This is a genomic window from Paenibacillus sp. FSL H7-0735, assembly GCF_038008505.1.
Classification (GTDB): domain Bacteria; phylum Bacillota; class Bacilli; order Paenibacillales; family Paenibacillaceae; genus Paenibacillus_AQ; species Paenibacillus_AQ odorifer.
The window spans coordinates 519,043-576,713 of record NZ_JBBOZH010000001.1; the positions used below are offsets into that span (position 1 = coordinate 519,043).

Consider the following 57,671-nt stretch of genomic DNA (forward strand, 5'->3'; position numbering starts at 1 on the left):
TCAATATGAAAATCTCATTTTTGGTAAGCTCAATCGATCCCGTGTCGTTGGTCACTGAATTCCGCTCATAATCGACGGTAGCTCCGCACCACGTTTTGAGTTCAATGTTATCCGAATTGTAATTGTACACACGTCGGAGAATGGCTTGCACCTTGGCAATGAGTACATCGAAATGGAAGGGCTTTTGGATATAATCATCGGCTCCCAGCTGCATGGACATCACCATATCTGTCGGATGATCCCGGGAGGATAAGAAGATAATCGGCAGGTTAGAGTGAGAGCGAATCATTCTGCACCAATGAAATCCATCGAATTTGGGTAATTGGATATCAATTATCACTAAATCAGGTTTGATTTCCGTGAATTCCTGCGTAACATTGTTGAAATCTTGAATGCCATATACATCATAAGACCACTGCGTAAGCCGCTCTTTGATCTCATTAAACAGCGTTGTATCATCTTCGATTAATAAAAGCTTGAACAAATCGGTCACCACACTTTTAGTTTCGTACCTTGCGTTTAGAATACGCTTAAACGATTGAAGCCATACTTTGATTGTGCTTAGAGCATTGCAGATAACACTGTCTGATAATGCGCAAATTCCTTCGTTTCATTAAATTGAGGGCACATTTTCAAGGAGAGCAGGGCGCTTTCGATTAAGAACTCTCTTGGTTCCTTGTTGTTCATGATCTCTTCTTGGATAAAATATAACAGCTTTAGTGCATTGGACAGGCTAGGATCATCAGCGGCGAATGATTTATCTATGATTTTTTTTAAGCTCACGGTCGCAAACGATAAATCATTATTAAAAAAATCAGTGTATTCGGCTACAGGTAATAGTTTCCCTACATGATCGGGGGAGATAAGCTGGATTCCTTTTTCGCTTACATCCTCAACAATCGTCTGGATAAGAGTAGTGCAATAATTAATGATTTGTTGAGAGGTAATGACTTCATTCATGGCACTGTTAATTTGCAGCATATGTTGCAAGATGCCTGTGAAAATGATGGCTCCATCCAGTAGATAGGGCTTCTTATCTTCAGAAAATATATGCAGGAAACGTTCATGCACCCAGGTTAATAAGGTGAATTTAGTTTTTTTGATGAACGTAATTAAGTCCGGATCATTGGAGACCAGGGCATCTTCAACCAGCTGCAACAATTTATTTTTCTTATTGATTTTCATAACCAGTTGAACTTGTTTAGCGAATATATCAATGTCAGAGGGGTCCTGGCCAATGAGCAGGCCATTTCTGCCTTCTTCCAGCTGGTCATGAATAGAGGTGAATACAGCTTTAAAGAGATCCCCTTTGGAAGGGAAATAATTATAAAAAGATCCTTTGGAGATCCGGCTGTGATTCAGAATGTCCTGTATGGATGTGGCGTGGTAGCCTTTTTCAATAAATAATTCATGTGCTTTTTGAATTACTTGCTCTTTCCGTTTATTTATCATCTTAGGTGCCCCTTTAAGCTGGACTCTTTTGTGCAAAAAAAACACTTCACGTAGAATAGACTAGCTTATATTTCCACTTAATACAATTTAGTTTTTAAATGAATTCTGACTTGCCAAGCAGTAAATATAAGAGTAATATATTCTACATTGTAACATAAGTTCAAATTTGAACCGACGGTATGATTATAGAATGGAGGATTCCAAAATGAAAACGAAAGAAAGTAAAGCGTCCTATGGGATTTTGGCAATCCTTATGATTGGTGCATTTGTTGCTTTACTAAGTAATACACTACTCAATATAGCTCTACCATCGATTATGAAGGATTTTGATGTCAGTGCCTCAACGGTACAGTGGCTATCGACGGGTTATATGCTAGTGAACGGGATCATGATTCCTTCAACGGCCTTTTTAATTCAAAAGTATACAGCGAGACGATTATTCTTAATCGCCATTGGATTATTTGCAATAGGGACCTTTATTGGAGGCTTTGCTCCAAGTTTCCCTGTATTATTGATTGCGAGAATGGTCCAAGCCTCAGGGGCCGCAATTATGATGCCATTATTAATGAATGTATTGTTTACCACATTTCCACCTGAAAAACGCGGCTCGGCCATGGGGATGTTTGGTTTGGTTATGATTTTTGCACCAGCCATTGGTCCTACACTGTCAGGATGGATTATTCAGCATTATGAATGGCCTGTGCTGTTCTTTATGATTGCACCTATCGCCGTATTGGTGTTCATTCTTGCCTTCTTCAAACTGCATGATCCTAAAAAAGATGTGGCTATTAAAATCGATATTCTATCTGTAGTTCTATCAGCGATTGGGTTCGGGGGTCTTCTATACGGCTTCAGTTCCGCTGGGAATAAAGGATGGGATGATCCAATGGTCTACTCCACCCTTATTATCGGGGTAATTGGTTTAGTGATATTCATAATGCGCCAGATGAGAATGAAGGAGCCTATGCTTAACTTCAGAGTGTACAAATATCCGATGTTCGCTTTATCCTCAGCGATTTCGATTACACTGAATATGGCGATGTTCTCAGCGATGATGTTAATGCCGATTTACCTGCAAAATATTAGAGGCATTTCACCTCTGGATTCGGGACTCCTAATGTTGCCTGGTGCGTTAATTATGGGAGTTATGTCTCCAATCACAGGTAAATTGTTCGATAAATTCGGGGGCAAAGTCTTGGCGTTAATCGGTCTGGCTATCGTAGTGATCAGTACGTATTTCTTTAGTGATCTAACTGAAACAACGAAATATTCGACACTTATGATTTTGTATTCTGTGAGAATGTTCGGGATTTCAATGGTTATGATGCCTGTGATGACCAATGGTCTGAACTCCATCCCGGCTAAATATACACCGCATGGTACAGCCATGAACAGTACGATTCAGCAAGTCTCCGGAGCGATTGGCGGGGCGCTGCTTGTAACGATTATGTCTAACAGTACCACTTCACATGTCAAAGATATGGTAGCAGAAGCTGTGAGTAAATTAACGGCTAAACCTTCTGCAGAGCAATTGCTTGGTATTCAAAACCAAGTCATCGCAAAAGCAACGATCGAAGGAATTAACGATGCGTTCTTAGTGTCAGTAGGCGTAGCCATCATTGCCTTTATCCTAGCTTTCTTCATAAAAAGAGGGATACAGCCTAAGGATACAGAAACAGTCGAAGAAAAAGTGGCTGTTAAACAAGTTTCATCCGCTAGATCGATGTAATTTGCTATGCAGAAAGACGCTCACCTGTGGTGGGCGTCTTTTTTGTCTTAATTAAAAATAGAGCTCTGAGTGAGTCTTGGTCCATCCTGAATGACCGTTATGGAGTCGTTTCCACCTACATAAATTCTATTTGTGAGCGGGTTTAGCACAGTACTGCCTGATACAGAGGGGAATCTTGCGAGCCGTTTAAACGTGGTGGCGTTATAAACGGACATATGATTTTTATCGAAATTACCAACAAATAAATGATTTGTATTCTGATTAATGGTTATGTTGGAGGAAGTAGGAAGAACCTTTGTTGTAATGATTTTGTTGTTATTTCCATTGATGACGAATAGCTTTCCTTTACCTTCAACTTGTGCACTTGAAACAAAAATACGGTTCGTCAGGGGATTTATAACGACCTCGCTTTGCAGACGTCCCAGCTGTACATTACGCAACAATTTGTTGGTTCGGCCATTGATCACAGAAAGAAACCGGCTTAAGTTATTAGCGACATAAATACGATTGGTAATTTTATTAAGTGCTGGCGCTATCACGGGGTTACTTCCGACTTTTATTGTCGCAATGATAGCCTGTGTAGTTCCGTTAATGACGGTGACGCTATCATTTGCTGTATTGGTCACATAGACACGGTTTGTAAGCTCATTGATAACGATTCTGGAAGGGCGTCCACCGATTTCAATCTTTTTGCGGACCTGATTTGTTTTCCCGTCTATGACGAATAGGGTTCCGAATGCGCTAGTTACATAAATCAGATTGGTTCGAACATTCACTCCGATATTGTCTGGGAATCGGCCTACTTTGACAGTTTTGATTACCTGGTTTGTCCGCCCGTTTATGACAGAGACATTTTCGTCACGGAAGTTAGGTACATAAATCCGGTTGGTTTGGGGGTTGATTCCGAGCTGAGACGGCAGTCTTCCTACAGGGATCCGAGCGATAATGCGATTAGTTCTGCCCTCCAATACCCCGATAGTTCCAGCCTCGGTGTCTGGGTTTACAAAGTATACTCGATTCGTAACGACATTTACTTTTATATCTCCGATCGGTCCGGCAGAGCGGACTGTAGCAATCACTTTTGGCTGCGCCATGCTTTTACCCCTTTCCAAGTAAATAGATACTTCATTATATTTAGGCTTAGGCAAAAGGGTACTTCATTTATCCTTGCAAGATATATATTAGGAGTGTAGAATGGTACTCCATTATCCAAATATTAGGTTATGTGTAAGCGTTTTATTTTTTGGAAAATTGAGATTGATTGGAGGTTGGGGTTGAGATGGTGAAATCAGTGTTGTCGGATATTTTATTAACACCTGATAAGACGCAGCTTCATAGTGAATTGTTAGAGGAAATTGGGCAGTATATCACGCAAGAAATTCTAAATCATCCGTTAATGAAAGAGGAGAGTCAGCGGGTAAGTATTCTCCTTGATGGATCGACCGCACTTGGTGTGGTGGATGAGCAGTCGGATGTGGATGTAATCATTATTTGTCAGGACGAGTATTATAGCAGCATTAATCATCGGTTCGAACAAGCGGGGCTGATCCCGGAGCAAAGTAGTTTTTTTATGGATTTACGACTCCCCAGCGGCAAGTCCGGACATTACACACTGCATAAAATATCAGAAATTAAAGCGGCGTTAATGAGCGAAAATATGGAATGGCTGTGGAATGCTTCTATTTCTTATATCTACTATGACCGATTGGATGTAAAGTCACTTTTTGATGCCTATATGCCCCTCCAACCTGAAGTCCTAATGAGATTTCGTAAGAATTCATACATACAGTTAAGAAGTTATGCCAAAAGCTTAGATAATCCTGTAGTGCGTGGCGATGCCTTTCCTATTTTATTTTTAGCGGTTTCTCTTTATAAAGTTGCATTACGCTGTGCCATTACTATTGAAGGTTATCCCTACCCCTACGACAAATGGCTGGTACCTGTAGCCAAACAAACGACTGTCGGACGAAAGATTACGGAGTGTGCGGGCGATTTTTGGAGTTTTATTAGAGATGATGAATCCTTTGCCCCTATGTACCAGGAGGATAATAACTTTGTCAAAATGGAAAAACGTTTCCGGAAGATACTTGTAGAGGAATTCCGCATGCGGGGGATCAATGAACCTTGGTTAGTAGAGTGGTGGAAGTTTATGGAGGAGTGAGTGGAGCTATAGGGTGAGTGTTGAGTGGTTGGGGTGGTTGGAGAGGTGGCGGAGGGAGTGAAGTGGTTATTGTGAGGTGGAGTGGCTATGGTGGATTGTAGTGGCTGTAGTAGCGTAGTAGCTGTGATGGCTGGAGAGGTGGCGGAGGGAGTGAAATGGTTATTATGAGGTGAAGCTATGGTGGACTGTAGTGGCTGTAGTAGCGTAGTAGCTGTGGTGGCTAGGGTGGTGGAATGGTCGGGTGGTTGAAGTGGCTATAGTGTTTGGGTAAGTGGCTGTAGTGATTAAGTAACTTAAATGACTCCCCTTCCTCCTCTTGATTATGGTAAGGTATATTGAAGTGGAATTTTAGTGAGAGGTGATTATATGGACGGGACAGTTTCAATATTAGGAGTTCCCTTTTCAAAACTAACACTACATGAGACAACACTTCATCTAACAAAACATATTCAATCCGGAGAACCGAAACTTTTCCATTTGATCACGGCTAACCCGGAAATTACGATAACAAGTCAATCGGACGAGCTGCTACGAACCATACTTCAAGAAGCGGATTTAATCACTCCTGACGGGATTGGCATTGTGATGGCTTCAAAAAGAAAAGGCGATCCTATTGCTGAGAGGGTAACTGGATATGAGCTGCTTCTTGAGCTTTTGGAGCAAGGAAATAGCTTGGGATGGAGTTTTTATTTCTTGGGAACAGATGAGCTTACCAGTTGTAAAGCGGTCGAAAAGATCACGGAGTTATATTCGAATGTGAAGATTGCAGGAAGACATAATGGTTTTCTTACCAAGGAAGAGGAGCCTGCCATTGTAGCAGAGATTCAGCGTGCACAGCCGGATTTTCTGATCGTTGCGATGGGGGCGCCATACTCTGACAAATGGGTATATAAGCACAAACAGGAGCTTACGCAGGTAAAAGTTGTTTTTGGCGTGGGGGGCAGCTTGGATGTAATAGCGGGAAAAGTTACTCCTGCACCAGCGCTATGGAAAAAACTCAATCTGGAGTGGTTGCATCGACTTTTGTTCGCTCCAGTTGCGAAGGGACAAAAGTCGCGATGGCGCAGACAGGCAGTTCTGCCCAAATTCGTGTTCCGAGCTATGATTAAGAAATGAAGAAAAGGCCTCGTTTATGGGGGCCTTTTTTGGTTCGGTTGGTGTGAGAGGAAGAGGAGGCAGGTGTGAGAGTAGGAAGTAAGGAGTAAGGGGAAGAGTAATAGTGGTTAGTGGGAGTGAGGTGAGGAGTAGGGGGAAGAGTAATAGTGGTTAGTGGGAGTGAGGTAAGGAGTAGGGGGAAGAGTAGGAGAGATTAGTGGGAGTAAGATGAGGAGTATGAACAAGAGCAAGTAGTGGGATTGAGGTAAGGAGTAGGAGTAAAAGTGAGTATTAGGATTGAGGTAAGGAGTAGGGGCAAGAGTAAGTAGTGGGATTGAGGTAAGGAGTAGGAGTAAAAGTGAGTAGTGGGATTGAGGTAGGGAGTAGGAGTAAAAGTGAGTAGTGGGATTGAGGTAGGGAGTAGGAGTAAAAGTGAGTAGTGGGATTGAGGTAAGGAGTAGGAGCAAGAGTAAGTAGTGGGATTGAGGTAAGGAGTAGGAGTAAAAGTGAGTAGTGGGATTGAGGTAGGGAGTAGGGCAAGAGTAAGTAGTAGGATTGAGGTAAGGAGTAGGAGTAAAAGTGAGTAGTGGGATTGAGGTAAGGAGTAGGAGCAAGAGTAAGTAGTGGGATTGAGGTAAGGAGTAGGAGTAAAAGTGAGTAGTGGGAGTAAGTGTAAGAGTAGCGAGTAGAATGTAAGTGCGACTATAGTTGTGACCTTTAAACAAATTAATAATAATAAACAACACCGATTCTGGTTGATGCCATAGCCTCGTATTTAATTCAAGCTAAAAGCTAAAGGGGTACAATAAGGGGATAAATTCCCTTGAGTCACTGGAATTCCGCCCGAAGAGGCAAAAGAAAGGCAAAAATGCCTTAGAATTACTGGGATCCAGCCCGACGAAGCAAATCAACGGTATATATCCCGTAGAATGAGCCGAATCCGGTCCGAAGCAGCAAATCAACGGTATAAATCCCGTAGAATGAGCCGAATCTGGCCCGAAGCAGCAAATCAACGGTATAAATCCCGCAGAATGAGCCGAATCCGGCCCGACGAAACAAATCAACGGTATAAATCCCGTAGAATGAGCCGAGTCCGGTCCGACGAAGCAAATCAACGGTATAAATCCCGTAGAATGAGCCGAATCTGGCCCGAAGCAGCAAATCAACGGTATAAATCCCGCAGAATGAGCCGAATCCGGCCCGACGAAACAAATCAACGGTATAAATCCCGTAGAATGAGCCGAGTCCGGTCCGACGAAGCAAATCAACGGTATAAATCCCGTAGAATGAGCCGAATCTGGCCCGACGAAGCAAATCAACGGTATAAATCCCGTAGAATGAGCCGAATCCGGCCCGACGCAGCAAATCAACGGTATATATCCCGTAGAATGAGCCGAATCCGGCCCGAAGCAGCAAATCAACGGTATAAATCCCGTAGAATGAGCCGAACCTGGCCCGAAGCAGCAAATCAACGGTATAAATCCCGCAGAATGAGCCGTATCCGGCCCGAAGCAGCAAATCAACGGTATAAATCCCGTAGAATGAGCCGAATCTGGCCCGACGAAACAAATCAACGGTATAAATCCCGCAGAATGAGCCGAGTCCGGCCCGACGAAACAAATCAACGGTATAAATCCCGTAGAATGAGCGAGTCCGGCCCGACGCAGCAAATTAACGGTAAAAATCCCGTAGAATGAGCCGAATCTGGCCCAAAGCAGCAAATCAACGGTATATATCCCGTAGAATGAGCCGTATCCGGTCCGACGAAGCAAATCAACGGTATAAATCCCGTAGAATGAGCCGAACCTGGCCCGAAGCAGCAAATCAACGGTATAAATCCCGCAGAATGAGCCGAATCCGGTCCGACGAAGCAAATCAACGGTATAAATCCCGTAGAATGAGCCGAATCCGGCCCAACGAAACAAATCAACGGTATAAATCCCGTAAATGTCCCCAGCCCAACCCGGTTACTATCCATTACCAACACGGAGGCCGTTTTCGCCACACATTTAATGTGATCCCTACTATGATGAGTGAAATTTGTTAAATGAGCAGATACATCCGCACCAATTGTAAATATGTTAGGGAATTTATCGCTGCAAATAAATAACTGACACCGCTATACCAGCGATATCAGTTTACAGTGCTTAGCGATTAAGCTAGCGGCTGCCTATTTTTAGCTTGTTCCTCTCGCATCCACTGTGACAACTGGCGTTTGAGCTTAAGGAACTCGGGAGAGTCCGTAATCTCATCACGGCGTGGCCGCGGAAACGGCACATCGACTGTATGCAGGATGGAGCCGGGGCGGCCGGAAAATACATAGATACGATTAGAGAGCAGCAACGCTTCTTCGATGTTGTGAGTAATGAACAGCACAGAGCGGCGATTCTCTTCCCACAGCTCAAGCAGCCAGCGCTGCATTTCACTGCGAGTTAGTGCATCGAGTGCGCTGAAAGGTTCATCCAGCAACATTAGCTCCTGCGGAGCGAGTAATGCTCTGAGAAAAGCTGCACGCTGCTGCATCCCGCCAGACAGCATATGCGGATAAGCATGTTCGAACCCGCTTAACCCAACCTTGGCAAGCCACTGGCGTGCTTCCTCGCGGGCTCCATCCCGCAGTGCGCCCTTGATCTCCCCAGCAAGCAGCACATTATCCTCAATCGTACGCCAAGGAAAAAGAGCAGGCTGCTGCGGCATATAACTAATTTCACCGCGTTGACCTGTAACGACCTTACCGTTCATGCGGATCGTGCCTGCATCGGGTTTCACAAGGCCGCCAATCATATGGAATAAGGTGCTTTTTCCGCAGCCGGAAGGACCAACGATCGAAACGAATTCTTGTTGCTCTACCTTGAGAGAGACATTATTCAGAACTTTTGTCTCACGGCGACGATGGAAAAAAGATTTGGAGATGCCGCTCACTTCAAGGGCGGGTGCCGCGGTATGAGCTTCAGGAGAGCTGATGACTTCTGTTGTTCTGTGTTGCATTTGCATCGCTTGAGACATACAGGCATCTTCCTTTCTATGAGTTACGGCGCGGCTTCCAGCGAACCAGCCATTTTTCCAGCAATGCAATAATAGCAAAGAGTACAAGACTTAAAAGTACAATAATAACAATAGCGACAAACATCCGATCCGTACGATAAGCCGATTTCTGCAGAAGCATATAATAGCCAATACCTTTATCCGCGCCAATCCATTCAGCGACCACGGCGCCCATAACCGCATAAGTAGCAGATATTTTTACACCGGAAAATAGTGCCGGGATAGAAGAGGGCAGCTCCAGCTTGGTAAAGATTTGCCACTTGCTTGCGCCAGCCATTTTCATATAATTCATCATGACCTGATCACTTTGGGCCAGGCCGCCCATCGCAGCGACAGCTACAGGGAAGAAACATACTAGTGTAATCAGCACGATTTTGGGCAAAAGACCAAAGCCGAACCAGATAATGAGCAGGGGGCCGAGCGCGATGGAGGGAACATTTTGACTCAGAATAATGAGTGGATAAAAAGCCCGTCTAGCCCAAGGCAAAAGATGCAAAAGCAAAGCGACGATCAGACCTACCCCCGTACCGATGGGAAAACCAATTAAAGTGAGCCGCAGCGTAGCCATCGTATGAGCCCAAAGACCAGAAGCGTTACTGGTGGATTCACGGGCAATATCAGCAGGACTCGGCAGAATCCAGGATTCAATATGAAATACAGATACAGATAGCTGCCATACGCTTAAAAAGAAGACGACCGCCACAAGGGGCGGCCATATTAGCTTCCAGGTCGATCTCACGGCCGATATTTCTCCGTCAATTTATCCATGCTGATTCCGTTAGGATTATGAGCGATTTTGATCTGCGAAATTACGCTTGGACTGCCTGCTTCGATCAACGCCTCTTGCATCTGACGCACAACCTCCAGCAGCTCGCTAAGCTCACCTTCCATTGTGGTTTCCAGCGGATTCACCTGATGTTTAACACCGGATTTTTGAATGACCTCAATCGCTTTATCTACGTATGGGATGGAATCCTCATTGTTCGGAGTTTTTGGAATTACTTGAATGCTTAGTAGGGTGTTAGCCACAATAATCAATCCTCTCATTTTATATGGTAAGTTCAAAAAGCCAACTTTGATAACGAAGTAATTCAGGAAGCAAACTCGACGTCGAATCTTGAACGAACTTGGGAAGTCCGGTACTCACGTAGCACATCACTACGCTCCGTTCCTCCTTCCTCAAGTAACGTCCAACCTTCTTGGTTCTGAAAGCCGACTTTTTGAACTCTTAAATTATAAGGTAAGTTCAAAAAGCCAACTTTGATAACGAAGTAACTCAGGAAGCAAACTCGACGTCGAATCTTGAACGAACTTGGGAAGTCCGGTACTCACGTAGCACATCACTACGCTCCGTTCCTCCTTCCTCAAGTAACGTCCAACCTTCTTGGTTCTGAAAGCCGACTTTTTGAGCTCTTAAATTATAAGGTAAGTTCAAAAAGCCAACTTTGATAACGAAGTAATTCAGGAAGCAAACTCGACGTCGAATCTTGAACGAACTTGGGAAGTCCGGTACTCACGTAGCACATCACTACGCTCCGTTCCTCCTTCCTCAAGTAACGTCCAACCTTCTTGGTTCTGAAAGCCGTCTTTTTGAACTCTTAAATTATAAGGTAAGTTCAAAAAGCCAACTTTGATAGCGAAGTAATTCAGGAAGCAAACTCGACATCGAATCTTGAACGAACTTGGGAAGTCCGGTACTCACGTAGCACATCACTACGCTCCGTTCCTCCTTCCTCAAGTAACGTCCAACCTTCTTGGTTCTGAAGTCCGCTCTCTACTCCGCCGGTAAAAAATCATTACTGAATGCACTAGCAGCATCCAGCGGTTTATCCAGCAACTTCAGATCATACATCCAGTCGCCGTAATTTTGCCAGACCTCGGTTTTTTGCTCGCCCCAGCGGGCAGCATCGTCCTTGTATTTTGGGCTAAGCCATTTTTGGCTAGCTAGGACAAGGTCGGCGTCCAGGTCAGGAACGGCCTTCGATAACATACCGGCAGCCTCTTCCGGATGATCAATGGCATATTGATAACCTTTTGATGTGGCTTTCATGAAGGCCTTCACCAGCTCAGGATGATCTGCAATTTGCTTCTCACTCGTCGTCAGCACAGGCGTGTAATAATCGAGCTGTGGCGCATAATCCTTTAAGTACAGCATATCCAATGGCTCGCCACGCAACTCAGCCTCAACGCCAGTCCAAGCGTAGAAAATCCAGGCGAAATCAATGTCACGTTTGACGGCGGTAAAATAATCAGCTTCACCGATACTGATCAGCTTCACCTTTTTCACATCGCCACCTTCAGGATCCATGATAGCTTTCATGGCTGCTTCTTCGGCTGGTGAGCCCCAGCCTCCGTAGGTTTTACCTTCGAAATCCTTTGGTGATTTAATATTGCGATCTACTGGAGCGGCGAATCCCGACGTATTATGCTGAATAATAGCTGCTATCGAGACAAGGGGTACGCCTTGTAGACGGGCTAGCGTTAATCCTTCTTGGGCGCTGATTCCAAAAGCGGCTTCGCCAGAGGTAACCATAGTATCAGAACCCGCTGCGCCTGGTTGAACGATCTCGACGTCCAGGCCTTCTTCAGCGTAGTAACCAAGATCCTTAGCTACGTATAGACCGGTATGATTTGTGTTCGGTGTCCAGTCGAGTGCGACTTTAACTTTGGTGAGCTCTTTTGGAGCATCCGTGCCAGCCGCTGCAGTTGGATCAGTAGCATTTGCTTTGTTTCCGGCTGTATTCCCATTGTTGCTGCCGCATCCGGCAATGGCAAGAATGAGTACACAGGTGAGGCACAACGTAAGTGCTTTTTTGAGGTGCATGTCTTCTTCTCTCCTTTAAGGTTACAAGAATCCCGTCTTCACAACATGAACCGTAAAGTGTAGTATGTACGTTTTTCTACATCTTTTAGTGATCTTACAAAAAAAGCGCCCCGAGTGATCGGGACGCTGGCTTGGCGCAAGGTTAGTCAAGGTCACAGGGACCAGAACCAATTGGCGATTCCTACGCTGGCATTATCCAGATCAGGTATAAGGGTCAGTATCTTGTGGGATACAATCTCAGCCGGCCAATTCCAGCACCCCTGGTTCTATGAAGTTAACGGGTATTTCTATGTGCAATATAAGTAAGTATAAGTTTTGTACCCATACTTTATATCTTATATTTCTCGCATACGGTGTATTATAGACGGCTGTACTCGGAATGTCTAGTAGTGCACTCCTGAATTTTTCCAATCCAGTAGTTTCTTTTTTGCTAGTCTAGATCTTTATATTTCTTGCGGTGACGCCGTTTAAGCTCACTAACCAGCGCCCCTAGCGTGAGGACAACGCTGATCAGAATCCCGCTCATGATCACGAAGAGGGCAAGAAATTCAAAGGGGGAATATCCAATCATTTTACTCCATTGAATCTTTCCATCCAGATCGTCAATGACCTGATTCATGCCGTAAATCCCGCTTACTACCGTAAATACAGTGAGAATCATCAGCAGATTATCCCGTCGCTTGGACTGAAACTTATCCTGATACTGAAACAGGTCATTTAAGGTTTCTTTCACTTCCTCGAATAAAGCGTCGTTTCCGTATACTTTACGCAGCTGAAGAAATATCTCCCGGCCCTGCGACTGGGAAATCAACTCCAAGAAGTAGAACTTTGCCGAGAACTTATTGATGGAATAGATTAGATTGTCTATTTCCTCATAATCATGATTAATCCGAAGTCGGGAGTGCATATTGGCGAGCTTCAGCAGAACGATTTTGTGGAAAATATTGAGTAAAAATCCGTAATAATATTGCCCGTACATCTGGTTGGCTAGACTTACAGCAATCTCCTGTTCAGCCCGGGTCATGCAGCAAAAGGTCTGCTCATTCATCATATAATACGTGTCTGGACCCCAGCGATTATAGGAATGCTCATGACAATAGTTTGCAATATACGCTGGATCGCTTGCACTGGCATAGGGCTTTCCGTTCAGATCAATTCCATCAAGCTGTGAGGCGCGATAGCGTAGATTTACACTAATCTCATCAGAACTTTCTTCATTCTGAAAGCCGTAAAAAGCTTGTACCTGCATTCTTTCATCTACGAAAAAAGGAAGGGTCTCAAAATAAGCCCCATTGATATCCGATTGATCCAGATATGGCTCCAGTCCATCCACCAAATTTCGGAAGACAAAATCCTCTACCATCTCATAGGTCTGTTCCCCGCAATGAATATAAGTGTAGTCATCCTGTATGAAGGTTTTCTCTAGCGCACGGAAACGATCCGCGAATTCTAGGGCAATACTAAAGGGAATCGAATCCCCCTCCAGCTGGACACGTATCGTCACGAATCCAAGCTGAAAGGGACATATGAATATATCCGTCGAGAGAATTTTGAAAAATATAGAATGCTGCGGAATCTCCAGAATGCAGTCGAGATTATTTACTCTGGAAAAACGGCGAAACGAGTCGGCATCCTTCCTGCGCGGAAAAAGGACGTGTGCGGCAAACGGTAAATAGGTGCGCTCCATTCGTTCATGGGAAACACAGTAACCTTCTCCATAATAGGCAGCTTCCAGTTCTTTGTTATCCAGAAAAAAACGTGTGAATCCGTCGTCCTGTAATTGCTGGATAAGCTGCTTAGAATCGCCCTTTTTTATAGAGAAGGGAAATATAAACTGCATAAGCGCAGTATGTAACAAAGGCTCAGTTGAAGACTCATTTAAAGACTCATTCATTCATTGTCCATCCTTGTGCTCAGAATATGCTTATAGATCACATTACCCTAAAAGGATAACGTTGATACTATTCTAAATACGGGAACTCTTTCCTTCCACCGCTTGCCTGGCTTGGAACCTCCATGCGGCAATGCTTAGCAGGAACAAGAAGGCAGCAAAAGTGGCAAGTAATCCGGCTGTTTGCGCCACTTCTAAATGATCCATAGACCAGCCCGTAAACAGAGGTAGCAAAGCACCACCAACGCCTCCGGAAGCAATCATAATGCTGGGTGTTGACTCTTCGGTGCCAGGCAGCATTTTGCTGGAGAAAACCAATGCAATGGAGAAAATACCGGACATAAACAGCCCCAGCAGCAGAATTACAATGAAAGCAGCCATACGATTTTCAGTGAACGGAAAGAGTGTCAGCAGTAACAAGGTTAGTAAACAGCTGCTGAGAATGTACACGCGATAAGATATTTTTTCGGCAATTACACCCGCAAACAATCTTCCTGTAGACATCGCCAGCCAAAAGAAAGTGACTGTCAGTGCTGCCGCAGACTCTGTCATCCCTAGCTTGGCAATAAAGATAGCCGGCATAAAGTTGACTAAACTCATCTCTGTGCCTACATAAAGAAAAAAGAAAACGATGAAGATCCCTAGCAGAATCCATTGCTTACCTTTATACGGAAATTTTTTGTTAGAACGTGAGCTTGAGGAATGCGAATTGTCTGCTCCTTGGACAGAGGCACGTTCATCCAGCATGCGTTGTAGATTACCAAAGTGTCCTCTTGCCCAGAGGATAAGAGAAATCAAAGAGAAGGCAGCGACGATTAGAAAGGCCAATCTCCACGCTCCGGCAGCAATGAGCGGACTGGCGATAAGCGGCATCACGAGTGCGCCTATCCCGAATAGAACTTCGAGCCGGCTCATCGCAATAGCCGTTCCTTCGGTTACAGCACCAATAATGATGGTGCCGATAACCGCTTCGATCATCCCGAAACCAAAACCTGCGGCAACAGCGATAAAATACATCCAGCCCCAAGGCGGTAGAAAGGCATAGGCAACTTCTGCAACTATTAGAAGACTGGTGGCAATGAGGATGCCTCCACGTTTACCGAAGCGGCGATTAAGTAGGGGAGAGACCAACACGCCTGCTAAAAAACCAGCGAATTGACTAAAGATTAATTCACCGCCAGCACTGTAATTTTGATCATAATGTTGCAGTAGAACGGGCAGAATAGATCCCAGCACAACATGTGCCAGACCGATAACGAAGTAGGAGAGACAGCCGATCCAAATCAGTTTTTTCACGAAGTAAGCTCCTTATCTTGATGTAGTTTATGGAGTAAGGTCGGATTCAATGTGAACCTGAAGGGTACATTATAATAAGCACCATTGTTATGATAAATCCAAACGGTGAGCTTGGATATATAAACTTTTGTTTACATGCTTGAAGGGAGAGATTTACGTAATGGATAACAAACAACTGGAACAACTCATTATTAAAGCATTGGATGACAACAAGTTCGGTTCCTTTGGTACGATCGAAGAAGGAAATAAGCCGAAAGTACGTTATATGGCCATTTTCCATGAGGGTTTGAAGATTTATTTGGCTACAAATCGCAAAACTCATAAAGTGGAGGAGCTATCCGATAATCCGAATGCTTTTGTACTGCTTGGCTATGAGGCCGGCGGAAGCAAAGATGTGCTGGAGATTGAAGCGACCGCTACCGTCTCTAAGGATGAAGGCTTGCGCTCCAAGGTATGGAATAAAGAGCTGGAGCCATGGTTTACTGGACCTGATGATCCTAATTATGTGATTTTGGAGCTTACTCCAACACGTATTGAGTATGTAGGTAGCAATAAAGAGCATGGAGTATGGCAGCCATAAGCTATAGCCTTGAATTGATCAAACAGCCCTCCTATCCCCTATGGGGTAGGAGGGCTGTTTGATGTGTTATAATGACTTCAACTTTTTAGGTATTCATATCGGGGAGGAGCTAAAGCTACATGAGCGTTACTCTGTTATATATTGAAGATGATCGTGAGATTGGCAGCGTAGTGTCTGCTGATTTAAGCGAAAGAGGATATAGTGTCCGCTGGCTACGGAGCGGCGAAGGTGCGATGGAAGAAGCCGGCGCCTGCCAACTGGCTATTCTCGATGTTATGCTTCCTGGTCTGGATGGGTTTACGATCGGGCAACGATTGAAACGTTCCTACCCTAAGCTGCCCATTTTAATGCTCTCTGCCCGAACCTCGATTGATGATAAGCTGCAAGGTTTGGAATTCGCGGATGATTATTTGACCAAGCCTTTTCATCCGGATGAATTGGCCGCTCGAATCGAGGTGCTGCTCCGAAGGAATGGGGCATCTGTTCAGGATTCGCTCACACTTAAACATCTAGTCGTATATGAAGGGGATAACCGCGTGATGAATGCTCAGACTCAGGAAGAAATCATGCTTACAGGCAAGCAATTTCAGATTTTTTCCTATTTGCTGCGTCATCTTAACCAAATTATGACGAAGGAGCAGATCTACGAGGCCGTGTGGGGTGAGGCTTATATCGAAGGGGATAAAACTCTGATGGTACATATTCGTTATTTGCGCGAAAAGCTGGAGCTTGATCCGGGTAATCCGGAAATTATCGAAACTGTCCGTGGGATCGGATACCGGGTAAGAGCATGAGAGGATTGGAGCGCATTCGCAAGAAACGCAATTCCTCTTTGTTATCAGGGTATTTGCTAATTATCGTTTCTGCACTGCTATTTATCCCTGTGGTCCTTCCGCTGTCTTTTGTTGGCTACAATATTGTTAACGAAGTGACCCAAGGTGCCCCGCCTGTAGATACATCCCTGTATTCGAATATTGCACCGCTGGAGACTATGTGGCATAAGGAGGCACTTCACTTAGAAAATGCTTCTTCGGAAGCCATAAATCAGCGGCTGCATGAACTGAGTCGAAAATACACTGAGACTACTATGTTTTGGGTAGACGGGCAGGGAAAAACCCAGCTGATTCTCACACCTGATGAAGGGGATACGGATAAGATTTACCATGAAGTTCCTGATCAGTGGACTGCGGCTGAGGCTATTTCATTTATGAAAGAAAGTACGAATCGTGATCCTTTAGCGATCGTTGCTTTCGTGGGGGACAAGGTGGAGGCAGGCAAGGGATTTATAGTGATGCAAATTCCAAGCAAGCTGCTGAACAAAGGGGCTTATGGGGGATTAGGGGCTTGGGCTTGGTATAACTTTGTGTTATTTACCCTTTTTGGAGGATTCGCTCTGGTTTCGTGGATGTTCTTTAGAAAAATTCGCAAACGGCTATTGCAACTGCAAACCGCGATGACGATTACAGGCCCGGATAGAATGCCTAAGTCTATAGTGACAGGCAAACTGGACGAGATAGGTCGCCTGGAGGAAGCTTTTAATACGATGGTAACCAAACTGGATGAAAGCCGACGCAGGGAAATAGAAGAGGAAGAGTTGCGTAAGCGTCTAGTCTCGAATTTATCTCACGATTTACGCACACCCCTAACCGTCATTCGCAGCCATATCCATGTTATGACCAAAGAGGATCTGACCTCAAAAGGTAAGCAGTCCTTACAGCTTATGGATGAGCGTATTGCGGATCTTAGCGTCCTGATCGAGAATCTTTTATCTTACAATCTGCTCAATAGTGGACGGGTAACCTTAAAGCTGGAACGTAAAGATGTTTTACGCTTGTTGCGGGAAAGTGCGGCTGCTTGGTACCCCGTATGGGAAAAAGAGGGCTTCGACATTGATATTAACCTGGAAGCCGAACCGCTATTCTGGAGGGTGGATGAGGTCTGGTTCCGCCGTATTCTCGATAATTTGTATCAAAACATTGTACGACATGCCAGCAGCGGGCATTATGTCGGGATCTCAACGGAGCAACGTAATGAACAACGTGCCATAATTATTGCGGATCATGGTCGAGGCATTCAGAGTCCATCCGATTACAAGGGGGCAGGTTTGGGATTGTCTATCGTCGATCTTTTGATGAAGCATATGGAGCTGGAATGGGTTATGGAGAGCACAGGCGAAGGCACTTCTATTGTAATCTTTGATCCGCGTCGTGAAATTTAAACAAAACTTAAACTTGGCACTTCCTTGTTCTTAACCTTGGGACGTTATGCTGTATACCGAGGTGAAGAACATGGAAGAAACAGTGATTAAAACTAAGGATTTATTGAAAAAATATCGTGGCCGGGCTGCGGTAGAAAATTTGAATTTAAATATCCGCAAGGGTGAGATTTATGGTTTTCTGGGTCCCAACGGAGCTGGGAAAACTACAACAATCCGTATGCTGCTTGGCCTAATTACACCGACATCTGGAAAAATTGAAGTGTTCGGCCAGGATCTTCGGAAGAATAAGCTGCAAATTTTACGGAAGGTAGGGTCGCTTGTCGAATCCCCCTCGTATTATGGGCATCTGAGCGCTGTGGACAATCTCGAAGCGATCCGCCGCATTCTGGATGTTCCGAAGTCACGAATCGCTGAGGTGCTAGATATTGTTTCTCTAACCGGGGAAGAGAGACGTCCGGTCAAAGGGTTCTCCCTCGGGATGAAGCAGAGACTTGGTATCGCAGCTGCCTTGTTAGGGAATCCAGAGCTGCTTATTCTGGACGAGCCAACGAACGGACTCGACCCGTCAGGGATTCAGGAAATTCGTGGGCTTATCAAACGTTTGCCACAGGAGCAAGGAATTACGGTTGTAGTATCCAGTCACCTGCTTAGTGAAATTGAACAAATGGCAGATACCGTGGGTATTATTCGCCAAGGGCAAATGGTGTACCAAGATACAATAGCTAATCTGCAACAACAGGCTGCTGGCGAGATACGCCTTGCGGTTTCGGAACCAGAGTCTGCTTTACGTCTCGCTGGAGGCCGGGGGTATGAAGGGACACTACATGAGCAAAAACTGATTTTTTCAAGAATGAACGATGCAAGAGTAGCGCTGCTAGTCAAAGCTTTGGTAGAGAATGGGCACGCTGTCTATCGTGTAGAGGAGCGGAGACAATCGCTTGAGGACTTCTTCCTACAGGTTGTGGGAGGCGGGGAATCATGATGTGGCGGGCGTTGTCAGCGGATTGGCTTAAAATCCGCGGCAAAGGAATTTGGTTTCTAGTGTTTCTAGGACCGATTGGTCTAGTAGCCATGCAGGGCCTTAACTTTGGCCTTCGTTATGATTATCTGCGTCAGCAGTATAGCGCGGATTTATGGGGAGGACTACTGGATAATGTGTCCGGGTTTGTGCCCACAGCTCTTTTTCTGGGAGGCACTTTAGTATGCTCGCTGATTGCAAATGTCGAACATCAGATGAGCTCGTGGAAGCAGCTCTTGGCACTGCCTATCTCCCGTACTTCAGTGTTTATGGCTAAGCTAACGCTCTGTCTGCTGCTTGTGGCAGTTTCCTGTTTGTTGCTCTCAGTGGGGATAGTTGTTTTAGGGCTTATTTTGGGCTTCAAAGCTGATCTTATTCCTTATGTGGATGTACTCAGAATTGGCTTTATGTCCTATATTGCGGCTCTGCCGGTCATCGCGCTACAGCTGTGGCTTTCCCTGGCTAATCGTAATCAGACACTGCCGGTTGCCCTGGGGATCACATTATCCTTGACGTCATTTTTCTCCATGTTCCTTTCGGAGTGGGTGCCTTTAACATGGCCATATTTGGCGTGGGACTCCTCTAATCGCCTCTTGTTCAGCGGTGCGGGTCTGCTGCTGGGAATGCTGGTGTTTTTGCCGGGTGCAGTGCATTTCGCTCGAAAGGATGTGGATTAAGATGAAGTCATTTTGGAGAGTATTATCCTCAGAGCGATTAAAAATGTCTAAATCATATGTTTGGCTTTTAGTCATAGGAAGTCCGGTTTTATCACTGGTTCCCGGATTGTTATCGGATAATCAAGGCGAGAAGATGACTTGGGAGCTGCTGTTAAGTGTGATGTCAATGATGCATGCTTTGCTGTTTCTGCCTGTGCTTTCAGGCATTTTTGCGGCCCTGATCTGTCGTTATGAGCATCATGACGGTGGCTGGAAGCTATTGTTGTCTCTGCCTGTAACCCGGTTGTCGGTGTATCTCTCAAAATATGTGATGATCATCGGATTGCTGGCTGCTGTGCAAATAACGTTCCTCGTTATGGTGCTGGGAATGGGCTTGTTCCGTGGGGCTCCAGATCCAATCCCTTGGGCGCTGCTGCTAAAATCAGTATTTGGCGGCTTTGTAGCCTGCCTACCACTCGCCGCATTGCAGCTGGCGATCTCGCAAAGCTGGAGCAGCTTCGGCGCACCGCTGGCGCTGAATGTGAGTCTGACTATTCCCAATATACTGATCGCTAATTCTTCAACCTACGGCCCCTATTATCCTTGGGTACAGCCGATGTTGGCCATGAGTCCTTATGGTGATGACGGATTTGGTGCCTTTAATCTGCCTTTAGAGACACTGATGATGATAGTGGGAGGGAGCTTGATTGTCTTTTTTGCCGCAGGACTAATCTCCTTTTATCGTAAAGCAGTCTGATTCACAATCAGATGCTATAAACTCCTCCTCAATGGACATCCCGTGCTGTTTTTCTTATAATTAAAGAATATAATTAGCTAAGATGGAGGAGGGCGAGAGCATGGAGCCAACGGCATTAGAAGATTGCGACAATACATGCAAGGGTTCAGAGCTTGAACCGGAATCCATTGCATTGATCCTGCCAGACCGTGGGATTACTGATAAAATGGCAGAAATGTTCAAAGCGTTGGGTGATCCAACACGAGTGCGGCTCATTTACGCTTTGTCCCAGCAAGAATTATGTGTACATGATTTGTCCGTGATCCTTGATATGGGCCAATCTGCGATATCCCATCAGCTCCGTTATTTACGGAATCTACGGATCGTGAAACGCCGTAAAGAGGGGAAAACGGTATTCTATTCGCTGAACGATGCGCATGTGGAGCAGATCTTTTTACAGACCCACGAGCATGTCCGACACGAATAGCTAGTTGCAAAAAGGGGGACTCCCAGCAGCCATTGGATGGCTTTTGGGAGTCCCTCTTTTTATTATGCCGACGAGTCCTAACCATCCACTACGGCTTACGGACCCAGCTGACGTTATTTGCACAATTATCGCTTTTTGAGCTGAGTTGCGGACCACACTGCAGTTATTCTTTAGAAAGAGGTCTGATTTTGCTCTTTTTCATGCCTATAGCAGCTATGGGGTCCGATAATATGCTAAATCGGGGATAATACTGCTTTTAGGGTCAACTGGGTCCGTTAGCTGTGTGGGTTGCGACAAATATTGCTCTAATGAAACCAAGTTGAATCAACTGAAGCCTTGTATTTCGAAGTAAGGATTTAGCTTATTAACTGGCTTGATTTAGGTTCTTCTTTAGGTTTGGTTTTCTAAAGGACAACACTAGCCAGACACATTGCACAGCGAGCACTAGCAGGATAAATAGATCGATTCCCATGTATTCACTCGTATTATCATTGCCCACAAACTGAATTAAATTATGTATAAAATGAAAGGATATCAGCGGAAGAATATTATTATTTTTTAGCATCAGCAAGGCTAGCGCAAAACCGATCAGAAGCGCATATACGAGTTGTAGAAGAATTTGTGTGATATCTGTGCCGGATAATGCATTAAGTAAGTGGGTAATAGAGAAGAGAATGCTTGAAGTGATCACTGCTGTTTTAGCCCCTTTAGGAAGCAAGGTCTTAAAAATCAAACCGCGATAGATGCTTTCCTCCACAAAAGCGACCAGCAGGGTGAAAAAAATAAAGAACAGTACCTCGGATGCGCTGATCTCACGAAAACCCTTAAAGGATATGGTAATCAGGACCACTACTAGTGGGGCATAATAGATCCAGTTGCCCGAGGATATGGTGTTTAGAGGTCGGAAGCCGAGCGTGCTCCATTTGCGCTTAACTGTAAAGTAGATGATGAGTACAAGCGCGATTGGGATGAAGGAGATAAGTACAGGGGCGTTGTACGCAAGTTCCTTAATGGTTGCGTAAGCCCCGGCGGCAGTTACGGCTACAAGTAATAACACCTCGATAATAACTACGCTCCAAATGGGGTGTTTCTGTGAAAAAGAAGACGTTTTGGCTAGCTTTGACATGTTCTAAATTCATCCCTTCTGTGTAAATCATTTGCCCATCGAGCTTCATTGATAATGGGGTCATTCGTATGTAAGAAACTTACTTTCGGTCATACATGATTTTACATATTTTCACGTAAAGGTCAATTGATTTAATTTTTAAGATAATGTAGAAAAATGGTGTATATCGCGTATTGACCTTGAAATATAAAGGGAATATAATAGGGCTAAGATAACATATGAACAAGTGCTCATATATGGTTTTTATTTGAGGAGATGTGCCGTATGGATACAATGCAAGGAAAATTAAAACGTCAGTGGGAATTAGAAGGTTTGGATTGCGCCAATTGCGCGATGAAAATTGAAGATAAGGTGAAGAAGATTGAAGGTGTATCGTCTTGTTCCGTTAACTTTGTAACAAAAACAATGACGTTGGAAACCGCCGCAGGGTATGAGGAATCAGCGATTGTAGAAGCGAAGAAAACGGTGAAGGCACTCGAGCCCCACGTAAATGTGAAAGAGAAGGTTGGGGGAAATCACAAGGCGCGCAATAGCGGTGCTCATGAACATACGCATGCTCACGAGCATGGTCATGAGCACGGCCATCAAGCTGATGGACATCATCATGATCATGAGGATGCTGAAGGTCATGGTCATACACATGAGCATGGGGAAGGCGACACACGCAAAATATTGCTGCGGTTAGGCGCTGGTGGAATTCTTGCTCTAGCTGGGATATTCCTGCCCGTGGATGGAGTAGTTGAATTGCTGATCTTTTTGGCAGCCTATCTTATCGTGGGTGGTGAAGTTGTCTGGCAGGCGGTTAAGAACATCATCCGTGGCCAGGTGTTTGATGAGAATTTCCTGATGGCTCTGGCAACTATCGGTGCATTTGCGATTGGTGAGTATCCAGAGGGCGTGGCAGTAATGCTGTTTTACCAGATTGGAGAACTGTTCCAAGGTCTGGCTGTGAATCGTTCACGCCGATCTATTACGGCACTTATGGATATTCGCCCCGAGTTTGCCTATCTCAAGCTTGGAAATGATCTGAAGAAGGTCTCACCTGAGGAAGTAGCCATCGCAGATTTGATTGTTGTTAAACCCGGTGAGAAGGTACCCCTTGACGGAACTATACTTGAAGGTAACGCCATGATGGACACATCTGCACTTACTGGAGAGTCGGTACCACGATCAGCTGGTCCAGGAAGTGCGGTGTTAAGTGGTTTTATTAACCGGAACGGCGTAATTACTGTGCAAGTTACTCAGACCTTTGGAGAATCGGCCGTATCCAAAATACTGGAGCTAGTGCAGAATGCATCAAGCAACAAAGCTAAAACCGAGAACTTTATTACTAAATTTGCACGTGCCTACACGCCTGTAGTAGTGATCACAGCAGTTCTGCTGGCCGTCGTTCCTCCACTGCTGATCAGTGGTGCGACTTTTTCGGATTGGATTTACCGAGCACTTGTATTCCTCGTAATCTCTTGTCCTTGTGCGCTTGTGGTCTCGATTCCACTGGGATTCTTCGGAGGGATTGGTGCAGCTTCACGCAGCGGTATTCTGATTAAGGGAAGCAACTACCTGGAAGCCCTAAATGATGTGAAGGTAGTTGTCTTTGATAAAACGGGAACGTTGACCAAGGGACAGTTTAAGGTGACGGGGATTTATCCGTCGGGTGGCAAATCTAAGGATGAATTACTGCGGACAGCCGCTTATGCGGAGAGCCATTCCAATCACCCGATCGCTGAGTCGATTCGGACGGCTTATGGTGAACAGATTTCTAAGGAAGCTATCACGAATTACAATGAAATCTCTGGTCATGGTATCGAAGTAACTATCGAAGGCAAGACCGTATTTGCAGGCAACGCACGTCTGATGGAGCGTGAGGGAATTGCTTATGAGGTCCCAGAGCAGAGCGGTACAGTTGTTCACATTGCGGTAGATCATCAATACGAGGGTTATCTGGTGATCGCCGATGAAGTGAAGGAGGACTCACTGCAGGCCATTCAGCGCCTCAAAAAGCTTGGTATACGCAAGACGGTGATGCTGACAGGTGATGCTTCCGCCGTAGCTGAAGATGTAGGGAAGCAGTTAGGGGTAGATGAGGTACACGCAGAGCTTTTACCACAGCATAAGGTAGAGGCCATCGAGAAGCTGGATCGTGAAAAGTCTCCACGCGAGAAGATTATTTTTGTCGGAGACGGAATTAATGATACTCCTGTACTGGCTAGAGCCGATGTCGGGATCGCTATGGGGGGACTCGGTTCCGACGCTGCCATTGAAGCAGCGGATATTGTAATTATGACCGATGAACCTTCGAAGATTGCTGTAGCTATCGGAATTGCCAAGCGTACACGGACCATCGTATGGCAAAATATTATTTTTGCTTTAGGTGTAAAAGCTATATTCCTTCTGCTCGGTGCATTCGGGATTGCCACGATGTGGGAGGCTGTATTCTCAGATGTAGGGGTAACCGTACTAGCCGTACTGAACAGTATTCGAGCTTTAAAAGTGCAAGACGAGGGTTAAGTATCTTTGGTGTTTAAATAAATGATTTCAACAAAAGTGAGCTTTAGGATTCCAGTTTTAGGGGTCTTAGGGCTTATTTTTTTTATTTGCCAGCAAAGAATTTGTCTTTTTTTGCCGATATAGAAGATATATCCACATCAGGAGACATTATAACAAATGGAGTGAGGAGGCTATTTCATCGTGAATGAAAATGAAATGAAAGGAAACAAGATGAAAAAAATGAGAAAAAATGTAACGAAGAGAAAAGCGACGTCAATTCAACTTAAGTGGTCATCTGTTATATTAGCTATTGCAATCGTGCCGCTCATGGTAGCGACCATATTTTTACTTGATTATTTCGGCAATGTCACACGCACAGACAGTGAGCAAATGGCGCAGGACACCATTAATACGAACACATTCCGGATGGATGAGTGGCTATCCAACAAAACCTCGTCCGTAAAGGATCTGGTGTCCCAGCATCCTGAGTTCGATTTTACGAATCCAGCGAGTATCTTCCCTGTGATAGAAGTGCTGGAGGAAAGTGACAGTGAGACAGAAGGTTACAGTGTCATCAGTAAAGACGGCCAGTTAACTAATATGATGAACATGACCGCAAGTGTAGCAGATGCGAGCTATTTCTTGAAAGCGAAAGAAACGCATGCGCCTGTGTTGGGGGAAATGTCCTATCTGGAGCAGCTTGATAAATATATCATTCCGATCGTAGTTCCTGTCATGGATAAGGATAAGCAATTTATGGGAGGTATTGTCTTCTCGATTACTCCTGAAGTTCTTGCCCAAATGAGTAATGAAATTACTATGGCGGATACCGGATTTGGATACGTAATCTCAAATGATGGCATGTATTATACTTATCCAGACGTCAGTCGTATGGGCAAAAAAATTACCGATTACGCTAAAGAGCCGGCTCTTCAGAAGGTCGTTGACAAGATTTTGAGCAACAAAGAGGGGTCCGAAACTTATAAGGGCGAAGATGGTAAGAAAGTCATTACATACTTTAAGACCATTCCAGATACTGACCTGAAGCTTCTTGTAACAGTACCGGAGAAAGAGGTTTTTGCCAAAGTGACCTCTGCACAAAGAACAGCAATGTTCATCTTATTGGCAGTTATACTCGTCATAATTTTTGTTTCTCTCTACCTTACTCGCCTTATCGTTAGACCCATTAAAGCTATTTCCTCCACTATGAAAAAGGTGGCAGAGGGTCATCTGAATGAGAGGGTTAAAGTGCAATCCGGAGATGAAATCGGCGAGATGAGTCAAAATATCAATGATATGATTGAGACACTCTCCGGTATTGTCAACAAGATTGATACAACGGTAGTGGAGGTTTCTTATTCCTCAGAAGGAATGCTGAAATCGGCTCAACGGTCGTCTTATACTTCAGCAGAGGTAGCAACAGTTATCCAAGAAGTGGCTCAAGGAATGGAAGAGCAATTCAGAGGCTCGGAGCAATCGGCAAGAGCAACGGAAGAGATGGCCGTAGGTTTGCAACGTATTGCTGAGTCCTCTGCAGCGGTATCAGATCAGGCTGAGACGGTCAACTCAGAAGTAGAGAGTGGCTATTTGGAAATCCAATCTACACTGCAACAGATGGCTGTTATCAGTTCCACAGCTAATCAGACAGCCGAGATGATTGGTAAATTAAGTGAGCAATCGGAACAGATCGGACAAATTGTGGATGTAATTTCTGAGATATCCAATCAGACAAGCTTATTATCTTTAAATGCTTCTATTGAGGCTGCCAGAGCTGGGGAACATGGCCGTGGCTTCGGTGTAGTTGCGAATGAGGTGAAGAAGTTAGCGGAGCGGACGAACAGTTCCATCATTAGTATAGTGGAGCTGATCGGCGGCATTCAGTCTTCGACAACAAGTGCAGCGGATTCCATGAAGAAGAGTATTGAGGAAATTGGCGATGGAATGGGAAAAATGCAAAACGTCGGTGTTTCCTTTGATCATATCCGTTCTTCGATCCGTGAAGTATCGTCGCAAATACAGGATGTGTCAGCAATTAATGAAGAGATGTCAGCTGGCACAGAAGAAATAACGGCTTCTATATCCGATATGCTCGGAATAGCTAAAGAATCTGCTGAGAATGCTCAGGCGGTCTCATTAGCTTCAGCGGAGCAGACGGAGATTATGAAGGATGTCGTGTCCTCGGCGGAATCACTTAATGAAGTGATGTCTGTGCTGAAAGAAGAAATCGAGAAGTTTAAAAAGTAGGAGATAAACTGAGATTCATCTCCTTATAATACAAAAAATCGCTCTTTGGGAGCTGGTGGGCTTATTTCACCAATTCCCAAAGTAGCGATTTTTTTTGTTCTTTATGAGATTAAATGCTTTCTTCCAGCTGTAGACTCTCGATGCCTGCACGTACAATATTGCAGGAGTTGTTCAATTTCTGGGTTTCCTCTGTATTTAAATTAAGCTCCAGCAGCTCTTGAATCCCAGTGTTGCCTATAATGGCGGGCACACCCGTGCATACACCACTATGTCCGTATTCTCCATCCAGAATGGCGGATACGGCGATAATTTTGTGCTCATCATTCAGGATCGAACGGGTAATGTAGGCAAGTGCGCTGCCAATCCCGAAATGTGTGGAGCCTTTACGGGTGAAAATTTCCCAGCCGGCATCTTTTGTCTTGCGGGAGATATCCTCCAGATCCAGATGCGGGAACCGCTCGCGATGCTGATCCAAAATTTGTAGAATAGGCTTGCCGCCAATTGTCACATGGGACCAAGCTACAAATTGAGATTCGCCATGTTCACCTAACGCGTAGCCATTAACACTACGCGGGTCAATGGAGAACACATCGGAGAGCAGTGTTTTTAGGCGCGACGAGTCAATGGAGGTTCCGGTACCGATAATTCTGTGGCGAGGCAGACCTGATATTTTCCAGACCATATAAGTGACAATATCGACCGGATTAGCGGCGACTACGAATATTCCATCAAATCCCCCAGCCATGATGTTGGTAATGATTTCTCTAGTAATAACAGCAGAGGCTTCCAATACGTCAAGTCGGGTCTGCCCGGCTGTTGGATTAGCACCAGCGGTTAAGATAACTACATCCATCTTTGCACAATCGCTATAGGTTCCGGCATATACCTTTGTGCGTGTGCTTGTGAAATCCATACAGTGCGAGAGATCAAGTGCTTGTGCCATAGCCCGATCATAGGTGCGGTCGATCATCATTATCTCGTCACAAATAGCCTGATTAACCATGGAGTAAGCACAGCTTGAACCCACCATTCCGGCCCCGACGATGGCTACTTTTCTCGATTTACTTTTCAATTGCCTTGTCCTCACTCTCTAAAAGTTATACGCAGTATAGGTTTCCAAATGATATTTATTTCAGCATTAAGGTCTTTTGGAAGCTTATCGTTAGGTATGCTTATAGTTTAACGTATCCCTTCGCAGGTTACCTGACATCGGACTTACAAAGATTATGTTTTTTCTTTTTAATGCTGAATAGGTGACATAACGAGTTAGATATTTTAAGTGATCTATTCCTATAGTGTATGTAAAGTACTAAAAGAGGATGTAATAAGAGGATGGCTAATTGATGTCAGAAAAGGGTGAAAAGTAGAAAAAAGCAGAGGATATAACATAAGCTTGAGTTACAAGAGGTAAGAAGTCATCTCAAGGATATCGGGTAAGCACCCTGAGATGGCTTCTTAGGATCATTGTTGACAATCATGGCTGGGGCAGCAGACTCCCCGAGGAAGTCATAGCCTTATAACGCTTGAACATAAAAAATCTCCAATGAACAATCATGCCGAAGGCTAAAATAAAGAACAAACCACCGGACTGTGGGATAGACACATAACGGTTAATAAATTCATGGAGTAAAGTGCGGACTAGAAGAAGTCCGAGCAGGATAAACGCAAAGCTCTTGGAGCGTTGAGCATAAATTTGTCCATCACGTTGTTCAAAATGGGTGCTGCGTATAAGAGGATACGCGAAGATGAACCAGCCAATCAGAAAGGCGACTGCCGCCCACCATAATGGGAACCTGACCGCAGGTGCCACAAACATGGCAAAACCCGTCGACATACCGAGAGGTGGAATCCATATTTTTCGAATGGTAACCGGACGTGCGCTTGCTTTTAGACGAATGAAAATAACCATCAGCGCCATGAACAAAGCCCCTAATGTAGAGCCAATATGTAGAAGCGAGGGGTTTATGTTACCCATGATACACGACCTCTCTATGATTTCAGTCACTTGTATCTTCATTATAACAGAAAAACGATGGCAAAACATTGAAGTGTATTGGCTCCATACCCGCTACAATTCCAGCTTAGGAATTATTTCTTAAAGGAGCGATACATACAAAAATCCCCGCCAGAGCATACTCTGACGAGGATTTATTGATGTGAATATTATTATCTCAGCCCAGACTTACGAACGGCTGCGTCCACTTGTCGAGCGAAGAATAAGGCTCACGATAAAGATCAGCACAACCGCACCGATCAAAGAAGGGAAGAAGTAGAAATCACTTACTTTAGGTCCCCAGCTTCCCAGAAGCACACCACCGAGCCATGAACCGATAATACCAGCGATGATATTACCGATAACACCACCAGGAATATCTCTGCCCATAATCAGACCAGCCAACCAACCAATAACCCCACCAACGATTAACATCCATAGAAAACTCATGTTACTTCAACTCCTTCGTTTTGTTGTTTGCGATGTCTACTATTAACCTTTGTGACCATCTTTAAACCACATGGAAAAACTTACTTCTTCCGGAATAGTTAGGGAGTAGGCTCTAAATGCAGTTTCGATAATGTATTACAACTATAAACATGCTATAGTGAAAAAATATTATAAAATTATGAGTAAACCCCTATTAGTAAAGGGTAAGTAAGAAGTAATACAATACATAAAGATAAAGGAGCCACTATTATGGAACGGGCTAATGAGGCATTGTTTTATGTAGGAACGTATAACTCTGAGAATGAGAAGGCGATTCAGTTATGTGCGCTTAGTCTTTTATCGGGGGAAATGAGAATTCTTGAGGGTACCGAGGGAATTGAGAACCCATCGTTTTTAGCTGTGAATAGTGCAGGCAGCGTGTTGTATGCAGTTAGTGAGAAGGATCAAGGTGAGGTTTACGCATATGCAATTGATCCCGCAACTAAAGCGTTGCAATCACTTGGAAGTCGTTCTACGGAAGGCGGCGCTCCTTGTTATGTCTCCATTAGTCCTAAGGAAGATTACATATTCGTCTCCAATTACTCGGGAGGCAATGTTAATGCTTTTCCTGTAAATGAAGATGGTTCGCTTCAAGAAATGTCCGACCAAGTAAAACATGTGGGTTCAGGCATTCGTGAAGACCGTCAGGAGGCTCCGCATCCGCACTCTGTCATTCCGGACGCAAGTGGTAGACATGTGCTGGTGTGCGATTTGGGACTGGATCAAATTGTGATCTATCGCCCTGAAGAGGGCAAACTGGTAAAACATCGTGAGCTTAATCTGCCACCTGGTTCAGGTCCGCGTCATCTGGCGGTGCATCCCTCTGGACAATGGATCTACCTGGCGAATGAACTGAATTGTACAGTAACGGCATTTGCTAATGATGAACAGGATGCAAATCTAAATATTTTACAGCATCTTAGCACGCTTCCTGATAATTATACTGCTGGTAGTGACGATACAGCTTCCGATATTCATGTCTCCCCTTGTGGCAGATTCCTGTATGTCTCCAATCGCGGACAAGACAGTATCGCCCTGTTCCATATCGATGAATTAACGGGTCTGCTTGAAGCGGTGGATTGGCAGGTTACCGGCGGGCGTACTCCGCGTAACTTTGCAATTATTGGGGATAAGCTGCTTGCTGCTAATCAGAATAGTGATAATATTACCTCGTTCTCCATCGATAGTGAGAGTGGCAGATTAATCCCTACAGGAAATGAATTGGAAATGAAGTCACCTGTTTGTGTGCAAGCGTTGTAGGCTGAGACTAGGTTATTGTATGTCGTAAAAATAAGGGCTATTCCCGTAATCCATTCATTTTTTCGTGAGTGGAGGTTGGGAATAGCCCTATTTTGCAAATGAAGACCTAAGGATAATAGCAAGTGATTGTTAAAATGTATTTCTGATACCTAAATCGTAAAAACCGATGTCATCAAGCATGATCCGGTCGCCTTCTTCTTCAAGATAGAAGGTGATTTCCGTCAGGTTGTCAGGATCCAGCTCTGGTTCTTCCTCCTGAAATTGTTCGAACGGCATCTCGTAGGTTTGAAATACAGCTTCGGAAAGGTCGCCGTATTTGCCATCGTTTATCCGCTCTTCAAGCCATGGGAATAACGTGAACTGAGTTTGTGGAAGTGGCAGTATGTCCATTACTTCATCCAGCGTCAAGCGTGCTGAGGTATCGTTATGGTCAGTTAACTCCACCTCAACCTTTGGAGGTTGTGGAACATCCATTTCTTCATTCATGTCGTCATTCAGATTTGCCATGGAGAACGTAAGGCCATCTGCCCCTAAAAGAGCAGTTTCAGTACGGACACTGTCGTTAAGCTTAATGTTGTAATAAGCTTCTTCGTTTTTGCTGGCTGTGCGTTCAAGGACAACACCATAGGTGGCTTTGCTTTTCGACTCCCGGTCTTTAGCTAACTCTTCTGACCAAGAAATACCCGATGCTGCTGCTGTTCCCAGTTCTACAGTGTTTTTGTTACGGTCATCGTCAAATGTGGCTACAGGACGATATCCCCCGCTTTGGAATCTATTGTAGTAGGCGGTATCTGGTAACCACTTCAGCCCGCTGCGATAATCCCGGAACAAGCTTTGGTATTCCTCTTTTTTATGCAAGGTGGTCTCTAAGAAAGCTGATACATAGACCTTGGCGATTTGCCGTTGTTTGTCTGCATCCATGATTTGTGTCCGATTTAAAAAGAGTCCAGCTGGCAAGGTCTGATCATACCCGCCCCAATCGCTGTTGAATTGACTGTGATTGGCATCCGCAATATACAGCGAGCTTTTGAAAGCAGATGATCCTTGGGAATAGGAAGTGCGTATATACTGCCGATCACCATAGAAATCATGTACATCTCCATCGCGGGCTCCCTGCAAGGTCAAATAATTGATGTCTTTGAGACGGGCTTGCTGGTCATCTATTGTTTTGTCCGTCGGTGCAAGCGCGATTACAGAGGTTATATTAAAGCGATTAACTGCCGCCATCACCGGATCATCCTTAAACCAACGAGTGGCATCCGCGGCCATAGCTACGGCTTGTCCTCCGCGGCTATGGCCGAGCAGGGCGGTTTTTGTGAGATCTATTTTCTGATAAAAAGGACTGCCCGGATCATCTGAAAAATCTGCTAGCTGCTCTAAATGTTTCAGTAGGATCCAAGTACGTACTTTAAAATCATTGTCCGGAATGCCGGACCAAGCAGAATAATTCAGGAAATTCTCATCGAGCGAGATCGCGATAAATCCCCGGCTTGCCAATAGTTCGCCGAGATAAGCGTACCCGCCATCAGAGTAATCTTCCATCATATGATTGCCGTGCACCATCAGCACTACTGGATATGGACCTTCACCTTCTGGCATCCATACGCGACCATTCAGGGGAAGTGCCTTATAATCGAAACCCCAGAATAAAGTGCGCAGCTTTGACCAATCCTTAATATAAGCAGAAGCATCGGCCGTAGAGGATATCAAGCTTGTATCCTTGCCGTATTCGGCACGATGAAGATCGGTACCACTGGCATAGGTGAAGGTCTGATAAGCTAGATTGCCTGGTATTCCCGGATCGGAGGCTGTCAGTGGAACGACTTCCGTATCGTTGATATCGACCGACTCTGAAATAGGAAGTTCTTGTACTCCGCTTGCCAGCGCAAGTGGGGAAAAAGTCACCGCCACTGTTAGCAGAAGCCCTAGTGTTATTCTTTTGCTGCGGAGCAGGCCGATGGCTAGTCCGCCTAATGCCCCTAGCAGTGCAAGCACGACCGCGATGACAACCGCGGCTTCAATCTCAAAATCTGCGTAATATAAGATTAGTAGAATAGCTCCAAAATCACTCAATACACAGCCTGCAAATAATCTTGGGATACGCAGTCCGGTCAACGCTAGCAGAACAGCTAAGATATTGCCGGAAATCGCCAGCAGGACAGTGCCTGCACCTGCAGCAAGAGCGATATCGGTAGGTTTACCTAATCCAGTAGGAATGCCTAACACGGCTGTACTAAAGGCTAAAAAGCATACTATCCAAAGACCGGCTATAGCTGTTCTCCAAACTGCTGTATCGTAACGGTAGGTTCCCCTAATTCTTCGTCCAATTTCTTGAGCCATACGTCTGTGGAGCCGTGGTTTCAACGGCGCAGGGACGTACTCTAACTCCATACCCATGACTCTCTCCCCTGACATAAAGCGGTATTTTCTCTTAACCCATAAGCTGTAGCAATAATATTACTTTATAGCATCAATAACAAGTGGATCTTACAGGAACCGACCCCATAGCTTGTACGGTGTGATGTGTGGGAGTTTTCTTTGACATAGGCTGGAAAAAAAGGTTTGACACAGTTAAAGGGTTTCAGTATTATATCCATATAAACCAACTAAGTAGATAGGAATAATTGAAGAAAGTTCTTACCGTACGAACGGAGGAACGCCTGCATTAGGCTCGCAGACACGGTCTTAGGACCGGTTTGACCTGCCATACGTAGGCTTTCCTCCGTTCTTTTTGTGTTACCCAAGGGTTTGTCTGGTACGAAAAAACATGGGGGAGTGGAAGAGATGAAGAAAAAGATGAATAAAGGGCTTCTTGTAGGGTTTAGCTTGTTGCTGACGGCAGGGCTTACTGCTGCTTGCGGCAGCAATAACAATAACGGCAATAGTGCTAGTCCGGCAACAGACGCACCAGCAACAACCAATTCAGCGGAGGCCACAAATGCGGCTGAAGCAACAAAAACTCCATCTAAAGATCCAGTAGAACTACTGAACGTCTCATATGACCCTACTCGCGAATTGTACGAGAATTATAATAAAGCTTTTGCTGCCTATTGGGAGAAAGAAACAGGACAGAAGGTCACCATTAAACAATCCCACGGTGGATCAGGGAAACAAAGCCGTGCTGTGCTTGATGGTCTGGAAGCGGATGTTGTGACATTAGCACTTGGTTATGATATTGATGCCTTGCAGGAAAAGGGACTGATCAATGAGGGCTGGCAAAGTAAATTCGATCATAATAGCTCGCCTTACACCTCGACTATCGTGTTCCTTGTACGCAAAGGGAATCCGAAAGGAATCAAGGATTGGCCAGATCTGCTCAAAGAGGGCGTAGAGGTTATTACACCAAACCCGAAAACATCAGGTGGAGCACGCTGGAACTACTTGGCAGCTTGGGGCTACGCACTAGACCAGAACAATAACGATGAGGCTAAGGCTGAGGAATTTGTAAAAGAACTGTTCAAGCATGTGCCAGTGCTGGATACCGGCGCGCGTGGATCTACGACAACGTTTGTGGAGCGTGGAATTGGTGATGTGCTGATCGCATGGGAGAATGAAGCCTATTTATCTGTGGAAGAGCTGGGACCGGACAAATTTGATATCGTGAATCCTTCGGAGAGTATTTTGGCTGAACCGCCAGTAGCTATAGTAGATAAGGTTGTGGATAAAAGAGACACGCGTGAGGTATCCGAGGCGTACTTGAAGTACCTCTATAGTGAAGAGGGACAAAAAATCGCGGCTGAAAACTACTACCGTCCTACATTAGATAGCGTGAAAGAAGAATACAAAGATAAGTTCCCGGAAATCAAGCTGTTCACATTGGCTGACAAATTCGGAACCTGGAAAGAAACGCAAGAGAAGCATTTTAATGATGGCGGGATCTTTGACAAGATTTATGTGCCAGGTGCCAAATAACAGATGAATGAAACGCAGGATGTAATCATTGAGATTTGTCCCGGTAGGGGCTGATCGGCTAAAAGGCCGAAGGCGAGAAAGGATGAATAGGGGATGAATGTCACCACTACGGCTGCACCAGCAGCAACACGGCGCAAAATACTGCCCGGCTTCGGGCTGACGATGGGCTACAGTGTACTATACCTGAGTCTAGTGGTTCTACTGCCACTTTCGGCGCTGCTGTTCAATTCTACAGGTCTGAGCTGGGCGAAATTCTGGGATGTAGCTACGGACCCGCGGGTATTAGCCTCGTATCGTGTGAGCCTGTCGACAGCTGCTGCGGCCGCTTTTGTAGATGCAATTCTAGGACTTTTGCTGGCGTGGGTACTGGTACGTTATGAATTTCCGGGCAAAAGAATATTTGATGCGCTGATCGATCTCCCGTTTGCCTTGCCGACAGCTGTAGCCGGTGTCTCTTTGACGGCGCTCTATGCAGGCAATGGCTGGATTGGGTCTTGGCTTGAGCCGCTGGGATTAAAGGTGGCATTCACTCCGCTCGGGATTACCTTGGCTTTGATGTTCATCGGCATACCGTTCGTTGTCCGGACGGTGCAGCCGGTGCTGGAGGATTTGGACAGAGATATGGAGGAAGCTTCGGCAACCCTTGGCGCAGGCCGCTGGAGAACCTTTCGCTCAGTAGTACTGCCTGAGCTGTTCCCGCCACTGCTAACAGGTTTTGCTCTAGCTTTTGCCCGGGGCATCGGTGAATTCGGCTCCGTCGTATTCATCTCCGGTAACATGCCGATGAGGACGGAGATTGCTCCGCTGCTTATCATGTCTAAACTGGAGCAATATGATTATGCCGGAGCTACCGCCGTAGCCCTGCTATTGCTCTTCATTTCCTTCCTTATGCTGCTTGTTATTAACACACTTCAGCGCTGGGTTCGTAAGACTTCTCGTTGAGGGTAATCTCCGTGACAGCTGACATCCGATCATGTTCAAACTTACTCGGAGACAATTCGTATCTGTTGTCGATACTGCATACTCGAAGTATCTTGTCTTCGTAAAACCCTTAAAGGAGGAATAATTTTGGCCGGTACCGTCCCCCTCTACACCCCCCGGCTACAAAAGAATGCGTCCTCGTCCGCGACAACAGAAACCCCAATTGTAAAATGGGTGTTGATCGGAGCGGCTGGGCTAGTCCTTTTTTGGCTGATTGCTCTGCCATTAGTTGTTGTGTTAACCGAGGCGCTGAAGAAGGGCTGGGATGTATATATAGCTGCCCTGACTGATCCGGATGCCCGCTCAGCGCTGCGATTGACGCTGCTTGTTGCAGCGGTAACGGTGCCTCTGAATACCTTTTTTGGTGTAACAGCGGCGTGGGCTGTAACCAAGTTTCGTTTCCGCGGCAAAGGGTTTCTAATTACCTTGATTGATCTCCCTTTTGCAGTTTCGCCTGTCATCGGCGGTCTAATCTTTGTGCTCGTCTTCGGTGCTAACGGATGGTTTGGTCCTTGGCTAAGCGCACATGATATCAAGATTGTATTTGCGCTTCCGGGTATCGTGCTAGCCACGTTGTTTGTGACGTTTCCTTTTGTAGCGCGTGAGTTAATCCCGCTGATGGAGGATCAGGGTACACAGGAGGAAGAAGCCGCAATTACACTCGGAGCACATGGGTGGCAAATCTTTTTCAGAGTCACACTGCCTAATATTAAATGGGGATTACTATACGGCATTATTTTGTGTAATGCGCGGGCCATGGGTGAGTTTGGTGCGGTTTCTGTGGTGTCCGGGCACATACGTGGGGAGACGAATACGCTGCCGCTGCATGTTGAGATTTTGTATAACGAATATCAATTTTCAGCATCTTTTGCAGTAGCTTCTTTGCTCCTGTTATTGGCTTTGGTAACGATGATTATTAAAAGCTGGTTGTCGCGAAAAAATGCCCATTGACATGACTTTTAGTTCCATGCTAAGTTAATTCATAGTATACTGGTTGGTAATAACGGAATTGAAGAAATAAGGAATTTAGGCGGATACAATCCTTTGGTGAGAAAGGGAGGCTAGAGAATGGCTAAACCGCTGAAAGTGGACGATTTATGGCTTACGCGGATTGCAGGACTTCTGGATGATATGGAATTTGGCTCATTGCATATTGTGGTGCATGAAGGTCAGATTGTTCAGATGGAGCGTACGGAACGCAAACGGTTTGAGAATAGCAGTGGCAACGCAAATGGACGTTATATTGGTGAAAACGGCGGCCGGCGGGCCGATTCTCAATCCGCGGGACGTTGATTCAATCTCTGGGCAATCATAAAGATATATCTCATCTTTTTGGATAAAAGATTATGGAGTTGTCACATAAGCCACGTAATGGCTGCTGGGGCAACTCCTTTTCTTTGTATGCTTGGATATTCTGGCACGTATGACGCATCCCATCGGACTCAGTTGACGCTAAACGCAGTATTATGCCACATTTGCCACGCTAACGGACCGCATAGCTGCTATTGGCATAAAAAACACCACATATGGACCTGATTCTAAGCAATAACGTCCCTGGAGTCCGAAACCACGCTCCAAAAGCTGAAAAGGCGCAAATAACGTCATCTGGGTCCGTAGGTCGCCGGGAATGATCTGTCTTTTTACGACTTTTACAAATGATTCGGCCCGTGGGACAGTTACATATTTTGATGTTGCAGGTACGTTTGTTAATAACGAGGGGCTTGGCGTGAGGCGGATACGCCCTCCATTAACAGGATGAACGCAGTGATGGCATGCATAATCCAACCAACGATCGGAATAAAAGCTAAAATCGAGGTGATAATGCCCAGAACGTTACCCATGAATGGTTTATGCTCTCTCTGCAGCACAACAATGGCTACAGCGTGGAGCAAAAAGGCAATGGCCAAAGGGACCCAACCATTTGCAATGATAAAGAGTCCGCCGATCAACGGCAGAGCCAGAAAAGCTTCATAAAGGCATGTTCCCCATTTGAACAGCTTGGCTACAGGAGACATAATGCTTCACCCACCCTTTTATAAATATTGTTACAGATACTATTCCACACAGTCAGTAAAGGAATTCAAGAATATAAAACTTATCCCTCAGTTTCAAAAACATCCCTAGCAGTGAGCCTTGCCTGTGAACCATGCAGTCGTATATAGTGGGAACAGCAATGCTGAACGGAGGAGTGCGGGTGGAAACAACAAGTAAGCTTGATATACGCCATGAACAGCCTTCAGTGGAACAGTATTTGGCGCTGAGAAAAGAAGCTGGGCTGAGTGAAATGAGTGTGGAAGGTGCAGCGATCGGTTTGCCTCGTTCTATTTTTGCTGTAACCTTGTATGAGGAGAATAACCTAATCGGGATGGGGCGGGTGATTGGCGATGGGGGATGTTTTTTTCAGGTCACGGATATTGCGGTCAAGCCTTCACATCAAGGACAAGGTTTGGGAAAGCTGATCATGCGGGAAATCAGAGAATTCCTTAATACTGTACCAGACAAGGCGTATGTAAGTCTGATTGCAGATGGAGAAGCCTCGAAGCTCTACGCACAATATGGTTTTGAACCGGTTATGCCACGTTCTCAGGGAATGTTTTTGCGTCGCTAAGCTAAGGCGAATACATGCTGCTTTTTTTAGTAGAGAGTGCCCCTTGTATTGGTTAAGGGGTTTTTGGTCTGAAAGCGGGTTAGTAGGTGCGATCTGGTTTCGATTGGATCTCAGGGGATAAATAATGTTTAAAGGCTGTAAGGGAAAAGCTATTCAGATGAGCATCAAAAAAATAATTGAGCAGAAGGCTGCACGATAATGGCTTTGCTCGTAGAATGTGAGGAACAACAAGATGGATGTTGTAATATTGGGCGCTTCAGGAACGATTGGAAAGGCAATTGTACAGGAAGCATTAAAAAGAAAACACGAAGTAACAGCTGCGGTACGCAATCCAGAGTCAATAACTCTCGAACACGAGCGTTTACATGTAACAACGGTGGATATTCTTGATCCGGCTTCAGTAGCAGCTGCAGTCCGTGGCCATGAAGAGGTAATCAGTGCTTATGGACCAGGAGCGGGCCACGAGCAGGATCTGATTACGGCGGCAAAAGCGTTGGTGGAGGGTATGCAGACGGCAGGGTTAAATCGGCTGTTGGTTGTTGGAGGTGCAGGTAGCTTAAAGACTGAAACTGGAGAGCTGCTGATGAATACACCGGATTTTCCGGAAGAGTTTAAACCAGTTGCAGAGGCGCATGCGCAGGCTTATGAGATTTACAAAAATACAGAATTGGATTATACGTATCTCAGTCCTGCTGCGGTAGTTCATCCAGGTCGTCGTACAGGTCATTTCCGCATCGGATTGGACCGTCTTATTCTAGATGAGAATGGTGAAAGCAAGATTAGTGTGGAGGATTTCGCTGTAGCTATGGTGGACGAGCTGGAGGAAGGGAATTTTAGTCGGGCCAGATTTACTGTCGCTTACTGATATCAGACTTGCGCCGGACTTGCGCTCGGACTTGTACTTGGAATTGCGTGTGAAGCTTTGGAACGGTAGATAGCGGAAAGGGGCCAAATCATGTATCTGGTAACTGCTGAGCAAATGAGGCAGCTGGACAGCGAAACGATCCAGCAGCTGGGGATTCCAGCGATTGCGCTGATGGAGAATGCGGGAAGAGTTATCGCCGAGGAGATCATCGCGCTTTGCCGGGAGAGAGGCGGGGCAGGCTGCAGGAATGCAGCCGAAGGGAACGATACCGGGCTAAGGGAGGCCGCGCTGGGTGGCACAGGTAAGGCATTTAAGGTCAGCGCAGATCATGCGCTGACGCTTGCCTCTGCCGCAGCCGAGCGATGGTTCATCCTCGTCGGCAAAGGCAACAACGGCGGCGATGGCCTCGCCGCCGCACGGTACCTTCGCGAGACCGGCATCGCCGTCACGCTCGTCTATGCGGTGCCGCCGGATTCGCTCTCCGGCGAGGCCGCCCTGCAGCGCGATGCGGCTGCAGCCATGGGCCTGCCTGCCGTAGTATACGGCAGTGATCGGCTGGACCTTGCCGAGTGCAGCGGCATCTTAGATGCGCTGCTCGGCACCGGCGGCGCGGGAGCCCCGCGCGGCGCCTATGCGGAGCTGATTGCCGCGGCGAACAGCAGCGGCAAGGTCATTGTGTCCGCGGACATCCCCAGTGGTCTGAACGCGGACACAGGAGAGACGCATGAGCCTTGCATTCATGCGTCAGTGACGGTATGCCTCGCCTTTCTCAAGCGAGGCCTCCTGCAATACCCCGGTGCAGGCGCGGCGGGGCATGTCAAGGTACGGGCCATCGGCATTCCGACTGCTCTGGCTCTTAACAGCGGTGTGCAGGCACACCTGCTGACACCGGAAGTGCTGCATGCCCATCTGGGTGTCGATCTGGCCCAGCGGCGGTCGCCTGAAGGCCATAAGGGTACTTATGGGCATGTACTCCTTGCCGCCGGCACCCTACGGATGAGCGGTGCTGGACTACTCGCAGCCCGTGCTGCGCTACGCACGGGCTGCGGACTGGTGACCTGGGCGCTTCCTAAGAAGCTGTTACCTTCCGTCATCGGTGTTGTTCCTGAATTGATGCTGGCTGATGTAGGTGGCAGTGAAGAAGGAAACTGGGTGGCTGGGACCGTGTCAGAGCTACTGAAGTTAAGCGAAGAGCGAGATGTAATAGCTGTGGGCCCTGGTCTTGGACGATTCCCGGGAGATACAGATTGGCTTCGCAGTCTTTGGGAAGGCAGTGATTGCCCGCTGGTTATCGATGCGGATGCCTTAAATATTCTGGCTGACTCCGATTATAAGAGTTGGGTGCGGCGTCATTCTGTAATTCTGACCCCTCACCCAGGTGAGATGGCTCGTCTAGCCAACCTAACTACGGCTGAGGTCCAGCGTGACCGGATCGGTCTGGCTATGGACTATGCCAAGGAGCATGGGGTTACACTTGTGTTAAAAGGAGCGCATACCGTGATAGCAACTCCTGAAGGGCAAGCTTATGTAAATACCACAGGCCATCCCGGCATGGGCACTGGTGGAGCCGGTGATGTGCTAACGGGCATGATTTCCAGTCTGCTGGCTCAGGGACTTCATGCTACGCAGGCAGCAGCTTTTGGGGTATACCTGCACGGATTAGCAGGAGAGAGAGCAGCCCGTCAGCGGAATAATCCGGCGGCTATCATTGCCGGAGATATGATTGAAGCGCTTTGAATACACCTAATAAGGCTTATGACAACAGTAAACAGAGCAGTGGCAGAAACAGCGCGAACACTGGCAGCAACAGAGGTAATCTTTCCACACCAAGCTGGGTCACTCGAAGAATGAGTAGTCCCAGAATTCCACCCAGACCCCATAGCAGATACTCTGCACCTTGTTCCGCTGCCAGCCATAAACCTGCGCCGAAACCCGTGACGACGTATACAGCCAGAGGCAGGATTTGCGATTTCGAACGCAGAATATGCAGCAGTATATCCGCTACTAACGCCGCAGGTAATCCATAAGCATAAATGGCATAAGGAATCGATAGTGGCCAGCCTTCAGGGATTCCGTCGGATTGTGGAAATCCAAGCATAAGTAAGGTAACAAGGACGTAGGTTAACCCTGCGCAGGCTAATTTGGTTAATGCGTACATGCCACTGCTCAGGCGGACAGAAGAGATATCATAATCGTTTATCTTATTCATTTGATATACATTCCTCTCGTGGTGTAATGCATCAGCTGGTGACCATGTCTCCACCATTGACATGAATACATGTCCCGGTAACATACGAAGAATCCGGTCCCGCTAAATAAAGATAGGCTCCTGCTAACTCATATGGCTGTGCGGCACGTTTAAAGGGTGTATCCGTCCCAAATACACTAACCTCATCTGCGGAGTAGCTGGAGGGAATTAGTGGTGTCCATACGGGTCCGGGAGCTACACTATTGACACGAATGCCAGAGTCTACGAGTGATAAGGCTAAAGAGCGGGTAAAGGATACGATCGCACCTTTAGTTGAGGAATAATCTATAAGCTCTTTATTTCCTTGATAGGCAGTAATGGACGCAGTATTGATGATGGCTGCGCCTTTTTTTAGATGTGGAAGTGCGGCTTGCGTCAGGTAAAAGAATGGAAATATATTCGTCTGAAACGTTTGGTAGAGCTGTGCTTCCGTGATATCCAAAATACTTTTTTGTGGATACTGGACGCCATGATTGTTGACGAGGATGTCCAGCTTGCCAAAAGTGCGAAGGGTATGCTCCACAGCCTTGAAGCAGTTTTCCTTATGGCGTAAATCAACTTCGATCCGCAAACAACGTTGCCCTAATTCCTCAATTCGCCGCTGAGTGACCTCTGCATCTGAAGCTTCGTATAAATAAGCTATAGCGACATCTGCGCCTTCCTTTGCAAAAGCAATGGCCGCCGCTTTACCAATCCCGCTGTCGCCTCCGGTGATGAGTGCAATTTTTCCTTTCAGCTTTCCACTGCCGGCAATCTCCGGATCTTCACTGATGGGGCGAGGATTCATTAGACTCTCTAGACCTGGCTGACGGTCTTGGTGCTGCGGGGGAAAAGCAATAGGCTGTTCCTTACATATCGTTTGTTCCCCATAGTAGGGGTAGGTGGGATTCATTTTTACATACACTCCTCCTTGCCTTCTATCTTCCGTATATTTCTATGCATGCGCCTAGAAAAGCGTGCGCTGTTATCCAGTTATACCTGTGTTTATATCCTAGTCGGAGGGGCGTTTGTCCGAGATGAATGATTGGCGAAATATAGATTATTTGAATCACGGAACTCCAGTGCAAAAAGAGGTCTATGCCCTGTTAAGAAAATTAAATATTATGAGTTTGCTGGCCGACTATAACCCGGTGCTGGTTGACACAGTGCCGCTTGGAATTCAGGTGAAGGGCAGCGACCTGGATATTATTTGTGAGGTTCATGATTCCGTAATGTTTACGGACATTGTTAGTCGATATTTCGGAACCATGGATGATTTTACTAGTGTATCGCGTGTGGTTGATGGGGTCCCTCGAACGAAAATTAACTTTATGGCCGGGGGCTGGCCTATAGAACTGTTTGGGCAGCCGCGACCCACAGCTCTGCAGAATGGTTACTTACATATGATCATTGAAGCGGAAATTCTAGCTCAGCTGGATAATGATTTTCGCCAGCAGATCATTACAATGAAAACGAACGGGTGGAAGACCGAACCTGCCTTCGCGCAAGTGCTGGGTTTGGAAGGTGACCCTTATGAAGCGCTGCTGATGCTGGAAAAGCTTCCGCGGAGTGCTCTTTATGCTTTTTGTCATTCTATACAAGCGAGGGGATAGACATGAATTATCGAGAGATGATTGCGGATGATTATGAAGCTGCCTACCAGCTATGGGAAAATACAGAGGGAATGGGACTCAGCGAAGCAGATTCGAGGCTGGAGATTGCGCGTTATCTGGAGCGTAATGCTGGCTTCAGCCAGATCTGCGAGAATGAAGACGGGCGGATTGTAGGAACTGCATTGTGTGGACATGATGGGCGAAGAGGTTATATGTATCATGTGGCGGTTAGTAATGACTGCCGAGGCATGGGCATCGGGCGTGAGCTTGTAAAGCGTTGTCTCGGTAATTTACATGCAGCTGGTATTGCAAAATGCCATCTGATGGTTATAGGAACCAATGAACAAGGAAGAGGATTCTGGGAAGGGATAGACTGGCAGTATAGAGGTGGAATTATGTTATACTCCCAGGATATCTTGTGATACATAAGATGCGAAATGAAGATACTATCTAAGTAAAATATCATTAGATTAGAAGTGGATATATCACAGCAAATGTAACGGTGAACTCCGACTGCCAGTGCAGTATACTATATATGAGTTTGATAATTGCCTATTTACAGGCAGGAGGTCTTTTATGCGTTTTAAAGATGTGTTTTCAATTATTGGTCCCGCCATGGTCGGGCCTTCAAGCTCGCATACAGCCGGTGCAGCACGGATCGGAAGGGCTGCAAGGCAGGTGCTGGGTGAAGTGCCGCGTGTGGCAGAAGTGACGTTTTTTGGTTCTTTTGCAGCTACTTATCAGGGACATGGTACAGACCGGGCTATTGTCGGAGGACTTATGGATTACGCTACCGATGATCATCGGTTACCCGACTCTCTGGAGTTGGCGGCTGAAGCTGGGATGGAAGTATCTTTTGAGCAAGGAACGGGATTGTTTCCTCATCCTAACACGGTTAAACTGCATCTTATCGGACAAGAGACAGGAAGTGAGCTGACTTTAACGGGGACATCCATCGGTGGTGGAAACATTGAGATCGTCGATGTGGATGGTTTTGGAGTAAAGCTTACGGGAATGTATCCGACGGTATTGATTCATCATATGGATTATTTAGGTGTTCTGGCGAGTGTTACAGAAGTGATGCGTAACGGACAATTTAATATAGGGCATATGTCTCTGGATCGGAAGAATCGCAGCGGTGCAGCCTTAACGGTACTGGAGCTGGATGAAGCTGCTACTCCTGAGCTTATTGAAGCGCTTAAAGCGCTCACTGCGGTGAAATCGGTGAAATTGGTTAATTTAAACGAAGGTAAGCAAGATGAGAAGGGGAAGGAAAGCTTAACATGAATTTTCAAACACTTAGCCAACTGGCTGTATTATGTGAGGAACGTGGCCTCACCATTGGAGCTCTTATGCTCGAAGAGCAAAGCGCGGAATCTGGACGTTCCAGTGAACAGGAATTTGCCACTATGCGTGAATATTATGGGGTCATGAAAGAGGCTGTTCATCGTGGGATGCATGAAGATACCACTTCGCGCAGCGGCCTTACGGGAATGGATGCCCAGCGTGTAGGAGCCTATAACGCAGCAGATGAACCATGCCTAGGTGGACCCGCTGGTCAAGCAATGGCCTATGCTTTGGCTGTATCCGAGGTTAATGCCTCAATGGGCCGAATAATTGCTACACCTACCGCAGGTTCATGCGGAATTATTCCGGGTGTATTTCTCAGCTGTCAGGAACGGTTTGGCTGGGATGATGATTATATGGTTTCCGGTTTGTTCGCTGCGGGAGCAATCGGTTATGTCATTGCCAACAATTCGTTTGTATCTGGCGCAGAGGGTGGCTGTCAGGCCGAGGTCGGATCGGCCATCGGGATGGCGGCAGGAGCTTTAACCGAACTGCGTGGAGGGACGCCTGCACAAGCAGTGCATGCTGTTGGACTGGCGCTTAAGAACACATTAGGACTGATTTGCGATCCGGTGGGAGGACTTGTAGAGATTCCTTGTATCGTTAGAAACGGATTCGGTGCAGTGACCGCGCTCGCCGCCGCCGATATGGCACTGGCTGGTGTACGTAGCGTGATCCCTTCAGATGAAGTAATCAAGGTCATGCTTGAGGTAGGCTCAGCTATGCCAGAAAAACACCGCGAGACCGCAGGTGGCGGATTAGCACAGACACCTACCGGCCGCAAGATCATGCAGGATTTACGTAAAAAGAAATAATTTTAGAGCATTTTGAAACGTTCCAACTGTTCCCATAAGCCTTCCTTCCGAAGGATTTCTGCTTGTTTGGGTCCCATAAGGTCAAAGTGGGGGAATGGGGAACGATTATGAATATATTTAGCCGGCAGTCCATTTTCCTCACACCAATAGGTTAATCTGGTTAGGTCACTACAGCCTACCTTGGTGACAGTAGTCATGCCGGGAAAACGCGGGTCTAGCCAGTAATGGGTTAAGAAGGCGATTTCTCCTGCGGAGACTGCTTTTTTCCAGCGGGTTAATTCTTCTCTGTTGATGCCGAAGGCCATTACGTCTCCTCCTTATCTAGTATAGTTGACAACATTATAACCCATTGAAAGGGGATTACATCATGAACGGACAGGTAAGAGCCGATATTCGTCCTGGGCTTGAAGTGGATATTGTGCTTAAGCAGGATCAGCCGACGGGTAAGCTAACACATGGAACGGTGAAGGATATTCTCACCAACTCACCTCGACATCCGCATGGCATCAAGGTGCGTTTAACCAGTGGACAGGTAGGACGAGTTAAAAATATTGTTGCTAACTAATAATAAAATTCACCTTTAATTTAAAAAGCGCCCCTAATCAACTGAGATTGGGGCGTTTTTCTATTTTATCTGCTCATAAAATCCTCAACGGACTGATCGGCCTTGGTCTGATTACATAACGTACAAGCGCAAACGCAATTATCCGGAGTAGTATGACCACCTTTAGCACGGGGCAGCAGATGATCTATAGTGTCTCCATAGGAGCCACAGAAGTAGCAGGTATAGTTGTCTCTGGTCAATATATAAGCACGGAAATCCTTATTGCTGTATATCCTGCGGATGGTTCGGCGATTCACTACGATAGCGGCATGTTCTCTGACTAGAGTAACCGCAAGCTCGTAGTCAATTTCCTGATGCCAGCGCCGTCCTTTATCACTGTGGCCACGCATTAGAATTTTCCCTTTGGCAGAGGGAATCAATTGCGTTGGATCTTCGGGACTCAGTTTCGCGCCTTGAGAATGAGAATGTTTCCTTCGTTGTTCCAAGCCCCGTATGCGCTGATTTGGGTTGGATTGCGGTGAAGAAGCAACCGTGGAAGAAGGCTTTCCTTGTTTGGAGCGTTCTTTGACAGCCGAAGAAGGGGTTTCAATAGTAACAGGTTGTACTGGAATGGGACCTGCTGCAAGGGTCAGATCTATGTTTTGTCGTTGTTTGCGGCACTCCCGACAAGCACCACGGCGAGACTGGCCTTTGGAACGTTTGCCGGTACGTTTACGAAATTCAGAGAGCGGCTTCTGTTGCTGGCAATAGGTACATTGTTTGGTGGATAAAAGATGGGTATCGTTCATAGATATGTTAGGTTCAGCGCGTCTTTGCGCCCGTCCTGTCTCCTTGTTTTTTAGGATCCAATGTATTTTATTTATTAGATTCAGTCGGCAGGGTTAACATTTCGTTCTAATCTTAGTATAGCGTAAAATACAATCGTTCACATCGCACTCAAAAAAAGCTTAAATACGGCTTTTTGTGTGATATCTATCTTGGTGACGTTCAGGAAAAACATGTAAAATTGAAAAGAGCAGTAAGGAATGCTCTACTTTTTTAACATGGGAAGGGGTATTGAAATGGAACCAACCAAAAGAAGGCCGTTTACGGTAACATTGCTTTATATTCTTCATATATTTTTGGGGGTTGGAGCGTTAGCAGGAGGCGGGTCAATGGTCATAGATCCTAGTGGTGATCTGATACACATGCCCACATCTATGCTGGAAAGATCGCCATTTTCAGATTTTTTAATTCCGGGTATTTTGCTATTCATCGTATTTGGTATCCTGCCCTTGTTTGTGTTTTATGGGTTGATCAAGAGACTAGAATTGCGCTGGGTGAATACTTTGAATCCCTTTAAGAAATTATATAGCTTCTGGGCATTGTCCCTATATATCGGATTTGGGTTAATTATTTGGATTATGGTGCAGACGTATATGTTGAACAGTGTGGCAATCATACATCTGATCTATATGAGTCTAGGGCTTTTGATCCAAGTCTTTACGCTGCTTCCTTCCGTACAAAGTTACTTTTTGCTGGACGGCGGTACCGAAAGACGTTAAAATTGCAGTGAACAGAAGGTATCAGAAGGTATTTCATTAGTCTGGGCAAGGAGTGAACCGGATTGACAACTATATATGATATTGCCAAAAGAACCGGTTACTCTCCTACAACGGTATCCAAGGCGTTTAATAATTATTCCGATGTACGGGAGAAGACTCGCCAGGAAATTTTCCGGGTTGCCCAAGAAATGGGATATTTGCCGAATTCCCATGCCCGTACACTGACTACTAAGAAATCATGGACCATCGGTGTATTGTTTGTAGAGAATACGGGATTTGGTATTCGCCATCCCTTTTTTAGCGCTGTGATTGAGAGCTTTAAGAAGGTTGCTGTGGATAAGGGGTATGCCCTCATGTTTATTTCCAAGGATGTTGGAGGTAAACAAAGTGGTTATTTGGAGAATTGCCGAATTCGTGGTGTAGATGGTGTTGTCGTATTCTTGTCTGATTACGAGGACCCTTATTTCCGTGAGCTGCTAGAGAGTGATATTCCTACTGTGATTCTGGATTTTGAGACTACGCAGTCGCATACGGTATGTTCGGATAATACGGCTGGAGCTCAGCTTGCGATAGAGTATTTAGTTTCTTTGGGTCATCGCAAGATTGCTCATATTTCCGGAGGTATGAACACTTTCCCTGGTAAAACCCGGGAGTTAGGATATAAGAACGCTATGAAGCAGCAGGGGCTTGAAGTGCTGGAGTCCTATGTTGTGAATGGAGCTTTTTATTCTCGTGAAAGTGGTTATCAAGCGATGCTGGAGCTTCTTAAGCTGCCTGATCGGCCAACCGCTGTTTTTGCTTCGGGTGACATGTTAGCTTTAGGGGCTATTATGGCGGTAAAAGATAGTGGACTTTCCGTACCGCTGGACATTTCAGTTGTGGGGTACGATGATATTGATCTAGCTGAGTATGTTACACCTGCATTGACAACCATTCGTCAGGATACGGAACTTTTAGGAAGCCGAGCAGCGGACATTCTTTTAGCATCGATTGAAGGGAAACAGTTGGATAAGGAAGCGGTTCTAGTTCCGGTAGAAGTGATCGAACGGGAATCCTGTGCGCCTCCGAGCGGAAATTAGGGCTGTATCAAATTCCATAAGTACAGAGAGCAGGCTGCTGCCCACAGGATAAATCTTGACGAAAAGAAAAGAGTCCTGATAAAGTAGAGGACATCATAGCTCGAATTCTTCCTATGTGGTATTTGCTACAGCTTATTCAGAGGAATGGGGCTATAATGGGTATATTGTTATGCCGCTTTTTTTTCCTGCTCTTCGTTAGATCATTTTTTTTCGCAACAATCGAAACCGGTTTCGATTTTAGGTTTCGAATGAGCTGAAATCAAAGTTTACCGAAGGCTTCCTTGAATTTTCTCAAACGTTTCAGTGGCCCATCGCTCCGAACCCTAACATCGGATGGTGATCCAGTAAAGACAGTGCTTGTTGTTAGTAACAAAACAATTAGAGGAGATGGATGAAATGGCAAAAGTTCAAACTGTAGTAACTGCAAAAGATACAGGGGAACGCTTAACTCCGAAAGAGGCAATTGTTTTTAGCACAAGAGTTGATTCTGGATCTGCCGATGTAGAGCTTAAGCCAGAGCAGGAGTTCCAAAAGATGATAGGATTTGGCGGCGCTTTCACAGAAGCTGCGGCATATACGTTGTCACGGCTCAGTCCTGAGAAACGGGCAGAGGTTATTCATCGCTACTTTCATCCGGTAGAGGGATTAGGCTATAACATGGGTCGTGTTCATATTCATAGCTGTGATTTTGCGCTTGGAAATTATACTTATGTCGCTGATCATGATACGGAGCTGGCTACCTTTGATATCTCCCATGATCATAAGTGGGTGCTTCCGCTGATTAAGGATGCAATGCAGGTAAAAGGTGGACCGTTCACGATGTTGGCCTCTCCTTGGAGCCCTCCGGCATGGATGAAAACAAATGGTGAAATGAATAATGGAGGATCGCTCAAGCCAGAGTACGCTGAAGTTTGGGCACGCTACTATACCAAATTTATTGAAGCTTATGGGAAGGAAGGCGTACCTATTTGGGCGGTTTCCGTGCAGAATGAGCCGGCTGCTGTTCAAGTCTGGGATTCTTGCATTTATAGTGCGGAAGAGGAACGCGATTTTGTTAAAAATCATCTCGGTCCAGTGATGCAGCAGGCAGGCCATTCCGATGTGAACATTGTTATCTGGGATCATAACCGCGATATTATGGTCGAACGTGCTTCGGTCGTGTTGTCTGATCCTGAAGCTGCACAATATGTGTGGGGTACAGGCATCCACTGGTATGGTGGTGAGGAGTTCGACAAGGTAGAGAAGGTACATGATCTATTTCCTGACAAACATCTATTGTTCACTGAGGGCTGTCAAGAGGGCGGCGTCAAGCTTGGCGAATGGTTTACAGGTGAACGTTACGGCAGAAATATGATTGGGGATCTCAATGCATGGACAGAAGGGTATCTGGACTGGAACCTGGTACTGGATGAGACCGGCGGGCCCAATCATGTAGGGAATCTCTGTGATGCTCCAATTATTGCAGATACAACAACAGACGAATTGCACTATAACAGCTCTTATTATTATATCGGGCATTTCAGTAAATTTATCGCACCAGGTGCGGTACGGATTGGCTTTACTTCTGAAGCGGAAGGAATCCTATCCACAGCATTCCGTAATCCGGACGGCAGCCTTGCTGTCATATTGATGAATGAGAGCGAAGAAGCTCGCACGGTAACCTTGGGGTTTGGCGAAGAGATTGCCAACTGCGAGCTATCCCCTCATTCTATCGTAACGCATCTGATTTCATAAATAAGTAACAGTTTAGGAGGACATTAACGTGAGTAATTATTATTTCGAATCAGGTAATTTTGTAATGGAGCAGTTTGATACAGGAAAGCCTTTCTCTAGTTTCCTGCCAGGTCTTGCAGGTCTTAAGGGAATTCCAATGTGGACTTTTTATGTGAACCGGGGGCAAGCGATTTGCAGCTTTGGAGTACGCGACAAGAACTCGCCAATCATGGAATTTTCTCCAGCAAATATCTCTTATAAAGACGTAGGAACCACCGGCTTCCGAACCTTTATTAAAATAAAAGGCGAGCAAGAGATTTATGAGCCATTTCAATCGGCACGTCCAGATCCTGCCGCCAAGCGGATCATGACCATTTTGCCTAACGGACTGACCCTTGAAGAAAGCCATGCCGGGCATGGGCTGAAGACGACCGTACACTATTTCAATCTGCCTAATGACGATTATGCCGCGTTGGTACGTCGGGTGGAGATTGAGAATATCGGGGGCAAAGAGATTGAGCTGGAGCTGATGGATGGTCTGCCTGAGATCTTGCCTTACGGAGTAGAAAACAGCGGCTACAAGGAGATTGGTAACCTGCTTCGCAGCTGGATGGACGTATACAATCTGGAGAACGGTATTCCGTTCTATAAGCTGCGTTCCAGCACCAACGATAGCGCGCAGGTTAGCGAAATCACAAATGGGCATTTCTATCTGTCGTTTACTGGAGAAGGAGAAAAAGTCGCGCCAATCGTTGATTTCGAGCTTATTTTCGGCGGCAATACCTCTCTTACTTACCCAGACCGCTTTGCGGGATTAACGCTTTCGGAGCTGAGTGAGCTTCCACAATATCCAGTCAATAAGGTTCCTTGCGGCTTCAGTGGTGTGGCTAGACGTTTGGCACCCGGCAGCAGCTTGACCCTGAATACTTTGGTTGGGCATGTAAATGACATCGATAAAATCAACAAAAAGGCAGAGCATTTATGCCGAGATGAATATATTCTGTCCAAATCCCAAGAAGCCGCAGGTCTGACAGAGGAATTAACAGAAGACATTGCCACGCACACTTCATCGGCTGTGTTTGATGCTTATTGCCGTCAGTCCTATCTCGATAACTTCCTGCGTGGAGGCTATCCTTTTATTTTTGACAATGGCGGAGATGGCTTTGTGGTTCATTTATATTCCCGTAAACATGGCGATTTGGAGCGCGACTATAACTTCTTCTCGCTTGCCCCAGAATACTATTCACAGGGGAACGGAAACTTCCGCGATATGAATCAGAACCGCCGGAATGATGTGTTTTTTAATCCGAAGGTGGGCAGCTTCAACATCAAAATGTTCTATAGCTTAATTCAAGCAGATGGCTACAACCCACTTAGTGTTCAAGGAACAACCTTTGAAGTGAAGTCAGACAGCAGAGCGAAGGCTGCGGAATGGATCGGAGAAGCGGCTGCGGATCATCAAGCTGAGCTTGTTAAGCTATGCAACAGTCGGTTCACCCCAGGCAGCCTGATCAATTACATTGCGGATCATAACGTTACGTTGAAGGTTAGTGAGCAGGAGTTTCTGTCGGGTCTGCTAGCCCTGTCACAGCAAAACATTGAGGCTGCTTTTGGCGAAGGCTTCTGGTCTGATCACTGGACATATAATTTGGATCTCGTAGTAGGTTATTTGGACATCTTCCCTGACAAGAAGCAGGAGCTTTTATTTGGGGATAACACTTATGCGTTCTATGACAGCCCAGCATATGTGCTGCCACGTAGTGAGAAGTATGTAATTAGTGACGGAAAAGCCCGGCAATATGGCGCCCTCCTGGAGGATGAGGAGAAGCTGCATAAGCTGAAATGGAAAGCAGGAGATACCCATTGGCTGCGTGCCGAAGGTGGGCAAGGTGCTATTTACCACACCAATCTGTTCGTGAAGATGTTGTCTCTTTCTTTGAATAAATTTGCTACGCTTGACCCTTACGGCATGGGTGTGGAGATGGAAGGCAACAAGCCGGGCTGGAACGATGCCATGAACGGTCTGCCAGGATTGTTTGGCTCCGGAATGAGTGAGACTTTTGAGCTGAAGCGTACTGTAGTCTTTTTGCTGGATGTGCTGAACGGTGCTGAGAATGTACAGGGAGCTGTAAAGCTGCCAGAAGAAATCGCGGAGCTGCTTGAAGCGGTATATCACGCGGTAACTGCTGTCCTAGCAGGAGAAGTGGAACAATTCAACTATTGGGATACAGTAGCTTCAGCCCGTGAAGCTTATAGAGCAAGTATCCGGTTTGGCATTACTGGTGTTGAGTCCGCAGTAACGCTGGAGCACATCCGCGAAGCCCTTTCCAAGTTCCTAGTTAAAATTGATGAGGGGATCAACAAGGCGGTAGAAATGGGCAATGGACTTACCCCCACCTATTTCCGTTTTGAAGCGGAGAAATTCCATCAGGTAACAGATGCTGAGGGTCAGCCAGTCATTAGCGGATACGGACTGCCAAAAGCTGTGGTTGAGGAGTTTAAGGCTTATGCCTTGCCTTATTTCCTGGAAGGACCTACCCGCTGGTTGAAGACGATGAAGAACCCGGTGCAGGCAAAAGAGATCTATAATCTGATTAAGCAAACAGAGCTGTATGATCGGGCAACATCTATGTATCAGACCTCTGTTAGTCTAGAAGGTGAATCGCATGAAATCGGACGAATGAGAGCCTTTACACCAGGCTGGCTAGAACGGGAGTCTAACTTCCTGCACATGTCCTATAAGTATCTGCTTGAGCTGCTGAAGGGCGGGCTGTACGAGGAATTCTACGGTGAGCTGAAGACGTCGCTGGTGCCATTCCTTGATCCTGCTGTTTATGGACGCAGTACACTGGAGAATTCATCTTTTATCGCAACTGGAGGCAATCCTGATCCAAATAACCACGGTAGAGGGTTCGTAGCGAGACTTAGTGGATCGACCGCGGAATTCTTAAGCATGTGGAGAACAATGATGGCTGGAAGCCATGTTTTCAGATTGGAGGATGGAGCGCTTACGCTGTCTCTTGATCCGGTATTGCCAGGATGGCTGTTTGATGAAGATGGCAATCTGTCCTTCACTTTCCTTGGGAATACGGAGGTAATCTATTCTAACCCAAAACGTGAAAATACCTTTGGCGAGAAGAAGGTTAGCATTCAATCTTTGATGCTTGTATACCGTAATGGAACTGTGACTAAAATATCTGGAGCGTTCGTGCGCGGTGAAGAGGCAGAGGCTCTGCGGCGTGGAGAAATCGCGCAAATTCAAGCAGTATTAGCATAAAAATAGAGGGGCGAGCTGCGGCTCGCCCTTAAATTTTCAATGAATCCGAAAAATGGAACCTATAATCCGAAATTCAAAGCCTTACGGAGACAGGCAAAAGCAAATACAATGGATACATAAACATTGTAAGCGCTTTAGATTAAATACAGATATAGAGCCTGGAGGTCCAAAGGATGGAGAACAAAAAAAGCATGGAAGTAAGCTCAGCGATGAAGCCGTTAATTCCTGGCAATTTCGAAACCGGTAAAGTAAATCGCAGTCCGCTTTGGAAGAGGTTCATTGCCCAGCGTCATTTGCAGACAATGGCTCTACTCGGCATTGCGTGGATGATAATCTTTAACTACATTCCCATGTATGGAATTATCATTGCTTTCAAAGATTACAACATCGTTAAAACGATTGCAGAAGCCCCATGGGTGGGACTTACACATTTCAAAGAGTTCATGGATGATGACAATCTCTCGAATGTAATTAAAAATACACTCGGCATTAGCTTGTTTAAGCTAATTATCGGATTTCCCTTGCCGATAATCTTCGCTCTATTTCTGAACGAAGTTCGTTCAATGAAATTCAAGAAGACCATACAGACGATTTCGTATTTGCCCCACTTTCTCTCATGGGTGGTACTCGGAGGGATTTTGGCTACATGGCTTGCTGATGTAGGAATTATCAATAACATTTTGCTAGCGCTTCATCTTATTGATCAGCCAATTACATACTTGGCTGAGCCGGGTTACTTCTGGACAATTATTATCTCCTCTGATATCTGGAAAGAACTTGGATGGTCAGCGATTATCTATTTAGCAGCAATTTCCGGTGTATCTCCTGAAATGTACGAGGCGGCGACAATCGACGGCGCGGGCAGATTTCAGAAGATGTGGTATGTTACCTTGCCGGCGATTAAATCGACAATCAGCATTCTCTTCATTCTCGCGGTCAGCGGAGTGCTGAACTCCAACTTTGATCAGATTCTGGTCCTGCGCAACTCACTGAATGATAGTGCAAGTAATGTAATTGATTACTATGTGTACTATACAGGGATTCTCTCAGGCCGCTTCTCTTACTCAACTGCAGTTGGATTGTTAAAATCGGTTATCGCTCTAATATTGCTGCTGATTGCCAACCAAGTATCTAAAAAAATCAACGATACATCGTTGTTCTAGGATAAGGAGGACCATATATGTTTGCACTTAAGCGTAAAACGAAGGGCGAGGCCCTGTTCGATATCATCAATAACCTTATCATGTTATGTATCTGCTTCATAACGCTTTACCCGATCTGGTACGTATTGGTTAACGCCTTCAATAACGGTAATGACGCCATGCGGGGAGGAATCTACTGGTGGCCGCGGATGTTCAGCTTTGAGAATTTCGAGGCCGTGTTTGCCAGCCCCGGCATCATGCAGGCGATGTGGGTTACTGTCGCCAAAACACTTTTGGGTACTGTACTGCATGTATTTTTCACAGCGATGGTAGCTTATGCATTCTCCAGAAAAAACCTCATTGGCGGTAAGTTCTACATGCTGATGGGTACAGTGACTCTCTTTTTTGGCGGGGGACTCATTCCTACCTTCCTGCTGATGAAGGACCTTCACCTATTGGAGAATTTCCTAGTCTATATTATTCCGGTTATGTTTAGCTTCTTTGATCTTATTATCTTCATGACCTTTTTCCGGGAGATTCCCGATGGGCTGGAAGAAGCGGCACGGATTGACGGTGCTAATGATTGGTCCATCTTTTTAAGAATCGTACTTCCAGTATCCATGCCTGTAATTGCTACCATTGCGCTGTTCCATGGCGTGTATCAGTGGAATGATTACTTCACGGGTATGATCTATATCAATAATACTGATCTGCAGCCGATTCAGACGTATTTGTTCCGGGTCGTCGCACAATCGAGCTCTAGTCAAATGATGGTCGCTGTACAAGGCAGCAGCGTTACGAGAAGCGTAACGTCACAGTCCATTAAGCTGGCGACGATGGTAGTGACCACCCTGCCGATAGTATTCGTGTATCCGTTCCTGCAGCGTTATTTCGTTAAAGGGATGATGATCGGCTCCATTAAGGGCTGATGTCTAGCAGTGATAACTCCTCCGGTTGCCTACAGCTGTAGGCACTGGGGTTGAGCTTATAATTAACATTCATAGAAAAGGGGTAAACAAGCATGGGCATGAAACGTAAGCCAAAAGCAATGGGAGTTCTGCTTCTCGCAATAATGATGTCATTGTCAGCCGCAGGCTGCTCCAGCGGAAATAATGCTGGCAAGAATGCCGAAGGTAATGCTAACAGCGCTAAAGCTACTAATACGGAGGCAAGTGCTGAACCGACTGCTGCTGCATTATCAGCAGATGAACCGGGATGGAAGATTGATACTTCACCCATTACATTTGACTGGTACCTGAACTTCTCATGGTTCCCTAATAAATGGGGCGTGGACCCAACCTCCCAATATGTAACTAAGAAGACCGGAGTTGATATTAATTTTATCGTTCCGGCTGGTAACGAGAATGAGAAGCTTAATACGCTGATTGCATCCGGTAAATTGCCTGATTTCATCACTTTGGGTTTCTGGGAAGATGCGATTAAGAAAATGGTCGAAGGTGAACTTGTTCTTCCATTGAACAAACTTGCTGATGAATATGATCCGTACTTCTTTAAAGTATCCGATGCTGATAAGCTGGGCTGGTATACACAAGAAGACGGCAATGTGTATGGCTATCCTAACTCTTCTTCCTCTCCTGCCGACTATGAGAAATATGGAGAAAATTACGTATCCAACCAAGTATTCGCTGTCCGCAAGGATATGTATGAAGCTATTGGAAGTCCAGATATGCGCACACCAGAAGGTTTCTTGAATGCGCTTAAATTAGCGAAAGAGAAATTCCCTGACGTAAATGGACAGCCGCTTATTCCACTTGGTTTGCATGAATTTACCGAGAACGGTAACGATTCTTTGGAAGGTTACCTGCAGAACTTCTTGGCAATCCCAAGAGAAAAAGATGGCAAGGTATATGCTCGTGAAACTGATCCTGAATATATCCGCTGGATGAAGGCACTTCGTCAAGCGAATCAAGACGGTCTGCTGGCTAAAGATATCTTTATCGACAAACGCCCACAAATGGAAGAAAAAATTGCCCAAGGCCGTTATTTCGCAATGCTGTATCAACGTACAGACTTTGCAGCACAGCTAGGAACGATTTACCAACAGGATCCAACCAAAACGTATATCGCTGTTGACGGACCTTCCAATACGAACTTGGATAAACCAACCCTTGATGGCCCTGGTATCTCCGGTTGGACGGTAACGCTGATCTCCAAAGATGTTAAGGATAAAGCACGTGCTATCCGCTTCCTCAGCTACTTGAACAGTGAAGAAGGCAACAAAGACTTGTTCTTAGGCGAAAAAGGTGTCAGCTACGATACGATTGATGGAAAAGATCAATTTAAACCAGAAGTGTTTGATTTGATGAATAAAGACCGTTCGACGTTTGATAAGCAAATCGGATCTTCCTTTACATTCTGGATGCTGCAAAATACGAACATTACGGACCAATGGGCTCCTAAATCGGTAGAACCATTTAAGCAATTGGAAGATTGGACTAGAGGTAAATCCATAGGCTCCTCTGAGTTCCAACAAATCGAACCAACAGGAAACTCTCCTGAAGGCATCATCGCTTCGAAGCTGAAACAGTTGCGCGGCAAAACTATGCCGAAATTGCTCATGGCTTCTTCCGATGCAGAATTCGATAAGATTTGGAATGAGTATTTAGAGAAGAGAAAGAAGGAAGGCGAAGATGTATTTGATGCCTACCAACAAAAGAAATATGAAGAGAATAAAGTGAAGCTGTCCATAAAATAAAAAGCATGACCCAAAATGCCCGCTAACTGCGGGCTTTTGGGTTATTTTCGAATTATAATAAGGAATAGTTATTAAGTATTTGAATATTCACTATTTTAGCGAGGTGGACAGGACAGAAGTGTATAAAGTGAATAGGCGAGATCGAATCAGAGCATTATGGCATTCTTTTAGTTATTGGTGGGGGCGGAGATCTCTTCAGAGCCGTTTAATTGCAGCTTATGTTTTTATTGTTTTAGGCCCGTGTATGCTGGTTTCTGTCTATTCCTATAAAGCCATTAATAATACCTATCTCCGCGATGCCGTCGAGAAAAATGATTATTTGTCGCAAATGGAGAAGCTGCACATTCATAATCAGATTGAGGCGATGGAACGGGCGGCACAAATGGCTTATTCTGATGCCGAAGTAGAAAAATTCTTAGCGAATGAAACCGAGCCGCAGCTAGTAGATTTGGTTGATTTTAATACAAATGCCTATGTGAA

Annotated in this window: 53 protein-coding genes and 1 riboswitch (2 of these 54 only partly in view); of the genes, 33 read left to right on the plus strand and 20 right to left on the minus strand. The window is 45.7% G+C overall.

Features of this window, described 5'->3' with window-relative positions; translation table 11 throughout:
- Positions 1 to 484, minus strand: partial view of a response regulator transcription factor gene (locus NSS82_RS02345; protein WP_076101243.1) — the 5' portion only. It extends 206 nt beyond the left edge of the window; the window shows 484 of its 690 coding nt (coding positions 1-484); its start codon is at positions 482 to 484; its stop codon lies beyond the left edge, outside the window.
- A 77-nt stretch (positions 485 to 561) separates the two neighbouring features.
- On the minus strand, positions 562 to 1,452 hold the full coding sequence (locus NSS82_RS02350; protein WP_249267784.1) for a TetR/AcrR family transcriptional regulator: 891 nt from the start codon (positions 1,450 to 1,452) through the stop codon (positions 562 to 564).
- Positions 1,453 to 1,657: 205 nt separating this feature from the next.
- On the opposite strand from NSS82_RS02350, the gene NSS82_RS02355 reads away from it, so the two are divergent.
- Entirely contained in the window at positions 1,658 to 3,181 is a 1,524-nt protein-coding gene (locus NSS82_RS02355) for a DHA2 family efflux MFS transporter permease subunit (protein ID WP_076107430.1), read from the plus strand.
- 47 nt (positions 3,182 to 3,228) lie between these two features.
- On the opposite strand, the gene NSS82_RS02360 is transcribed toward NSS82_RS02355, so the two are convergent.
- Positions 3,229 to 4,275, minus strand: a complete 1,047-nt coding sequence (locus NSS82_RS02360) for a YncE family protein (RefSeq protein ID WP_076274091.1) — start codon at positions 4,273 to 4,275, stop codon at positions 3,229 to 3,231.
- Between the two features lie 185 nt (positions 4,276 to 4,460).
- On the opposite strand from NSS82_RS02360, the gene NSS82_RS02365 reads away from it, so the two are divergent.
- Entirely contained in the window at positions 4,461 to 5,342 is an 882-nt protein-coding gene (locus NSS82_RS02365; RefSeq protein WP_076107434.1) for a nucleotidyltransferase domain-containing protein, read from the plus strand.
- A 366-nt stretch (positions 5,343 to 5,708) separates the two neighbouring features.
- Positions 5,709 to 6,458 carry a WecB/TagA/CpsF family glycosyltransferase gene (locus tag NSS82_RS02370; RefSeq protein ID WP_038568435.1) on the plus strand — a complete coding sequence of 250 codons (750 nt, stop codon included), beginning with the start codon at positions 5,709 to 5,711 and terminating at the stop codon, positions 6,456 to 6,458.
- 858 nt (positions 6,459 to 7,316) lie between these two features.
- Here the strand turns inward: NSS82_RS02370 and NSS82_RS02375 are convergent.
- The 7 genes from NSS82_RS02375 to NSS82_RS02405 form a co-directional block, all read right to left on the minus strand.
- Positions 7,317 to 8,057, minus strand: coding sequence for a hypothetical protein (locus NSS82_RS02375; protein ID WP_341109697.1), 741 nt, complete (start codon positions 8,055 to 8,057; stop codon positions 7,317 to 7,319).
- A gap of 534 nt (positions 8,058 to 8,591) precedes the next feature.
- Positions 8,592 to 9,431 (minus strand): ABC transporter ATP-binding protein, encoded by an 840-nt coding sequence (locus tag NSS82_RS02380; RefSeq protein WP_143759133.1) that lies wholly within the window; start codon positions 9,429 to 9,431, stop codon positions 8,592 to 8,594.
- A 28-nt stretch (positions 9,432 to 9,459) separates the two neighbouring features.
- Positions 9,460 to 10,221 (minus strand): ABC transporter permease, encoded by a 762-nt coding sequence (locus NSS82_RS02385; RefSeq protein WP_076101296.1) that lies wholly within the window; start codon positions 10,219 to 10,221, stop codon positions 9,460 to 9,462.
- A complete protein-coding gene (locus NSS82_RS02390; RefSeq protein WP_036682688.1) occupies positions 10,218 to 10,511 on the minus strand; it encodes a thiamine-binding protein in 294 nt (97 codons plus the stop codon). The genes NSS82_RS02385 and NSS82_RS02390 overlap by 4 nt, the downstream gene beginning before the upstream one ends.
- A gap of 745 nt (positions 10,512 to 11,256) precedes the next feature.
- Positions 11,257 to 12,306, minus strand: coding sequence for an ABC transporter substrate-binding protein (locus tag NSS82_RS02395; protein ID WP_076273109.1), 1,050 nt, complete (start codon positions 12,304 to 12,306; stop codon positions 11,257 to 11,259).
- 161 nt (positions 12,307 to 12,467) lie between these two features.
- A riboswitch (TPP riboswitch) is annotated at positions 12,468 to 12,578 on the minus strand.
- 158 nt (positions 12,579 to 12,736) lie between these two features.
- Positions 12,737 to 14,200, minus strand: coding sequence for a hypothetical protein (locus NSS82_RS02400; protein WP_076273108.1), 1,464 nt, complete (start codon positions 14,198 to 14,200; stop codon positions 12,737 to 12,739).
- A 72-nt stretch (positions 14,201 to 14,272) separates the two neighbouring features.
- On the minus strand, positions 14,273 to 15,493 hold the full coding sequence (locus tag NSS82_RS02405; protein ID WP_076103825.1) for an MFS transporter: 1,221 nt from the start codon (positions 15,491 to 15,493) through the stop codon (positions 14,273 to 14,275).
- 160 nt (positions 15,494 to 15,653) lie between these two features.
- Between NSS82_RS02405 and NSS82_RS02410 the strand changes: the two genes are divergently transcribed.
- The 7 genes from NSS82_RS02410 to NSS82_RS02440 all read left to right on the plus strand — a co-directional run bounded on the left by NSS82_RS02410 (position 15,654) and on the right by NSS82_RS02440 (position 21,188).
- Positions 15,654 to 16,073 (plus strand): pyridoxamine 5'-phosphate oxidase family protein, encoded by a 420-nt coding sequence (locus NSS82_RS02410; protein ID WP_036682665.1) that lies wholly within the window; start codon positions 15,654 to 15,656, stop codon positions 16,071 to 16,073.
- Positions 16,074 to 16,192: 119 nt separating this feature from the next.
- Positions 16,193 to 16,867 (plus strand): response regulator transcription factor, encoded by a 675-nt coding sequence (locus NSS82_RS02415; protein ID WP_038568445.1) that lies wholly within the window; start codon positions 16,193 to 16,195, stop codon positions 16,865 to 16,867.
- Positions 16,864 to 18,291, plus strand: a complete 1,428-nt coding sequence (locus tag NSS82_RS02420) for a HAMP domain-containing sensor histidine kinase (RefSeq protein ID WP_076273107.1) — start codon at positions 16,864 to 16,866, stop codon at positions 18,289 to 18,291. The genes NSS82_RS02415 and NSS82_RS02420 overlap by 4 nt, the downstream gene beginning before the upstream one ends.
- Before the next feature lie 70 nt (positions 18,292 to 18,361).
- Complete coding sequence (locus tag NSS82_RS02425; RefSeq protein WP_036682661.1) at positions 18,362 to 19,273, plus strand: ABC transporter ATP-binding protein; 912 nt, start codon at positions 18,362 to 18,364, stop codon at positions 19,271 to 19,273.
- Positions 19,270 to 19,986 (plus strand): ABC transporter permease, encoded by a 717-nt coding sequence (locus NSS82_RS02430; RefSeq protein WP_076101308.1) that lies wholly within the window; start codon positions 19,270 to 19,272, stop codon positions 19,984 to 19,986. Before NSS82_RS02425 ends, NSS82_RS02430 begins: the two co-directional genes overlap by 4 nt.
- A 1-nt stretch (position 19,987) precedes the next feature.
- Positions 19,988 to 20,722, plus strand: a complete 735-nt coding sequence (locus NSS82_RS02435; protein ID WP_036682657.1) for an ABC transporter permease — start codon at positions 19,988 to 19,990, stop codon at positions 20,720 to 20,722.
- Between the two features lie 100 nt (positions 20,723 to 20,822).
- A complete protein-coding gene (locus tag NSS82_RS02440; protein ID WP_036682656.1) occupies positions 20,823 to 21,188 on the plus strand; it encodes an ArsR/SmtB family transcription factor in 366 nt (121 codons plus the stop codon).
- Positions 21,189 to 21,552: 364 nt separating this feature from the next.
- On the opposite strand, the gene NSS82_RS02445 is transcribed toward NSS82_RS02440, so the two are convergent.
- Complete coding sequence (locus NSS82_RS02445) at positions 21,553 to 22,314, minus strand: CPBP family intramembrane glutamic endopeptidase (RefSeq protein ID WP_076273106.1); 762 nt, start codon at positions 22,312 to 22,314, stop codon at positions 21,553 to 21,555.
- A gap of 264 nt (positions 22,315 to 22,578) precedes the next feature.
- On the opposite strand from NSS82_RS02445, the gene NSS82_RS02450 reads away from it, so the two are divergent.
- Positions 22,579 to 24,822 (plus strand): heavy metal translocating P-type ATPase, encoded by a 2,244-nt coding sequence (locus tag NSS82_RS02450; protein WP_076273105.1) that lies wholly within the window; start codon positions 22,579 to 22,581, stop codon positions 24,820 to 24,822.
- Positions 24,823 to 25,002: 180 nt separating this feature from the next.
- Positions 25,003 to 27,045 carry a methyl-accepting chemotaxis protein gene (locus NSS82_RS02455; RefSeq protein ID WP_235219477.1) on the plus strand — a complete coding sequence of 681 codons (2,043 nt, stop codon included), beginning with the start codon at positions 25,003 to 25,005 and terminating at the stop codon, positions 27,043 to 27,045.
- A 109-nt stretch (positions 27,046 to 27,154) separates the two neighbouring features.
- Here the strand turns inward: NSS82_RS02455 and NSS82_RS02460 are convergent, their stop codons facing one another.
- From NSS82_RS02460 to NSS82_RS02470, 3 genes are all read right to left on the minus strand, one after another.
- Entirely contained in the window at positions 27,155 to 28,117 is a 963-nt protein-coding gene (locus NSS82_RS02460; protein WP_036682652.1) for an L-lactate dehydrogenase, read from the minus strand.
- Between the two features lie 402 nt (positions 28,118 to 28,519).
- Positions 28,520 to 29,020 carry a CcdC family protein gene (locus NSS82_RS02465; protein ID WP_036682651.1) on the minus strand — a complete coding sequence of 167 codons (501 nt, stop codon included), beginning with the start codon at positions 29,018 to 29,020 and terminating at the stop codon, positions 28,520 to 28,522.
- A gap of 207 nt (positions 29,021 to 29,227) precedes the next feature.
- Positions 29,228 to 29,488, minus strand: a complete 261-nt coding sequence (locus NSS82_RS02470) for a GlsB/YeaQ/YmgE family stress response membrane protein (protein ID WP_036682650.1) — start codon at positions 29,486 to 29,488, stop codon at positions 29,228 to 29,230.
- A gap of 249 nt (positions 29,489 to 29,737) precedes the next feature.
- Here NSS82_RS02470 and NSS82_RS02475 point away from each other — a divergent pair, with 249 nt between their 5' ends.
- Complete coding sequence (locus NSS82_RS02475) at positions 29,738 to 30,787, plus strand: lactonase family protein (protein ID WP_038568464.1); 1,050 nt, start codon at positions 29,738 to 29,740, stop codon at positions 30,785 to 30,787.
- 129 nt (positions 30,788 to 30,916) lie between these two features.
- Here NSS82_RS02475 and NSS82_RS02480 read toward each other — a convergent pair whose 3' ends face one another.
- Positions 30,917 to 33,184, minus strand: coding sequence for an alpha/beta hydrolase family protein (locus tag NSS82_RS02480; protein WP_076273104.1), 2,268 nt, complete (start codon positions 33,182 to 33,184; stop codon positions 30,917 to 30,919).
- Positions 33,185 to 33,571: 387 nt separating this feature from the next.
- Between NSS82_RS02480 and NSS82_RS02485 the strand changes: the two genes are divergently transcribed.
- From NSS82_RS02485 to NSS82_RS02500, 4 genes are all read left to right on the plus strand, one after another.
- A complete protein-coding gene (locus NSS82_RS02485) occupies positions 33,572 to 34,699 on the plus strand; it encodes a sulfate ABC transporter substrate-binding protein (RefSeq protein ID WP_036682645.1) in 1,128 nt (375 codons plus the stop codon).
- A gap of 93 nt (positions 34,700 to 34,792) precedes the next feature.
- A complete protein-coding gene (cysT, locus tag NSS82_RS02490; protein ID WP_038568467.1) occupies positions 34,793 to 35,641 on the plus strand; it encodes a sulfate ABC transporter permease subunit CysT in 849 nt (282 codons plus the stop codon).
- Positions 35,642 to 35,767: 126 nt separating this feature from the next.
- The gene (gene cysW / locus NSS82_RS02495) at positions 35,768 to 36,631 is read left to right on the plus strand and encodes a sulfate ABC transporter permease subunit CysW (protein ID WP_036682641.1); all 864 of its coding nucleotides are present in this window, start codon (positions 35,768 to 35,770) and stop codon (positions 36,629 to 36,631) included.
- A 117-nt stretch (positions 36,632 to 36,748) separates the two neighbouring features.
- Entirely contained in the window at positions 36,749 to 36,973 is a 225-nt protein-coding gene (locus NSS82_RS02500) for a YezD family protein (RefSeq protein WP_036682638.1), read from the plus strand.
- Between the two features lie 413 nt (positions 36,974 to 37,386).
- Here NSS82_RS02500 and NSS82_RS02505 read toward each other — a convergent pair whose 3' ends face one another.
- Entirely contained in the window at positions 37,387 to 37,695 is a 309-nt protein-coding gene (locus tag NSS82_RS02505) for a hypothetical protein (protein ID WP_038568468.1), read from the minus strand.
- A gap of 179 nt (positions 37,696 to 37,874) precedes the next feature.
- Here NSS82_RS02505 and NSS82_RS02510 point away from each other — a divergent pair, with 179 nt between their 5' ends.
- From NSS82_RS02510 to NSS82_RS02520, 3 genes are all read left to right on the plus strand, one after another.
- The gene (locus NSS82_RS02510; RefSeq protein WP_341109698.1) at positions 37,875 to 38,288 is read left to right on the plus strand and encodes a GNAT family N-acetyltransferase; all 414 of its coding nucleotides are present in this window, start codon (positions 37,875 to 37,877) and stop codon (positions 38,286 to 38,288) included.
- Positions 38,289 to 38,520: 232 nt separating this feature from the next.
- On the plus strand, positions 38,521 to 39,153 hold the full coding sequence (locus NSS82_RS02515; RefSeq protein WP_076273102.1) for an NAD(P)-dependent oxidoreductase: 633 nt from the start codon (positions 38,521 to 38,523) through the stop codon (positions 39,151 to 39,153).
- 90 nt (positions 39,154 to 39,243) lie between these two features.
- Positions 39,244 to 40,890 (plus strand): bifunctional ADP-dependent NAD(P)H-hydrate dehydratase/NAD(P)H-hydrate epimerase, encoded by a 1,647-nt coding sequence (locus tag NSS82_RS02520; protein WP_076273101.1) that lies wholly within the window; start codon positions 39,244 to 39,246, stop codon positions 40,888 to 40,890.
- Positions 40,891 to 40,906: 16 nt separating this feature from the next.
- Here NSS82_RS02520 and NSS82_RS02525 read toward each other — a convergent pair whose 3' ends face one another.
- On the minus strand, positions 40,907 to 41,362 hold the full coding sequence (locus NSS82_RS02525; protein WP_076273100.1) for a hypothetical protein: 456 nt from the start codon (positions 41,360 to 41,362) through the stop codon (positions 40,907 to 40,909).
- Positions 41,363 to 41,393: 31 nt separating this feature from the next.
- Positions 41,394 to 42,293, minus strand: coding sequence for an SDR family oxidoreductase (locus tag NSS82_RS02530; RefSeq protein WP_038568476.1), 900 nt, complete (start codon positions 42,291 to 42,293; stop codon positions 41,394 to 41,396).
- 124 nt (positions 42,294 to 42,417) lie between these two features.
- On the opposite strand from NSS82_RS02530, the gene NSS82_RS02535 reads away from it, so the two are divergent.
- The 4 genes from NSS82_RS02535 (at position 42,418) to sdaAA (ending at position 45,155) form a co-directional block, all read left to right on the plus strand.
- Complete coding sequence (locus tag NSS82_RS02535) at positions 42,418 to 42,993, plus strand: DUF4269 domain-containing protein (protein ID WP_076273111.1); 576 nt, start codon at positions 42,418 to 42,420, stop codon at positions 42,991 to 42,993.
- Between the two features lie 2 nt (positions 42,994 to 42,995).
- A complete protein-coding gene (locus NSS82_RS02540) occupies positions 42,996 to 43,415 on the plus strand; it encodes a GNAT family N-acetyltransferase (protein WP_076273099.1) in 420 nt (139 codons plus the stop codon).
- A 154-nt stretch (positions 43,416 to 43,569) separates the two neighbouring features.
- On the plus strand, positions 43,570 to 44,280 hold the full coding sequence (gene sdaAB / locus NSS82_RS02545) for an L-serine ammonia-lyase, iron-sulfur-dependent subunit beta (protein WP_036682623.1): 711 nt from the start codon (positions 43,570 to 43,572) through the stop codon (positions 44,278 to 44,280).
- Positions 44,277 to 45,155 carry an L-serine ammonia-lyase, iron-sulfur-dependent, subunit alpha gene (gene sdaAA / locus NSS82_RS02550; protein WP_036682621.1) on the plus strand — a complete coding sequence of 293 codons (879 nt, stop codon included), beginning with the start codon at positions 44,277 to 44,279 and terminating at the stop codon, positions 45,153 to 45,155. The genes sdaAB and sdaAA overlap by 4 nt, the downstream gene beginning before the upstream one ends.
- Before the next feature lie 2 nt (positions 45,156 to 45,157).
- On the opposite strand, the gene NSS82_RS02555 is transcribed toward sdaAA, so the two are convergent.
- Positions 45,158 to 45,460, minus strand: coding sequence for a hypothetical protein (locus NSS82_RS02555; protein ID WP_036682619.1), 303 nt, complete (start codon positions 45,458 to 45,460; stop codon positions 45,158 to 45,160).
- Between the two features lie 62 nt (positions 45,461 to 45,522).
- On the opposite strand from NSS82_RS02555, the gene NSS82_RS02560 reads away from it, so the two are divergent.
- Positions 45,523 to 45,720 (plus strand): YwbE family protein, encoded by a 198-nt coding sequence (locus NSS82_RS02560; RefSeq protein ID WP_036682616.1) that lies wholly within the window; start codon positions 45,523 to 45,525, stop codon positions 45,718 to 45,720.
- Between the two features lie 65 nt (positions 45,721 to 45,785).
- Here the strand turns inward: NSS82_RS02560 and NSS82_RS02565 are convergent, their stop codons facing one another.
- Positions 45,786 to 46,508 (minus strand): HNH endonuclease, encoded by a 723-nt coding sequence (locus NSS82_RS02565; protein ID WP_052096736.1) that lies wholly within the window; start codon positions 46,506 to 46,508, stop codon positions 45,786 to 45,788.
- A gap of 366 nt (positions 46,509 to 46,874) precedes the next feature.
- Here NSS82_RS02565 and NSS82_RS02570 point away from each other — a divergent pair, with 366 nt between their 5' ends.
- From NSS82_RS02570 to NSS82_RS02605, 8 genes are all read left to right on the plus strand, one after another.
- Entirely contained in the window at positions 46,875 to 47,264 is a 390-nt protein-coding gene (locus tag NSS82_RS02570; protein ID WP_256718555.1) for a hypothetical protein, read from the plus strand.
- Between the two features lie 62 nt (positions 47,265 to 47,326).
- Positions 47,327 to 48,343: a LacI family DNA-binding transcriptional regulator gene (locus tag NSS82_RS02575; RefSeq protein ID WP_076101327.1), complete on the plus strand. Its 1,017-nt coding sequence runs from the start codon at positions 47,327 to 47,329 to the stop codon at positions 48,341 to 48,343.
- 396 nt (positions 48,344 to 48,739) lie between these two features.
- Entirely contained in the window at positions 48,740 to 50,077 is a 1,338-nt protein-coding gene (locus tag NSS82_RS02580; protein WP_076273098.1) for a glycoside hydrolase family 30 protein, read from the plus strand.
- Between the two features lie 28 nt (positions 50,078 to 50,105).
- On the plus strand, positions 50,106 to 53,333 hold the full coding sequence (locus tag NSS82_RS02585) for a cellobiose phosphorylase (RefSeq protein ID WP_076273097.1): 3,228 nt from the start codon (positions 50,106 to 50,108) through the stop codon (positions 53,331 to 53,333).
- Between the two features lie 173 nt (positions 53,334 to 53,506).
- Entirely contained in the window at positions 53,507 to 54,496 is a 990-nt protein-coding gene (locus NSS82_RS02590) for an ABC transporter permease (RefSeq protein WP_036682605.1), read from the plus strand.
- A gap of 17 nt (positions 54,497 to 54,513) precedes the next feature.
- Complete coding sequence (locus NSS82_RS02595) at positions 54,514 to 55,404, plus strand: carbohydrate ABC transporter permease (RefSeq protein WP_036682603.1); 891 nt, start codon at positions 54,514 to 54,516, stop codon at positions 55,402 to 55,404.
- Between the two features lie 92 nt (positions 55,405 to 55,496).
- A complete protein-coding gene (locus NSS82_RS02600; protein ID WP_036682600.1) occupies positions 55,497 to 57,191 on the plus strand; it encodes an extracellular solute-binding protein in 1,695 nt (564 codons plus the stop codon).
- 118 nt (positions 57,192 to 57,309) lie between these two features.
- On the plus strand, positions 57,310 to 57,671 hold the 5' end (the start) of the coding sequence (locus tag NSS82_RS02605) for a cache domain-containing sensor histidine kinase (RefSeq protein WP_081382612.1). Its footprint extends 1,549 nt past the window's final position; the window shows 362 of its 1,911 coding nt (coding positions 1-362); it begins with the start codon at positions 57,310 to 57,312; the stop codon falls past the right edge of the window.

Bases quoted from the DNA above. Each gene is read 5' to 3' on its own strand.
- NSS82_RS02440 (WP_036682656.1), top strand. From the start codon at position 20,823: ATGGAGCCAACGGCATTAGAAGATTGCGACAATACATGCAAGGGTTCA.
- NSS82_RS02535 (WP_076273111.1), top strand. From the start codon at position 42,418: ATGAATGATTGGCGAAATATAGATTATTTGAATCACGGAACTCCAGTG.
- NSS82_RS02415 (WP_038568445.1), top strand. From the start codon at position 16,193: ATGAGCGTTACTCTGTTATATATTGAAGATGATCGTGAGATTGGCAGC.
- sdaAB (WP_036682623.1), top strand. From the start codon at position 43,570: ATGCGTTTTAAAGATGTGTTTTCAATTATTGGTCCCGCCATGGTCGGG.
- NSS82_RS02480 (WP_076273104.1), bottom strand. From the start codon at position 33,184: ATGGGTATGGAGTTAGAGTACGTCCCTGCGCCGTTGAAACCACGGCTC.
- NSS82_RS02525 (WP_076273100.1), bottom strand. From the start codon at position 41,362: ATGAATAAGATAAACGATTATGATATCTCTTCTGTCCGCCTGAGCAGT.
- NSS82_RS02540 (WP_076273099.1), top strand. From the start codon at position 42,996: ATGAATTATCGAGAGATGATTGCGGATGATTATGAAGCTGCCTACCAG.
- NSS82_RS02425 (WP_036682661.1), top strand. From the start codon at position 18,362: ATGGAAGAAACAGTGATTAAAACTAAGGATTTATTGAAAAAATATCGT.
- NSS82_RS02505 (WP_038568468.1), bottom strand. From the start codon at position 37,695: ATGTCTCCTGTAGCCAAGCTGTTCAAATGGGGAACATGCCTTTATGAA.
- NSS82_RS02580 (WP_076273098.1), top strand. From the start codon at position 48,740: ATGGCAAAAGTTCAAACTGTAGTAACTGCAAAAGATACAGGGGAACGC.
- NSS82_RS02370 (WP_038568435.1), top strand. From the start codon at position 5,709: ATGGACGGGACAGTTTCAATATTAGGAGTTCCCTTTTCAAAACTAACA.
- NSS82_RS02600 (WP_036682600.1), top strand. From the start codon at position 55,497: ATGGGCATGAAACGTAAGCCAAAAGCAATGGGAGTTCTGCTTCTCGCA.
- NSS82_RS02360 (WP_076274091.1), bottom strand. From the start codon at position 4,275: ATGGCGCAGCCAAAAGTGATTGCTACAGTCCGCTCTGCCGGACCGATC.
- NSS82_RS02445 (WP_076273106.1), bottom strand. From the start codon at position 22,314: ATGTCAAAGCTAGCCAAAACGTCTTCTTTTTCACAGAAACACCCCATT.
- NSS82_RS02475 (WP_038568464.1), top strand. From the start codon at position 29,738: ATGGAACGGGCTAATGAGGCATTGTTTTATGTAGGAACGTATAACTCT.
- NSS82_RS02410 (WP_036682665.1), top strand. From the start codon at position 15,654: ATGGATAACAAACAACTGGAACAACTCATTATTAAAGCATTGGATGAC.
- NSS82_RS02395 (WP_076273109.1), bottom strand. From the start codon at position 12,306: ATGCACCTCAAAAAAGCACTTACGTTGTGCCTCACCTGTGTACTCATT.
- NSS82_RS02450 (WP_076273105.1), top strand. From the start codon at position 22,579: ATGGATACAATGCAAGGAAAATTAAAACGTCAGTGGGAATTAGAAGGT.
- NSS82_RS02465 (WP_036682651.1), bottom strand. From the start codon at position 29,020: ATGGGTAACATAAACCCCTCGCTTCTACATATTGGCTCTACATTAGGG.
- NSS82_RS02560 (WP_036682616.1), top strand. From the start codon at position 45,523: ATGAACGGACAGGTAAGAGCCGATATTCGTCCTGGGCTTGAAGTGGAT.
- NSS82_RS02485 (WP_036682645.1), top strand. From the start codon at position 33,572: ATGAAGAAAAAGATGAATAAAGGGCTTCTTGTAGGGTTTAGCTTGTTG.
- NSS82_RS02590 (WP_036682605.1), top strand. From the start codon at position 53,507: ATGGAGAACAAAAAAAGCATGGAAGTAAGCTCAGCGATGAAGCCGTTA.
- cysT (WP_038568467.1), top strand. From the start codon at position 34,793: ATGAATGTCACCACTACGGCTGCACCAGCAGCAACACGGCGCAAAATA.
- NSS82_RS02500 (WP_036682638.1), top strand. From the start codon at position 36,749: ATGGCTAAACCGCTGAAAGTGGACGATTTATGGCTTACGCGGATTGCA.
- NSS82_RS02435 (WP_036682657.1), top strand. From the start codon at position 19,988: ATGAAGTCATTTTGGAGAGTATTATCCTCAGAGCGATTAAAAATGTCT.
- NSS82_RS02595 (WP_036682603.1), top strand. From the start codon at position 54,514: ATGTTTGCACTTAAGCGTAAAACGAAGGGCGAGGCCCTGTTCGATATC.
- NSS82_RS02355 (WP_076107430.1), top strand. From the start codon at position 1,658: ATGAAAACGAAAGAAAGTAAAGCGTCCTATGGGATTTTGGCAATCCTT.
- NSS82_RS02530 (WP_038568476.1), bottom strand. From the start codon at position 42,293: ATGAATCCCACCTACCCCTACTATGGGGAACAAACGATATGTAAGGAA.
- NSS82_RS02420 (WP_076273107.1), top strand. From the start codon at position 16,864: ATGAGAGGATTGGAGCGCATTCGCAAGAAACGCAATTCCTCTTTGTTA.
- NSS82_RS02520 (WP_076273101.1), top strand. From the start codon at position 39,244: ATGTATCTGGTAACTGCTGAGCAAATGAGGCAGCTGGACAGCGAAACG.
- NSS82_RS02350 (WP_249267784.1), bottom strand. From the start codon at position 1,452: ATGATAAATAAACGGAAAGAGCAAGTAATTCAAAAAGCACATGAATTA.
- NSS82_RS02515 (WP_076273102.1), top strand. From the start codon at position 38,521: ATGGATGTTGTAATATTGGGCGCTTCAGGAACGATTGGAAAGGCAATT.
- NSS82_RS02365 (WP_076107434.1), top strand. From the start codon at position 4,461: ATGGTGAAATCAGTGTTGTCGGATATTTTATTAACACCTGATAAGACG.
- NSS82_RS02555 (WP_036682619.1), bottom strand. From the start codon at position 45,460: ATGGCCTTCGGCATCAACAGAGAAGAATTAACCCGCTGGAAAAAAGCA.
- NSS82_RS02570 (WP_256718555.1), top strand. From the start codon at position 46,875: ATGGTCATAGATCCTAGTGGTGATCTGATACACATGCCCACATCTATG.
- NSS82_RS02430 (WP_076101308.1), top strand. From the start codon at position 19,270: ATGATGTGGCGGGCGTTGTCAGCGGATTGGCTTAAAATCCGCGGCAAA.
- NSS82_RS02470 (WP_036682650.1), bottom strand. From the start codon at position 29,488: ATGAGTTTTCTATGGATGTTAATCGTTGGTGGGGTTATTGGTTGGTTG.
- NSS82_RS02380 (WP_143759133.1), bottom strand. From the start codon at position 9,431: ATGCAAATGCAACACAGAACAACAGAAGTCATCAGCTCTCCTGAAGCT.
- NSS82_RS02565 (WP_052096736.1), bottom strand. From the start codon at position 46,508: ATGAACGATACCCATCTTTTATCCACCAAACAATGTACCTATTGCCAG.
- sdaAA (WP_036682621.1), top strand. From the start codon at position 44,277: ATGAATTTTCAAACACTTAGCCAACTGGCTGTATTATGTGAGGAACGT.
- NSS82_RS02400 (WP_076273108.1), bottom strand. From the start codon at position 14,200: ATGAATGAGTCTTTAAATGAGTCTTCAACTGAGCCTTTGTTACATACT.